Source organism: Pseudomonas sp. 6D_7.1_Bac1 (assembly GCF_025465945.1).
Classification (GTDB): Bacteria; Pseudomonadota; Gammaproteobacteria; order Pseudomonadales; family Pseudomonadaceae; genus Aquipseudomonas.
The window spans coordinates 1-56329 of record NZ_JANLNW010000044.1 but is presented as its reverse complement, the minus strand read 5'-3'; the positions used below and the strand labels follow the sequence as shown (position 1 = coordinate 56329).

Genomic DNA, 56329 nt, shown 5'->3' with positions numbered 1-56329 from the left:
TCGCCCTCACCCAGCGCTTCACCCATTGGCTGATGAACCATACCCACGAGGCATGGATCAGCAACAACAAGGCATGGATGAACCTGATAGGCCAAACCCGCTGGCACCTCAGCGGGCTCGAAGGTCTGGATTATCAGCACTCGTACCTGATCACGAGCAACCACCAGAGCTGGGTCGACATCATGGTGTTGCAATACGTGCTTAACCGCCGGATTCGCCCACTGAAGTTCTTCCTCAAGCAAGAGCTGATCTGGGTTCCGGTGATCGGTCTGGCCTGGTGGGCGTTGGGTTTCCCGTTCATGAAGCGCTACTCCAAGGCGTATCTGGAGAAGTATCCGGAGAAGAAAGGCAAGGACCTGGAAACCACCCGAAAAACTTGCGACAAATTCCGCAATAACCCGGTGGGAATTTTCAACTTCGTTGAAGGCACGCGCTTCACCGAAAGCAAGCATGCGCAACAGCAATCGCCGTTCCGCTACCTGCTCAAGCCCAAGGCCGGCGGTATCGCGTTTGTGCTGGATGCCATGGGTGAGCAGCTGGAAGCCATCGTCAATGTGACCATTCACTACCCGGCCGGGCGCCCCGGTTACTGGGACCTGCTGTGCGGCAACGTGAACGACGTGGTGGTGCACTTTCAGGAGCTGAACATCCCACCGCAGTTCATCGGCAAGAACTACGACCAGGATGGCGTGTACCGCCTGGAGTTCCAGGGCTGGATCAACCAGTTGTGGGAAGACAAGGATGCGCTGCTCGAACAGATGCATCGCGAATTCCCCGCCAAGTAATGGGTGTCTGTGCCGGCCCATCGCGAGCAGGCTCGCTCACACAGTTGATTTTTAGTGAACACAAAATTTGTATTCCATAGAGATCCCATGTGGGAGCGAGCCTGCTCGCGATGGCGTCCGACCAGACACAAAAAAACCCGCAGATGATCACTCATCTGCGGGTTTTTTATGCTTCGCTAACGCTTAGATCGCACCACGCTTACGCAGCAGATCCAGCACGTGCTTGACGCTTTCTTCCAGCGACAGCGTCTGTGTGTCGACCACAAGATCGGCGTCCAGCGGCACGTCGTACGGGAAGGAATCGCCTGGGATGTTGTCGCCGCCAGCAGCGTACAAACCTTGCGGATCGCGCTCGGCGCAAACAGTGGGTGAAGCCTGCACATAGACCGTCAACAAACGCTCGCCACCAATCAGCGCCTTGGCCTGCTCGCGGCCTTCGGCGTCCGGTGCGACAAACGCCGCCAGGGTCAGCAAGCCGGCTTCGTTGAACTGACGCGCAACGTGGGCCGCACGACGCCAGTTCTCGGTGCGCCCGGCGCGATCCTGCGGCAGACCTTTGTTCAGGTCGTGACGCAGGTTCTGGCCATCGAGCACAAACACCGCACGGCCCATGTCGAACAGCTTGCGCTCGACGGCATAGGCCAGGGTGCTTTTGCCAGCGCCCGAGAGGCCGCTGAACAGCACGGTGGCCGGCTGCTGGCCGAAGCGCTGGGCACGTTCTTCTGTGGCTACATGGGCCAACTTGCCGTGATGCGTGGCACTGCCGTGAACCAGAGGCTGGGCGACAATCATGCCGGCGCCGACGGTGCCGTTGGTCAAGCGGTCGATGATGATGAACGAGCCGGTGGTGCGGTTGCTTTCATAACCGTCGAGTGCAATCGGCGCGTCGAGGCTGATCTTGACCTTACCGATCTCGTTCAGCTGCAAGGCGCTGGCCGGGCCTTCTTCCAGGGTGTTCACGTCGACCTTGTTGACGATGCTGGCGATCGAGCCCGGCACGTAACTGGTAGCGCGTTTAATGTCGTATTTCTTGCCCGGCAGCATCGGCTCTTCAGCCATCCACACCAGCATCGCTTCGAAGCTGTCGGTGACCGGCGGCACGTTGTCGGCATGCACCAGCAGGTCGCCACGGGATATGTCGATCTCGTCTTCCATGGTCAGCGTTACAGCCTGGCCTGGACCTGCGTGCTCCAGCTCACCTTCGAAGGTGACGATGGATTTCACGCGGCTGCTCTTGCCCGACGGCAGCACCACGACTTCGTCGCCCTTTTTGACGATACCGCTGGCCAGGGTGCCGGCGAAACCACGGAAGTTCAGGTTCGGCCGGTTGACGTACTGCACCGGGAAACGCAGGTCGGTGAAGTTACGGTCGCCCGCGACTTCGACGGTTTCAAGGATTTCCATCAGCGACTGGCCGGTGTACCACGGCGAACGCTCGGACTTGTTCACCACGTTATCGCCCTTCAATGCCGACATCGGCACGAAGTGCATGGTGCTGGCCTTCATCTTCAGGCCTTCAGCGAACTTCAGGTAGTCGGCCTTGATCGACTCGAACACGCCCTGATCGAAGTCCTTGAGGTCCATCTTGTTGATGGCGACAACGATGTGCTTGATGCCCAGCAACGAGGCGATAAAGCTGTGGCGGCGGGTCTGGGTCTGCACGCCGTAACGGGCGTCGACCAGGATGATCGCCAGGTCACAGGTGGATGCACCGGTGGCCATGTTGCGGGTGTACTGCTCATGGCCAGGGGTGTCGGCAATGATGAATTTGCGCTTGGCGGTGGAGAAATAGCGGTACGCGACATCGATGGTGATGCCTTGTTCGCGCTCGGCCTGCAGGCCGTCGACCAGCAACGCCAGGTCGATGTCGTCACCGGTGGTGCCGACTTTTTTCGAGTCGCGGGTAATGGCTTCCAGATGGTCTTCGTAGATCATCTTGGAGTCGTGCAGCAGGCGCCCGATCAGGGTGCTCTTGCCGTCGTCGACGTTACCGCAGGTCAGAAAGCGCAGAAGCTCTTTACGTTCGTGCTGGCCCAGGTAGGCGAGGATGTCCTCGCTGATCAAATCAGATTGGTGCGACATGACAGCCCCTTAGAAATAACCTTGACGTTTTTTGTCTTCCATTGAGCCGGCGCCATCGTGATCGATGACTCGGCCCTGGCGCTCGGAAGTTCGCGTCAGGAGCATTTCCTGAATGATGTCCGTGAGGCTTTCGGCCTCGGACTCCACCGCGCCCGTCAACGGGTAGCAGCCAAGGGTACGGAAACGCACTTTCTTTTTGACGATGCGGGCTTTGTCTTCGTCGCTCAGGTGCTCGAGGATGCGCTCGTCGTCGATCATGATCAGCGTGCCGTTCTTCTCGATGACATCGCGTTCGGCGGCAAAGTACAGCGGAACGATCGGAATGCCTTCAAGGTAGATGTACTGCCAGATGTCCAGCTCGGTCCAGTTCGACAACGGGAAGACGCGGATCGATTCGCCTTTGTTGACCTTGCCGTTGTAGACGTTCCACAGCTCCGGGCGCTGGTTTTTCGGGTCCCAGCGGTGCTTGCTGTCGCGGAACGAATACACGCGCTCTTTGGCGCGGGACTTCTCTTCGTCACGGCGCGCCCCACCGAAGGCCGCGTCGAAGCCGTACTTGTCCAAAGCCTGTTTCAGGCCTTCGGTTTTCATGATGTCGGTGTGCTTGGCACTGCCGTGGGTGAACGGGTTGATCCCTTGCGCCACGCCTTCCGGGTTGACATAGGTAATCAGGTCAAGGCCCAGCTCTTCGACCATCTTGTCGCGGAAGCTGTACATCTCCTGGAATTTCCATTGGGTGTCGACGTGCATCACCGGAAACGGCAGCTTGCCCGGGAAGAACGCCTTGCGTGCCAGATGCAGCATCACGGCGGAGTCTTTACCGATGGAGTACAGCATCACCGGGTTGTCGAACTCGGCGGCCACCTCGCGGATGATGTGGATGCTTTCCGCCTCCAGCTGTTTCAGATGCGTCAGTTTGTCGACCATGGCTACTCACGAAAGCTTTCTTATGAACGGCCAGCGGGCCGTGTTCGAGCGGCGAATGCTAGCACAGCGACCTCTTCTAATCAGGACACCAACTAGATCGAAAGGGCATATGAATATACCGCCGCGTTTGGGTGATTGCGGTTCCTGCAGGCGCTGGCGAAGCCTGCGATCTTTGGCATTGCGCCCATGCTGGGCGCACCTAAAAAAACGCCCCGAACCAGTCGGGGCGTTTTTCGAGGATGCGGCCTCTGTGTTACGACACTTTAGCTTAGCGAACGCCGTCCTGAGCCAATGCAGCCGGGGTGAAATCACTGGTGGTCGCGGTGAAGCCGAAGTCATACGACTGTTTCTCTTCGTTCTTCATGCCCAACGCCAGGTAGCGGCCGGACTGCAGGTCGTAGAGGGCTTCCAGGGCGTACCACGGCACTTGTTTGTCGTAGTAGTTCTCGGCATGGGCTTCAGCCACACGCCAGAGTTGACCACGACCGTCGTAGTGATCGATGACCGCGGCTTGCCAGGTGTCTTCGTCAATGTAGAAGTCACGCTTGGCGTAGATGTGACGCTGACCTTCCTTCAGGGTTGCCACCACATGCCAGACGCGACGCAACTCGTAACGCGCCAGGTCCTGGTTGATGTGACCGGCCTTGATGATGTCGTCGTACTTGAGTGTCGGTGAATCGAGCTTGTAGCTGTCGGAGGCGATGTACATCTCTTTCTTGCCTTCGAGCTTCCAGTCGTAACGATCCGGTGCACCGTTGTACATGTCCAGGTTATCGGAAGTACGCAGGCCATCGGCAGCCGTACCCGGACCGTCATACGACACTTGCGGGGCCCGACGCACACGACGCTGACCGGCGTTGTAGACCCACGCCGAACGCGGTTCCTTCACCTGGTCGAGGGTTTCGTGCACCAGCAGCACACCACCGGCCAGACGTGCCGGCGCGGTCACTTTCTGCTTGAAGTAGAACAGGATGTTGCCCGGGTTTTTCGGGTCGTAATCCTTCATCTTGTCGCGGAACACAAACTGATCCTGGAAGTACACCAGGCTGTACGAGCCGTTCGGTTGTGGCGTGGCCTGGGTCACCAGACGGGTCACGCTGCCGCCACGATAGCGGGTGATGTGGTTCCAGATGACTTCGACGCCGCTTTTCGGAATCGGGAACGGCACGGCGGTTTCGAAGTTCTCCAGACCGTTGCCGCCAGACACCAGGTTGGTGTTGGTGGCGTTCTTCTTGATGGCGGCGAACACATCATCCGGCACGGTCGCGCCACGATGAGACGGGTAGACCGGCATTTTGAAGGTGTCCGGGTAACGCTTGAACATCGCGTATTGGCCCGGCGCCAGTTTGTCTTTGTACTTGTCGACGTTTTGCGCGGTGATGGTGAACAGCGGTTGCTCACTGGCATACGGGTTGGACAGGAAACCTTTGCTGTCGACGGTGCCGGCGCTTTTCTCCATGGGTTTCCAGGCCGGGATCGAGCCATCGGCATTGCCTGCCATTTCCGCACCCATCGGCGTCAGGCTCTTGCCCAACTTGTCCGCTTCGCCAGCAGGTACCGCCGCCATGACCGCGGTCGCCAGCAATGAAAGCCCAAGGACCCCGGCTTGCAACAGACTTTTGGTTATTTTCATATTGTTGTTCGTCCTGAAGATGCAGTGCTTAGAAGTTCACGCCGACGCTGAGCGCAACGAAGTCGCGATCATCCACGGTGCTGTACTTGCCGCCAAAGAAGTTGGTGTACGCGAGGCTCGCGGTGTAGGTGTTCTGGTACTCGGCATCGAGACCCAGGCTGACCGCTTTGCGACCTTCCTCGAAGTTGCCGCCAGGGCCTGGCGAATAACCGCTGACGTCATGGGACCAGGCCACGTTAGGCTTGAGGTTCACACCGGCGAATACGTCCGGGTATTCCCAAATGGCCCGGGCGCGGTAGCCCCAGGAGTTGGCCGTGGTGAAACCATCGTTGTTGCAGTTACTGCTACGGTTGTTGGTCGCCGCACCCGGCCCGGCACCGTTGATGGTGGAGGTGTTGAGGATCTGCGAGCAGGTGTCCAGACCACCCGTGGAGGGCAGTTGGCCCGGACCAAAGACCGGATCGCGGCCATAACGGACATCGGACGTGCTTTCCAGGCCACCGACGTGAGTCAGTCCGACTTCACCCACCAGGGTCAGACGCTGGGCGCCCATGACCTGATCGAAGAAGTGTGTGAAGGTAGTCTGGAACTGGGTGATTTCCTTGCGGCGATAGCCGTGCAGGTCTTCACCGGGAGCGGCACTGAGCAAGGAGGCGTTGGCCAGCGCACCACCCAGTGGACGAACACCGGCGAACAGGATGTCGGTAGAGTTCAACTGCACCGGCGCATTCGGCCGGTAGCTGATCTCACCGCTCCACGCCGTACCGGTAGGCAGGGTGGTGGAGAAGCTCAGGCCGTAGAGACGGATATCTTCCGGGTACTCGACAAAGTACTGCGAGTTACCCGCGACCACCAGCGGCCCCAGTGCCTGGAACGGACCGGGCAATGCCTTGACGCCGTTATAGACCGACTGCGGAGCACCGGTCGCACTGAAGATCGGTGCACGGCTGTGGTAGTTCATGAAGTAGGCACCGAACTCGGTGTCCAGCGGATCGAACATGTACTTGAAGGCCGCGCCCCACTGGCCGGCGTTGCTCGCATCACGGTCTGCCGCGCGACGAACCAGTACACCTTCTTCGTTGACGTCGACACCGTTCGCGGCCAAAGGCCCCAAGGCGACGGCCGGGATGGTCGAGCGCTTGTTCAGGACGCGCAGATTGTCGGTGCAACCGTTGGCAATAATGTCTGGCTGGGAGAAGAAGGTGCCGCAGTTGTCGACAACGGTCTGGTCCCAGCCGATCTGGTAGAACGCTTGAGCCGACAGGCTCTCGGTCAGGCTTTGCGAGATGTAGAACATGTTGACCGGGATCAGGCCTTCCTTGATCTCGGCACCGGGACGACGGAATGCGGACACGTCGATCGGGTTGATCGCGTTGATGCCGCCGCCGATGAAGGTACTTTCACCCCAGTTGACAACCTGCTTGCCCAAGCGCACGGAACCCGGCTCATTGGCAATGGAGTAGTTGTGGTAGACGAAGGCGTCGAGGATTTCCCCACCCGACGACTTGGCGCCTTCCAGGCGTCTGTCGTTGCTGACGTTCTTGAATTCCAGGTCCTGGTTTTGCAGCGCGAAGTCGTACCAGTATTTACCGCGTACGAAGACGCCGGTATCGCCGTATTTCAGTTCAAGGTCATGGATGCCCTTGAAGATCTTCGAAAAGGCTTGCCCGCTCTTGAAGTTCAAGTGACCGTCGTCGGAGGTCTGGGACAGGCCCTTGCCACCGTTGTTGACACCGATCAGGTTCTTGTTCGGCTGCTGGGTGGACACACTCATCCCCAGGGAGAGGGACGAGTCGAACTGACCTTCGATTTCACCGACGTTGAAACTGACGCCGAATGCCGGCCCGGCGAGCGTAGAGGCGAGACTGACCGCCAGAGGCAGTTTCGCCCGGCGCCAGAACTGGTTTACTGATGTCATCGACGCTACTCCATGTGCTTTTATTGTTATGGCAGTGAGCACTTCTAAAAACGCTCTGAATGGCGGGGAGCCCATGTCGTCCCGAAATCATTCAAAGTTGCATCGCCGCGTGGTGTGCGTTTGCCCCGTTCTTAAAAATCCTTGAATGGACTATATCCAGCAGGTAGTCCTGCTTGATCCCTCTAAAGTGTGATTTGCAGCCCCCGACCATTCTGGAACAGTCCTGTTGCCAGTCCGACAGATGTCGGCCCGGCAAGGATGGCTGAAAATTCGGAATAAACAAGCCAAGCGCTTGCTTGGTGGGCTTGCCGGGCCCTTTCGGGCCCGGCAAAGGACACTTAAAGTGTCGACAGGAAGGTGCTGTTGTTGGCTTGCCATTGTGTGATGTCGACGCGGATGCGCTTCTTGTCGAGCTTGCCGACACTGGTCTTGGGAATTTCAGTAACAAGGGCAATCTGGCTCGGGATGGCCCACTTGCTCAGGTGCCCCAGCTCGACGAAAGGCTTGAGGTGTTCCTTGAGCTCCCTGGCCCCAATCACGTGGCCCTCACGAACCACCAGCAAAGCAAACGGGCGCTCGCCCCACTGCGGATCCGGGATACCGACCACTGCTACTTCACGTACCGCCGCATGGCGACTGATCAGGTCTTCGAGGTCCAGGGAGGAAATCCACTCGCCACCGGTCTTGATCACGTCCTTGATCCGGTCACGGATGTCGATCACCCCCATGCTGTCCAGAGTTGCCACGTCACCGGTGTGCAGCCAGCCCCCGGCCCAGAGCTCGGCGCCCTTCTCCGGTTCGTTGAAATAGCCTTCGGTGAGCCACGGTGCGCGCAGCACCAATTCGCCCTGGGATTCGCCGTCCGCCGGCAGAAAATGGCCGTCAGCGTCGATGATCGCCGCTTCCACCAGGGGGCCGGGCACGCCGGCCTTGATCCGGTAGGTGGTGCGTTCGTCTTCGGTGCCGGCCATCAGCTCATCGTTAAGGTGAGCGCAGGACACCAGTGGCCCGGTTTCCGACATGCCATAGGCGGCGGTCAACTGAATGCCCTTGGCCTTGGCCGCTTCGTACAGCGTGCGGTTCAGGGCGCTACCGCCGATAACGATTTTCCAGCCGCCGAAATCCGTGCCTTGCGCGGCCTTGGCGTTGAGGACCATTTGCAGGATGGTCGGCACGCAATGGGAGAAACTGACCTTCTCCTTGCGCCACAACTCCACCAGGTATTCGGGGTCGTAACGGCCGGGGTAAACCTGCTTGAGCCCGAGCATGGTTGCCACGTATGGCAAGCCCCAGGCATGCACGTGGAACATCGGGGTGATCGGCATGTACACGTCGTTGGTACCCAGCAGGCGCACGCTGTCGATGCTGCCCATGATCGTCGACACGCCCATGGTGTGCAGCACCAGTTGCCGGTGGGTGAAATACACGCCTTTGGGATTGCCGGTGGTGCCGGTGGTGTAGAAGGTGGTCGCCACCGAGTTCTCGTCGAAATCTTCGAAGCTGTACTGCGGGCTCGCGGCGGCCAGCAGTTGCTCGTACTCGCCCACCAGGTTGGGCAGGTCGGCGGTTTTTTCCGGCAGGTCGGTGAGCAGCAGGGTTTTCTCGACCGTCGTCAGGTGCCCGGCGATCGCCTGGTACAGCCCGACGAACTCGCTGTTGACCAGCACGAAGCGGTCCTCGGCGTGATTCATGGTGTAGAGGATCTGCTCGGGTGACAGGCGCACGTTGATGGTATGGATCACCGCTCCGATCATCGGGATGGCAAACATGCACTCCAGGTAACGATGGCTGTCCCAGTCCATCACTGCCACGGTATCCCCGGCCTTGACCCCGGCGGCCGTGAGCACGTTGGCCAACCGCGCCACACGCTCGATGAGGGTCGGATAGCTGTAGCGCAACTGGTCGCGGTAGACGATCTCGCGGGTTTTCTCGTAGCGGCTGCCGGACATCAGCAACCGCTTGATCAACAGCGGGTATTGATAAGCGCCTTTGGCTGGCGGAATAACGCGAGTCTGCAACATAAGCATCCCTTTATCTGACTGCACGGTCTGGGCTGAAAGATATGCACTCTAGTCAGCCTGAGCGCCAGCTAAATCAGCCAAAGGGATGATTTGCAAAGCCGTACAAATGCCGGCCTTGCGCCAGCACTTGTTCACGGCAGTGTTATCAATGCATCTCGGTAAAGGCCAGCTTCACGCCGATGGCGATCAGTACCACACCCATCGAGCGGTCGAACCAGTGGCCCATGCGAGCAAAACCGGCGCGTACGCGTTGCTGGCTGAACAGCATCGCCACCAGGCAGAACCAGGTCGCGGTGGCCGCCGCCAGGTAAATCCCGTAACCGGCCTGGATCGCCAGCGGTGTGTGCGGGTTGATGACCACGGTGAACAGCGACAGGAAGAACAGTGTGGCTTTCGGGTTCAGGCCGTTGGTCACGAACCCTGCGGTGAACGCGCCACGGGCGGTGCGCTCACCGGCTTCCTTGTGCAGGTCTTCGGTGGCCGGTTTGGCCGGTTGCGCGCGCAGGGCCTTGAAGCCGATGTACAGCAGGTAGGCGGCCGCCAGCCACTTCAGCGCGTTGAACAGCACGATCGACTGCGACACGATCAGACCGATACCGAGCAACGAGTAGCCCACGTGCAGGAAGATCGCAGAGCCGACGCCCAGCGCCGTCCAGGTCCCGGCGCGACGACCGTGAGTCACGGCCTCACGCACCACCACGGCAAAGTCCGGGCCTGGGCTTGCCACGGCAAGCAGGTGAATCAGGGCGACGGTCAAAAACTCTGTCCAGTACATGGGGGGCTCCTTTAGGCCAGGCCGATCAATTGAAGATTTCTTGGTCAAACATCATACCCGTGGCGAGGGAGCTTGCTCCCGCTGGGTTGCGCAGCAGCCCTGAACCCTGCAACCGCGTTTCGTCAGGTGTACCGAGTTGGCGGCTTTGCGACTGCTGCGCACTCGAGCGGGAGCAAGCTCCCTCGCCACAATTCATCTGGTAGGCTCGGCAGATTACGCCTTCAGACTCACGCGCAAAAGGTACAGTTAATGACGAACAATCGCCGCGCCGTATTCCTCGACCACAGTTCCCTGGACCTCGGCGACCTTGACCTCAGTGGATTGCAGCAGTGCTTCGATGACTTGCAACTGCGCTCACTGACCACGCCTGAAAACATCATCGAACGACTGCAAGGCGCCAGCGTAGCGATCAGCAACAAAGTCCTGCTGAACGCCGAAACGCTCAAAGCCTGCCCGGAGCTGAAGCTGATCCTGATCGCCGCCACAGGCACCAACAACGTTGACCTCGCCGCCGCCCGCGCCCAAGGCATTACCGTGAGCAACTGCCAGGGTTACGGCACGCCATCGGTGGCGCAGCACACGATCATGCTGCTGCTCAACCTCGCCACCCGCCTGAGCGACTACCAGAAAGCCGTCGGTGAAGGTCGCTGGCAGCAGGCCAAGCAGTTCTGCCTGCTGGATTTCCCGATCGTCGAACTCGAAGGCAAAACCCTCGGCTTGCTTGGCCATGGTGAACTGGGCGGCGCCGTAGCGCGATTGGCCGAAGCCTTTGGCATGCGCGTATTGCTCGGCCAACTGCCGGGGCGCCCGACCCGCGCCGACCGCTTGCCGCTGGATGAACTGTTGCCGCAAATCGACGCGCTGACCCTGCACTGCCCGCTCAACGAACATACCCGCAACTTCATCGGTGCCCGTGAATTGGCGCTGCTCAAACCCGGTGCGTTTGTGGTCAATACCGCTCGCGGTGGTCTGATCGACGAACAAGCCTTGGCCAATGCCTTGCGCAGTGGTCATCTGGGCGGCGCGGCGACTGACGTCCTGAGTGTCGAGCCACCCACCACCGGCAATCCATTGTTGGCCGCCGACATCCCGCGCTTGATCGTCACCCCGCACAACGCCTGGGGCAGCCGCGAGGCGCGGCAACGGATCGTCGGCCAATTGACCGAAAACGCCCAAGGCTTTTTCAGCGGTACAGCGCTGCGGGTCGTCAGTTGATAAACTGCCGCACTTTTTTTCAAGGAGCAGAGTATGGATCCGCGCAGTGAAGTACTGCTTCGTCAGGTTGAATTGTTCCAAGGCGAGCTGTTGCTGGCCGGCTTGCCCGCCGATGACCTGCTGGGCAAGTTGCCCAACGCCCACGGCTGGTGCTGGCATGCAGGCGACCAAGCGGCGCTGGACGCACGCTTTGCCGAGCGCAGCCACTTTGGCGTGAATGCGCCGAGCCGTGAATTTGAAACAGCCGTGGTGTTCCTGCCCAAATCCAAGGACCTCACCGACTACATCCTCAACGCCCTCGCCTCGCGCCTGGCCGGTCGCGAGCTGTACCTGGTGGGTGAAAAACGCAGCGGCATCGAAGGCGCGGCCAAACAACTGAACCCCTTCGGCAAACCGCGCAAACTCGACAGCGCACGGCACTGCCAGCTCTGGCAGGTGACTGTGGCCAATGCACCCGAGGCCAAATCCCTGGAAAGCCTGGCGCAGGAATACGAGCTGCCATTGGCTGAAGGTCCGCTGAAAGTCATCAGCCTGCCGGGCGTATTCAGCCACGGTCGGCTGGATCGCGGCAGCGCCCTGCTGCTCGAACACCTGGACAAACTGCCGAGCGGTCACCTGCTGGACTTCGGTTGTGGCGCCGGCGTGTTGGGCGCGGCGGTGAAACGGCGTTATCCACACAACACCGTAACCCTGCTCGACGTTGATGCTTTCGCCGCGGCCAGCAGCCGCCTGACATTGGCCGCCAACGGTCTGGAAGCCGAAGTACTGACCGGTGATGGTATTGACGCGGCACCGATGGGTTTGAGCGCGATCCTGAGCAATCCACCGTTTCATGTCGGGGTCCACACCGATTATCACGCTACCGAGAATTTGCTGCGAAAAGCCGCCAAACACCTGAAAAACGGCGGCGAACTTCGCTTGGTGGCCAACAGCTTCCTGAAGTATCAACCACTGATCGAGGAGCATCTGGGTGTGTGTGCGATCAAGGCCGAGGGTCAGGGTTTTCGAATCTACCGGGCCAAGCGCGGCTAGAAATTAGCACTTGCCGAATGGGTTCTGCCTAGGCAGAATCCGCTCCGTCCTAGGGGAGTAGTCTCCCACGAGCACCATGCTCGTCCGGCATACGTCAACATACTTGGTCCTCAGACCATGGCGTATGCGACCCAAGCGTCCGCACAGTCGGATCGCAGGGTTTGACAAGACCTATGACACGAACACCTTACCCGGGGCGGGAAGGCTGTACGTGTCATAGCCGTGTCGACCCGCCCCTTAGGAAAACCCTGATGCTGGATTCTCTACTCGTTCCTACCGCCGTCGTTGCCTTGGCCGAAATCGGCGACAAGACGCAACTGCTCGCCCTCATTCTCGCCGCACGCTTTCGCAAACCCTGGCCGATCATCGCCGGTATCGTCGCCGCCACCCTGGCCAACCACGCCGCGGCAGGTGCTGTCGGTGCCTGGTTCGGGAGTTTTTTCTCGGATGCGACATTGCACTGGATCCTCGCCGCGAGCTTTACCGCGACGGCACTGTGGACCCTGGTGCCGGACAAGATGGATGACGACGAAGCCAGCACCGCCCGCAAATTCGGGCCGTTCCTGACCACGCTGATCGCGTTCTTCCTCGCGGAAATCGGTGACAAGACCCAGATCGCCACCGTGATGCTTGCCGCTCAGTACCCGGAGCTGTGGCTGGTGATCATCGGCACCACGCTCGGCATGCTGATTGCCAACGTGCCCGTGGTACTGGCCGGTAACTTTGCGGCAGACAAACTCCCCCTGACCCTGATCCGTCGCCTGGCGGCGTCGGCGTTCTTCATCCTCGCCATCGTGGCGGTGTACAAGGCGATGCAGAGCAGCGGGTGGGTTTAACGCAGTAGGTCAGAAGGACTGCGTCATCGTTCATCGCGAGCAGGCTCGCTCCCACACTGGATCTCCATCGTTCGCGGACTTTGTATCCACTGAAGATCAAATGTGGGAGCGAGCCTGCTCGCGATAGCGTCAGCGGCCTCACTGCATGACTATCAGGACTTCCTGGCCTGCTGGTAAAGCGGCATGACTTTCGGAATCGCTGCCTGTAGCGACGCAATTCGGCTGCTGAAGGCCCGACACCGGTCTCTATGCGACCTGCACCGATCAAAAACAGTCATGTGCAAAAAATCCACTCATGGACCGCTACGCGTGCGCCGATACAGCTCGGCAGACGTCATCCTGCGTCCGGAGCCTTTATGAAATTCAAGTCGATCCAGTTTTCCGTCGCCGCGCTCGCCGGCGCTATCGTGCTCAGTGTGGTGGCTGCGCTGGTGCTGTATGCACTGTTTTCCGGCGCGCGCACCCAGGAAATGGTCCAGGAGCGGACCCAGGCGCAATTTGAGCAAGTCATCGAGCAACGTCTGCGCGCACTGGCACAAACCCAGGTCAGCCAGATCCAGCGCGAACTCGAAGCGCCCCTGCTGATCGCCGGCGGACTGGTTCGGGTCAATGCCTTGATTGGCGCTCAAGATGCCGACGGCAAACCATCACTGACCCTCAGTCGTGAGCAGTTGATCAGCCTGATCAAGGAAAACGTCGCGAAGAATCCGAAGATTCTCGGCACCTACATCGGCTGGGAGCCGAACGCACTGGATCACAATGACGCGGCGTACGTCGGCAGCAAGACCGTCGGCATCGATGCCACCACCGGGCGCTTCCTGCCGTGGTGGTTTCGCAACGACGACGGCAGCCTGGGTATCGACAAGTTGGCGGACGTCAACGACCGCACGCAGCTGTCCACCGGCGTGCGCGCCAGTGAGTACTACCTGTGCTCCCAGGAAAGCAAAAAATCCTGCGTGATCGACCCGGCGCCTTACAAGGTCGGCGACAAGATCGTCATGCTCGCCTCCTTTATTGAACCGATCATGCTCAACGGCACCTTCCAGGGCATCGTCGGCGCTGACTTGTCGGTGAACTTCATTCAGGAAATGCTCCTGGCCGCGAACCAGAAGCTTTACAACGGTGCCGGTGAAATGGCCCTGATCGGCGGCAACCAGCGTTTGGTGGCGTACACCAAGGACCCGAGCAAATTCGGTGAAAAGGTCAGCGACATCCTTGATGCCACCCAGGTTGCCCACCTGGGCAAACTCAATCGTGGTGAAGTGACCTATAACGTCGACAAGGCCAATGGCAGGATCGAGTTGTACCTGCCATTTGGCATCGGTCAGACCGATGCGCGCTGGACGCTGCTGCTGCAATTGCCGCTGAACGCGGTCATGGCCGATTTGCACCAACTCCAGGGCGATCTGAACACCCAGCGCAAAGCTGACACCTTTGGCATGGCCATGGTCGGTCTGGTGATTGCCGGCCTGGGTCTGCTGGTGATCTGGCTGGTGGGCCACGGCATCGCCCGGCCGCTGAAGCAGATGGTCGCGATGCTTGATGACATCGCCCAGGGCGAAGGTGACCTGACGCGCCGCCTGACCAGCGACCGCGCCGACGAACTCGGCTCGATCGCCAAGGGTTTCAATACCTTCCTCGCCAAGTTGCAGGCGATGATCACCCAGGTGGTGACGTCGGTGCAGAGCGTCAGCGATTCGTCCGAACACACCGCCGACATCGCGATTCGCACCAACCTCGGCGTGCACAAGCAAATGGCCGAGATCGATCAGGTTGCCACGGCGGTGCAGGAAATGACCGCCACCGCCCAGGACGTGGCCCGCAATGCGACCCAGGCGGCACAAGCCGCCAGCCATGCCGATCAGGCCGCCGCCCAAGGCATGCAGATCGTGCGCGACACCTCGACCTCGATTGGCGTCCTCGCGGTGGAAATCGGCAAAGCGGTCGGCGTGGTGCAAACCCTGGCCAAGGACAGCGAAAACATCAATGCGATCCTGATCGCTATTCGCGGGATTGCCGAGCAGACCAACTTGCTGGCCTTGAACGCCGCCATTGAGGCCGCACGGGCCGGTGAGCAAGGTCGCGGCTTTGCGGTGGTGGCCGATGAAGTACGCAACCTGGCGCAGAAAACCCAGCAAGCGACTGAAGAAATCCAGACGATGATTCAGCAGTTGCAGCAAGGCACGCGTGATGTGGTGCGGGTGATGGAAGACAGCCAGACCAAAACCGACGAAAGCGTGCAGCACGCGGCCAAGGCGGCGCAGGCGCTGGAGACCATCACTCAGGCAGTATCGGTGATCAACGACATGAACACCCAGATCGCCAGCGCCGCCGAAGAGCAAAGTGCGGTAGCCGATGACATCAACCGCAACGTGATCAATATCGGCCAGGTGGCCAATGAAGTGGCGGGCGGCGCGGATGAGTCGAGCGCGGCCAGTGCCGATTTGACCAAACTGGCCGAGCAGCAGCGGCGGTTGATCAATCAGTTCAAGGTCTGATCCCAAGGCCCTCGCGAGCAAGCCCGCTCCCACAGTTGACCGAGTTCCAATGTGGGAGCGAGCCTGCTCGCGATAGCGTCAGCACAGGCGCCGAATCAACCCGGGGTCAGGCATTCCGGCGCATTGAGTTTCGGATCATTCACCAGGTTCGCCAGCACCCGCTCGCGCAAGGCGGCCGGTTCGCGGGCGAGCAACGCCTGCAAGGTATGCAGCGGGGTTTCGGGGTTGAGCCAGGCGTCCTGAGCTGCGGCATCGAGAATCAACGGACGACGCTGATTCGAGGCCGCCTGAGTCACCACCGCCGTGCTCAGCCACACCTGTTCCTGCACCGGGTACGCTTCCCAGATCGCCGCAAAAAACAGTGCCGAACCCTCGCCTGGCGTCAACCAGTAGGGGCGTTTGCGGGTGGTACCGCGCCATTCGTAGAACCCGTTGGCCGGTAACAGGCAGCGGCGCAGACGGAACGCCTCACGAAACATCGGCTGCTCGGCGACGGTCTCTGCCCGGGCATGGGCCGGGGTCTTCGACAGATCGGTCAGCCACGGCGGCGTCAAGCCCCAACGCGCACGGGCAAGCGTGCGCTGGCCCGCCTCGGCGCGCAGGATCAACACCGAATCATTGGGCGAAATATTCCACTGCGCCTGCTGATCGGCCGGGAAGCCGGGCAAGGCCGCGAACGCGGGGTTCCAACGAAACAGGGCAAAACGTCCACACATGGGGCAACACGACTCTGAACGGAAACGGACGCCAGCCTAACAGACCAGGACGCCGGGAAAGCTATCCGGTTCGTCGCCGGACATCGGCAGCGCGGCATTGTACGCGGCGATCAACTCGCGCGCGTATTGCGCCTGATCGTTATCCACCGCCAACCCCAGCAGCCCGAACACCGGCAATTCACCCGCGCCACCCAGCAGATCGCGCCCCACCAGATGCGCCTCGACCCCTTCACTGGCCAGCATGCCTTGCAACAACTCGCCTTCCATCAGGTTTTCCGGTTCGTAGATGCGCTGCATAGCGGTCACCCTTCACTCGTTTTCAGTGCGAACGTCGAGCATCCATTCCTGACCATCGGTTTGCAGTGTGAAGACAATAGGCCGACAACACACCGGACAATCCTCGATATAGGTCTGATCACCGCCGGACAGATCCAGAACGGCCTCTGCCTCTTCACCACAATAAGGACATTCGTAGCGCTCGGTTTGCAGCATCGCGGTCTCCCAAGTGACTTGTGCGTATAATCGCCGGTCTATTTGCAGGGCTATTTTTGTTTGAGCTGACTTTTCAGACCGTGCCCTGTGTGTAATCGATCTAATCCATTACTTACCCTAGCCGTTTCTAACAAGAGAGCATGATGGGCGAATTCGATGCCATCCGACCTTACGACGACAGCGAAGTCCCAGCAGTGCTGGCACGGTTGCTGGGCGACAAGGCGTTTCTAGATATCCTCACCCACTTCCGCTTCCCGCGTTTTGCCGGTGCCTTCGGCTGGATGCTCAAACCACTTATAGCTTATCGGCTGCGCCGTGAGTTTGCCGGCATCAGTTCGGTTGCGACCTTGCAAGACAAGGTCGAGTTTTATGTCGACCACACCATCGAGCGGGCCACCGACGGCGTGACCTATACCGGCGTCGAACAATTCAAGTCCGGCAGTGCTTATCTGTTCCTGGCCAACCACCGCGACATCGTGATGGACCCGGCCTTCGTCAACTACGCGATCTACCACGCCGGCCTGCCGACGCCGCGCATCGCGATTGGTGACAACCTGCTGCAAAAGCCTTTCGTCAGCGATCTGATGCGCCTGAACAAGAGCTTTATCGTGCACCGTTCCATCAACGGTCGTCGCGAAAAAATGGCGGCCTATCAGTTGCTGTCGGCCTACATCAATCACTCGATCCTCAACGACTGCCAGTCGATCTGGATCGCCCAGGCCGAAGGCCGTGCCAAGGACGGTGACGACCGTACCGAGTCGGCGATCCTGAAGATGTTCCACATGAGCCGCAAGGACGAGCCGTTTGGCGAAGTCATCAAATCGCTGAACCTGACGCCCGTGTCGATCAGCTACGAGTACGACCCGTGCGATCAGGCCAAGGCCCGCGAGCTGTACATCCGCGCCACCACCGGCAGCTACACCAAGGTGCCGGGCGAGGATGATGCGAGCATCGCCAAAGGCATCACTGGCTACAAGGGCCGGGTCCACGTGAACTTCGCCGCACCGATCGGCGAACTGTTCGAAGACACCAAGCAATTGGCCATCGAGATGGACCGGCAGATCCTCGGCGGTTACCGGTTGTTCCCGGTGCACTACCTGGCGTACGCGCAATGGAGCAACGCCGACCCGCAACTGCACGTGCCGAGCGCCACCGAGGTGTTCCCGGCCGAGGAACTGGCCAAGGCCCAGCAAGAGTGGCAGAGCCGTCTCGATGCCTGCCCCGAGGAACATCGGCCGTTCCTGGTGCTGCAATACGCCACACCGGTGCGCAATCAGTACCGGGTCAAAGCGGGGTTGCCGCTGTAAGGTTTGGGCTGAATACAAAAACGGCGTCTCAGGGCGCCGTTTTCATGGGTGATGCGCACCTCAAAAATGCCTGCTGATCCACGACAGCAGTAGCGCCAAGGCCAGGCAGACAAAGCCGAAACGGTAAAAAAACCGGTTCATCCGAAGCGTCGCAGCGTCGAGAAACAGCATTGTTTCATCGTTCGCCCGTACCGCACTTTGCGCCGCCAGATCCTTCAGCGCCAGCCGTTCGCGGCGACGGGTCGCGTGCAACAGCCACGCACCGGGCAACGCAATCAATAAAGCGAAAAAATTCATCAGGCTCCCGGGATGAGCACTGACAGCAGACCAACTCATGTGCAGCGACATCATGACCCTCACGTAAAAAACAGCACCTGTGGCCTGAATACAGCCGCAAGCGGCCAGATGCTTTTTACACCCTGCGCTTTGCAATCCAGTGACGGGCAATTTACTGATTAATGTGCGCTGTCACCTGAACGTCACCTTAACAAGCCAGTCTGTCGCCCCTCGAAACCGACACGGAGCCTGTAATGCTTCACGCAGAAAACCAGGATCGCCTCTACCTGATTACCCCCAGCGATGAACAACAAAACCTCGTCGGCAGCCTCGCCTTCAACGTCCAGGACCGCCACTGGCTCGTCTACTGCGCATTAGGTGGTCACCAACACGCCGACCTGCCGGAAACCGACCTGCTGACCGGCGTGAGCATGCTGGATTTTTATTCAGAAGCGGCCTGAACAACGCTTGTACAAAAAAAAACCGGTGCCATCACTGGCACCGGGTTTTTTGAATACAGCGAACCGTTACTCGCCGAGCATCTGACCAACCGTCGGATCCTTGAACAACCGGGTCAGCGCATCGCTCAACACATCGCTGACCAGCTTGGTGTTGGTTTCCTGATTCGGCGCCATACCAAAACGCTGATTCAGCGACGCCGCATAACGGCCACTGTAACGATGGTTGGCATTCTGCACATCAGAGCGGAAAGCCGCGCCAATGGTCGCCTCAGTCACATACATGCCTTCCTTGGGCGACTGATACGTCAGCTCCGCCAGCGTCACCGTCAACTGCGGCGCGTTGTAAGCATTCGGCGTCGGGGTGAACCCCAACAAACGCACAGCTGCTTCGGCCTGAGCCTGCAACTTCGGCAAAATTTGCGCACCTTGCACCGTGATTGCGCTGGTTTCAGGGTACAGGCCACCACGAGTGCCCAAGGTTGGCGACGAACGACCATCGACCACCCTCACCACCACCGGCTGACCATGCCCGATCGGCGCAAGCTGCGTCGTGAGCTTGGGTTCAGGGGCTAGTTGTTGCGGGCTGTTGGCGCAGCCAACCAGGGTCAAACTGGTCACAGTGATCAAACCGAACAACAGGCGTTGCAACATGCGCTACTCTCCAGATACAAATACGAACTGATCGGCAGTATAGCGGTGGGCACGCGCTTCAAACCAGCAACCCTGAAGACTTGTGCAAAGTCTGCGCTTGCGGGCACTCGGTAACCTCAGTGTCATGCCGTACTGCTAACTTCTGGGTGGAAATCGCAAAAATTCGCCTCACCGGTTACACCAGCCAGTGCCTGCCTGAGCCCGCGCATTCCTCACGCACCGTTACGGGCTGTGTAGCCCAACTGACCGAACGGCTAATAAAAGTCATTAAACACGACCATTTCCCTGCGTTTCTTCGCTACAATCTCCCCCCGATTATAAGGACGTCTCCTGATCGGGCCTCGCAGCATCGTCAATGCGCTTGTATTGACACCCCGAACCGCCCACAGAGAGCCGCCCACACAGATCGAGTGAAGCTGGCGCGCTTGCTGTTTCCCCTGCAAACCACCACTTTTCGCGAATCTGCAGAGCTGTCATTACGCTCGGTTACTGAGCTGTTTGCCCGTTTTGCCTGCCCTGAATCCCATGGCGGCAATCCATTCGGGCACAGTGCCAGGCTGGGACAGCCCTTTTTTGAGGTTCACGTCTTCAAAAGAGCGTGAAAAAAACGGGTTTTCACAACTTCACAAGAGTGTGGCGAGCAAATGAATAGTTTTGCGTCTGAACATGCACCATTAGCGTCTACAACAGCCCAACGACACAGGACCGAGTACTCCTCAAGAACTGGAGCCTGAAGCCTGTCCACTACGGATTTGGTTGCACAAACGGACGTATCGACCATAAGTCGAATTGCCTCCCGCGCGCTGAAGTGAGTTCATAGGAACCCTGAGCCCGGTAGGTAGCGTCTGTCGAAGTTGCGAAAAATTGCGAAGATTCGGACATGGCGATCCTGGCCATGGGTGACCCGGGGCTCTACAGAACATGCCCCGTAACTCCTGGCAGCTATGCCGACAATTTGGTGCTGCAGATTTTGGAGACGCGTTAAATGGCGCATAACGAAGCAGTCGACGTAGTACTGGTTGGGGCCGGCATCATGAGTGCCACCCTGGCTGTATTGCTCAAAGAGCTCGACCCCGCGATCAAGCTGGAAGTCGTCGAGCTGATGGATTCCGGTGCCGCGGAGAGTTCCAACCCGTGGAACAACGCCGGTACCGGCCACGCCGGGCTGTGTGAGCTGAACTACACGCCACAGGCCGCTGACGGCAGCGTCGACATCAAGAAAGCCGTGCACATCAACACCCAGTTCGAGGTGTCGAAGCAGTTCTGGTCCTACCTGACCCGAAAAGGCACCTTCGGCTCGTCGAAATCCTTCATCAGCCCGGTTCCGCACCTGAGCTTCGTGCAAGGTGACGCTGGCGTTTCGTTCCTCAAGGAACGTTTCAAGGTGCTGAGCAAGCACCACGCCTTCGCCGACATGGAATACACCGAAGACAAGGCAAAAATGGCCGACTGGATGCCATTGATGATGCCTGGTCGTCCGGCCGACGAAGTCATCGCCGCGACCCGCGTGATGAACGGCACCGACGTCAACTTCGGCGCCCTGACCAATCAACTGCTCAAGCACCTGACCAGCGCACCCGATGCCCAGGTCAAGTACTGCAAGCGCGTGACCGGTCTCAAGCGTAACGGCAACGGCTGGACCGTCAGCATCAAGGACGTCAACAGCGGCAACAGCCGTGACGTCGATGCCAAATTCGTGTTCCTGGGTGCTGGCGGCGCGGCATTGCCGTTGTTGCAGGCGTCAGGCATCGAAGAAAGCAATGGTTTCGGCGGTTTCCCGATCAGCGGCCAATGGCTGCGTTGCGACAATCCGGAAGTGGTCAAACACCACCAGGCCAAGGTCTACAGCCAGGCGGCAGTGGGTTCGCCACCGATGTCGGTGCCGCACCTGGACACCCGTGTCGTCGATGGCAAGAAGTCCCTGCTGTTCGGACCTTATGCCGGTTTCACCACCAAGTTCCTCAAGCACGGATCGTTCATGGACCTGCCGATGTCGGTTCGCGCCGGCAACATCGGCCCGATGCTGGCCGTGGCCAAAAACAACATGGACCTGACCAAGTACCTGGTCAGCGAAGTGATGCAGTCGATGGAGCAACGCCTGGAGTCGCTGCGCCGCTTCTACCCGCAAGCCAAGGCCGAAGACTGGCGTCTGGAAGTCGCTGGCCAGCGCGTGCAGATCATCAAGAAAGACCCGAAAAAAGGCGGCATCCTGCAGTTCGGTACCGAACTGGTTGCCGCCAAGGACGGTTCCCTTGCTGCACTGCTCGGCGCCTCGCCGGGTGCTTCGGTCACCGTGTCGATCATGCTTGAGCTGATCGAAAAGTGCTTCCCGAACAAAGCCACCGGTGAATGGGCTGCCAAGCTGGCGGAGATCTTCCCGGCTCGGGAAAAGGTCCTGGAAACCGACGCTGCGCTGTATCGCAAGATCAACGCGCAGAACAACGTCGCGCTGGAACTGGTTGAAGAAAGCAGCGAGACCCCAAGCTTCGCTTGATGCTCGCCCCCTTCCCCCAAAAAAGAAAACGCCCCGTCCTCATTGAGAGCGGGGCGTTTTTTTATACTGTTTGAAAAGTAGTATCAGCCGCGAGCCTTGTTGATCAGCTCGATGTAGTCAGCGGCATTGCGCTGATCCTGGATCAGGGCGATGAAGTCCTTGCCGTGCTCATCCTTGCCGTCCAGGTCCAGGCCTGCCTCGACAAAGAACACCAGAAAACGCTCGAAATCATCGATACGCAGGCCGCGGTAAGCCTTGATCAGCTTGTGCAGGGACGGCGAAGTGGCATCGATCGGTTCGAAATCGAGGAACAATTTGATCTGTGCATCGCCGATCTCGTCACCAATCACCTGTTTCTTATCTTTACGCATTGCCGACTCCAGCTCGCAGACATTTCACGGGGCGGGCAGTTTACCCCTGCCTCGACCCAAGCCTCAACGACCAGCGCTCACTCGGAAAAGCGCTTGGCGCCCTGACGCGCTCGTATACAATATTCGCTATCACGCCTGCCGGGACTCATTCACGTGCCTCTACCCAGCTTCAACGCCCCAAATCTGGGGATTGCGCCTTCAGCTTCGGAAGTCATCGCCAAGCACCTGCGCGAGGCCATCATCGGCGGTCATTTTGCCGAAGACGAACCAATCCGTCAGGACGACATCGCCCGCCTGTTCAATGTCAGCAAGATTCCCGTGCGCGAGGCGCTCAAACGCCTTGAAGCGGAAGGCCTGGTGCAATTTCAGCGCAACAAGGGCGCGGTGGTGACGAAGATTTCCGAGCCCGAACTGGCGCAGATCTTTGAAGTCCGAGTGCTGCTGGAAGTCCAGGCGATTCGCCTGGCAGTGCCGAACATGACCGAAGCCACGTTCGCTCGCGCCGAAAGTATTTGTGCCGAGTTCATCGACGAAAACAACATCGGCCGCTGGGCCGAATTGAACTGGGCCCTGCACGCCTGCCTGTACGAACCGGCGCAGCGACCGTTCCTGCTCAACCTGATTCGCTCGATTCACGACAAGGTCGAACGCTACCTGCGCATGCAGATGAGTTTTTCCGAAGGCAAGGACCGCGCAGACCACGAACACCGCGACATTCTCGCCGCCTGCCGGGCCGGCGACGCCGACAAAGCCGCCGAACTGATCGAACAGCACATCATTGGCGTGTGCCGCACGCTCTATGAACACCTGCCGAACGCCCCCGGGCGGATCTGATCGATTGTGCCGATTTCGTCATCGGTAGCGATTAAATCCCTCAAGCCATTGCGCGCCTCAAACGCCAGTCTTGCACAGACATTTCCTGTGCAAGGTGGCGCCCTTCATGAAACGTATCCACGTCCTCGACTCCCACACCGGCGGTGAACCGACACGCCTGGTCATCGCCGGTTTTCCGGACTTGGGCGCAGGCTCCATGGCCGAGCGCAAGCGCCTGCTGGCCGAGGAGCACGACCACTGGCGCGCCGCCACGGTGCTTGAGCCACGCGGCAACGATGTGCTGGTCGGCGCCCTGCTCTGCGAGCCGCAAGATCCCAGCGCCTGTGCCGGGGTTATTTTCTTCAACAACAGCGGCTACCTCGGCATGTGCGGTCACGGCACTATTGGCCTGGTGGCCTCGCTGGCGTACCTCAAACGCATCGAGCCCGGCGTGCACCGGATCGAAACCCCGGTCGGCACCGTCGAAGCGACCCTGCACGAAGATCGCTCGGTCAGCGTGCGCAACGTCCCGGCCTATCGCTACCGCAAGGCGGTGCAACTGACACTGCCGGGTTACGGCGCGGTCAGCGGTGACATCGCCTGGGGCGGCAATTGGTTTTTCCTGATAGCCGAACACGGTCAGCGCATCGCCAGCGACAACCTCGAAGCCCTGACCGCTTACACCTGGGCGGTCCGCGAGGCGCTGGAGAACCAGGGCATTCGCGGCGAAGACGGCGGCGAAATCGATCACATCGAACTGTTCGCCGACGACCCGCTGGCCGACAGTCGCAACTTTGTCCTGTGCCCCGGCAAAGCCTACGACCGCTCCCCTTGCGGCACCGGCACCAGCGCCAAGCTGGCGTGCCTGGCAGCGGACGCTAAATTGCAGCCCGGTGAAATCTGGCGCCAGGCCAGTGTGATCGGCAGCCAGTTCGAAGCCAGCTACGAGCGGCTCGACGAGCAACACATCATCCCGACCATTCGCGGTCGCGCCCACATGAGTGGCGAGAGCCAATTGCTCTTGGAGGAAGACGACCCGTTCGTGTGGGGCATTGGTTCATGAATGCCGATGTCATTGTCATCGGTGCCGGCATTGTCGGCAGTGCCTGTGCCCATGAACTGGCACAACGCGGGCTCGACGTGCTGGTGCTCGACAGCCAGCGCGGCGGCGCCACGGCGGTCGGTATGGGCCACTTGGTGGCAATGGATGACAACCCGGCGGAACTGGCGCTGAGCCAATACTCCATCGAGCTCTGGCGGCAATGGGCTCCGCGCCTGGATCCCGATTGCGCCTACCGCAATTGCGGCACGCTGTGGCTGGCCGCCAATGACGAGGAAATGGCCGGTGCCGAGCACAAACGTCAGACGCTCAAGGCCCAGGGCATTGCCTGCGAAATGCTCGACTCGCGCGCACTGTACGCGGCCGAACCTATGCTGCGCCCCGGAATGAGCGGCGCACTGAAGGTCAGCGGCGACGGCATTCTCTACGCGCCGAACGCCGCTCATTGGCTGCTCAATCAAAGCGCGGGGCGGATCACTCGGCGCACGGTTGAAGTCACGCAGGTCGACGGCAATCAGCTGCGGTTGGCTTCTGGCGAGCGGTTGCGCGCCGAAGCGGTGGTGCTGGCCAACGGCATTCACGCCACCGAGCTGTGCCCCGACCTGCCGATTCGCCCAAAGAAAGGCCATCTGCTGATCACCGATCGTTACCCCGGCAAGATCGATCACCAGTTGGTCGAGCTGGACTATGTCACCAGCGCTCATGCCAGCGAAGGCACCTCGGTTGCGTTCAATGCCCAACCACGGCCGACCGGGCAAATTTTTCTCGGCTCATCGCGCCAGTTCGACACCACTGACCTGAGCGTCGAACCCGCCGTGTTGGCGCGCATGCTGCGCCGGGCAATCGACTATTTGCCGGCGCTGGCCGGGATGAACGCCATCCGCAGCTGGACCGGCCTGCGTGCCGCCACGCCTGATGGCTTGCCGCTGCTCGGTGAACATCCGCAGCAAGCGGGTTTGTGGCTGGCCGTCGGGCATGAGGGACTGGGCGTGACCACGGCGCCCGGCAGCGCGCAGTTGCTGGCCGCACAGCTGTGCAAAACCACTCCGGCCATCGACCCGACGCCTTATCTGCCAGGGCGTTTCCTGTCCACCGCACAAGGGTTACGCGCATGATTGAAGTGAATCTCGACGGCCGCAAGGTATCGGTCGACACCGGCACGACGGTGGCCGCGTTGCTGTACCTGGCAGGCGACGGCAGCAGTCGGACCTCGGTCAGCGGTCAGCGCCGGGCGCCTTTTTGCGGGATGGGGGTTTGCCAGGAATGTCGGGTGAGTATCGACGGCCAACGCCGTCTCGCTTGCCAGACGGCGTGCCGCGCAGGTATGTGCGTAGAGACCCGGCCATGAAAGTCGATCTGCTGATTATCGGCGCGGGGCCAGCGGGCATGGCGGCAGCCTTGGCGGCCGCACCGAGCACCGCATGCATCGCCGTCATCGATGACAACCCGGCACCCGGTGGGCAAATCTGGCGCGATGGCGTTAACGCACACCTGCCGAACATTGCCCGGACTCACCGGCAGAAACTCGCGGCCGCGAGCAACGTACAGGTGTTCAACTCGACACGGGTGGTGGCGCTGGCCGGGCCGAGGAAACTGTTGCTGGAAAACCCCGAGCGGGGCTGGAGCATCGAGTACGAGCAACTGATTCTGTGCACCGGCGCCCGTGAATTGCTGCTGCCGTTTCCCGGCTGGACCTTGCCCGGTGTCACCGGCGCAGGCGGGCTGCAAGCGCTGATCAAGGGCGGTATGCCAGTGGCCGGTGAGCGGCTGGTGATTGCCGGCAGTGGTCCACTGCTGCTGGCCAGCGCCGCCACCGCGAAAAAGGCTGGCGCCCAGGTACTGCTAATCGCCGAACAAGCGCCACTGAGTGCCGTCGCCGGGTTTGCCCTGCAACTGCCACGGTGGCCAGACAAGTGGCTGCAAGCTTTCCAGTTGTTTGATCGGCATTACCGCAGCGACAGCCATGTCCTCGAAGCCTATGGCGACAGCCACCTGCAAGGCGTACGCCTGAAACGTCAGGGCAGGACCGTCGACATCCCCTGTGAGCGACTGGCCTGCGGCTTCGGACTGATCCCCAATACCCAGCTGGCCCAAGCGCTCGGTTGTGAATTGAAGAACGACGCCATCGCCGTCGACGCGTACCAGCTCAGTAGCCTGAACGGACACTATGCAGCGGGCGAATGCACAGGTTTCGGCGGCAGTGAACTGGCACTGGTTGAAGGTGCCATCGCAGGGTGGATGGCTGTCGGTGAAGTACAGCAAGCCTGCGCACTCTGGCCGCAACGGCAACGCTGGCAAGCGTTCGCCGATCAGTTGCGGCGCAGCTTTGCCTTGCGCGATGAACTGAAACAGCTGGCCACACCCAACACACTGATTTGCCGTTGCGAAGACGTGGCGTTGTCAGCGCTCAAGGCCTGCACCGGCTGGAACCAGGCCAAACTGCACACCCGTTGTGGCATGGGTGCCTGTCAGGGGCGGATCTGCGGTGCGGCGACGCGCTACCTGTTCGACTGGCCACAACCGGCGCCACGTCCGCCGTTTTCCCCGACGCGCATCGATACGCTGTTGCAGCTTGCCGAGCTTCCCAATCCCGCGTCCGTCACCGTAGAGTAAGGCTCTCCTCCCTGCGGGTCGCCACCGGATGACGTTCCCCCTGTCACTGCCCTGCCCCCGCGACCTGCCCGAGCTGCTGGGCAGTTTGCAACTGATCACTCCGTTGCTCGATGCCATGCCCGGCGTGGTGTTCTTCATCAAGGACACCGCCGCCCGCTACATGCTGATCAACCAGACCCTGGCCCAACGCTGTGGCGCCAAAGACCCCAATGCGTTACTGGGCAAGACCGCTGAACAGGTGTTTCCGTCGCGCTTCGGCCCGCATTACACCGAGCAGGACCTGCGGGTGCTGAGTGACGGCAGCCCGTTGAGCGATCAGCTTGAGCTGCACCTTTACCCTGGCCGCGAACCGGGTTGGTGCCTGACCCACAAACTGGCGCTGCGTGACGCACAGGGCAGCATCATTGGCATGGCGGGGATTTCCTACGACCTGCTCGCGCCCCAGTCCAGTCATCCGGCTTACGAAAAACTCGCGGCGGTCGACGGGCATATCCGCGAACACTATGCGCAACACATCGCGCTGAGTGAGCTGACCGCCCTGAGCGGTTTTTCCGTGGCGCAACTGGAGCGCCTGTGCAAGCGGATCTTCCAGCTGACGCCACGCCAGATGATTCACAAGGCGCGACTGGGCGCCGCCACGCAACTGCTGGCGGGCGAGTTGCCGATCACCGAGATCGCCCTGCGCTGCGGTTACACCGACCACAGCGCGTTCAGCCGTCAATTCAAGGCACTCACCGGTGTGTCCCCTTCGCAGTACCGCGATAACCATCGCTGACTGTTACCCGTTACTGAGCACCCCGCCTAACCCTGCTCCCTTTTGTGACACGTCGCCCGCCTTCAGGGTGTTCGTCCTCGCGGCGTATTTCCCTGGCTGAAGTTTGCACCGCTGACTGCTGGCGTCTGATTCGGGCCTCGTAGCCCGTCGAGGGTTTAACCCGGTGTGAACTCCGGATTTTTGGCACACCCAGTGCATATCAAATATCGTATACGAAATTCCAAATACTCATTTGATAAGAACTGCCCACTGCTCGACACCATCCGACAACGAGGCCCCTTATGAAAAATCCTGCATCCGCCGTCTTCATCACCGCCCTGCTGAGCAGCGCGTTCATTGCCCAGGCTCAGGCCGACAAACTCGACGACATCATCGAATCCGGCAGTCTGCGTTGCGCGGTCACCCTGGACTTCCCGCCCATGGGTTTTCGCGACGAGAAGAACACCCCGGCGGGCTTCGACGTTGACTACTGCAATGACCTGGCAAAAACCCTCGGGGTCAAAGCCGAGATTGTTGAAACCCCGTTTCCGGACCGGATTCCGGCGCTGGTGTCCGGCCGCGCAGACGTGATCGTCGCCTCCACCTCCGACACCCTGGAGCGGGCCAAGACCGTGGGCATGACCATTCCCTACTTCGCCTTCCAGATGGTGGTGTTGACCCGCAACGACGCCGGGATCAAAGCGTACGCCGACCTCAAGGGCCACTCGGTCGGTGGCCCGGCCGGCACCTTTGAAGCCATTGCGCTGGAAAACGATGTGAAGAAATGGGGCGATTCCAAAGGCGCTTTCCATGCCTACCAGTCGCTGGCTGATGCCGTACTTGCGCTGAGCCAGGGGCAAATCGACGCGACCACCGTGACCTCGACGGTCGCCTCGTCACTGATCAAATCCGGCAAGTACAAAAACCTCAGCGTCGCCGGCACCGCGCCTTATGACATCGACTACGTGTCTCTGGGCGCCAAGCGCAATGAGTTCGGCCTGATCAACTACCTCAACCTGTTCGTCAATCATCAGGTGCGCTCCGGGCGGTATCAGGAGTTGTTCGCACAATGGGTCGGCGGCACCGCGCCACAGCTGACGGCCAGCGGCGTGTATCGCTAAGGACCGAATACCTGTGGGAGTGGGCTTGCCCTGAATGTCAGTCAGCTGAACGCACGTCAGATACATGTCCCGTGGCGAGGGAGCTTGCTCCCGCTCGGCTGCGAAGCAGTCGTAAACCGGCGCATGCGGTGTGTCTGGCAGAACGAGATGGCAGGTTTCAGGGCCGCTTCGCGGCCCAGCGGGAGCAAGCTCCCTCGCCACAGGTTCTGCGTTTAACTGACAGATATTCAGGACAAGCCCGGCCCCACAGGACCCAAACCAGTTGAAAACCAAGGAACTCCTTTGATGTTCGACTACACCTTCCATTGGCGCGCCGCCTTCCAGGCGTTGCCGGACATGCTCGACGGCGCCCGGGTCACCCTGGAAATCGCGGTGCTGTCGATGCTCGCCGGCACCCTGATCGCGATGTTCCTCGCCCTCGGCCAGCAATCCGACAAGCGCCTGTTCCAGGCGATTGCCGCCAGCTGGGTGTCGATTGCCCGCAACACGCCGGCACTGTTTCAGGTGTATATCCTGTACTTCGGCCTCGGTGCCTTTGGCATTCATATGGGCTCATGGCTGGCGTTGCTGATCGGCATCACCTTCAACAACGCCGGCTATCTGGCCGAGACCTTTCGCGGCGGCCTCAACGCCGTGCCTGACACCCAATTGCGCGCGGCCCGCTCGCTGGGCATGAGCGCACCACAGGCCTATCGGCTGGTGGTCATGCCGCAATTGCTGCGCGTGGTGTTTTACCCGCTGACCAATCAAATGGTCTGGGCCTTGCTGATGACATCCCTGGGGGTGGTGGTCGGTCTGACCAGCGACCTCACCGGCGTAACCCAGGCACTGAACGTGAAGACCTTTCGCACCTTCGAATTCTTCGCCATCGCCGCCGTTCTCTACTTCGTCCTGGCCAAGCTGGTGGTGTTGATCGCCCGCCTGCTGGCCTGGCGTTTGTTCCGGTACTAGGAGGCCTGCATGTACACCTCAAGTTTTACCTCGGGCGACTTCCTCTACCTGCTGCAAGGCGCCGGCACCACGTTGTTGCTGACGTTCTGGGCGATGTTGATCGGTACCTTGCTGGGTGTCGCGTGCGGCCTGACTCGGGCCTTGCTGCCACGTTTGAGCCTGCCGCTGGCCTGGGTGCTGGACGTGTTTCGCAGCGTGCCACTGCTGATTCAGTTTGTGCTGCTCAACTCGTTCAAGTCGATCGTCGGCCTGAACTGGAGCGCCTTCACCGTGGCCTGCGTGATCCTCGGCGCTTACTCCACCGCTTACTGCGCAGAAATCGTCCGCGGCGGCGTGCTGTCGGTGCCGTTGAGCACACGGCGGGCCGCCCGCTCGCTGGGCCTGAGTCACCGCCAGGACTTGCTGCACATCGTCCTGCCGATGGCCACGCGGGTGGCGTTTCCGGGCTGGATCAACCTGACGCTGGCGGTCATGAAAGACACCTCGCTGGTGCTCTGGATCGGCATTGTCGAACTGCTGCGCGCCTCGCAAACCATTGTCACCCGGCTCCAGGAACCGTTGTTCGTCCTGGCCCTGGCCGGCCTTATCTACTACGTCATGAGCCTGGTGATCGCTCGTCTGGGTGCGCGGCTCGAACAGAGGTGGCAGGAAAATGATTGAGATCGAGAACGTTCGTAAATCCTTTGGCAACCTGGAGGTCGTCAAGGGCGTCGACCTGACCGTGAACAAAGGCGAAGTGGTGTCGATCATCGGCGGCTCGGGCTCGGGCAAATCGACTTTGCTGATGTGCATCAATGGCCTGGAGGCCATTCAGGGTGGGCAGATCCGCGTCGACGGCACGCCGGTGCATGCCAACGGCACCGACCTGAACAAGCTGCGGCAGAAAATCGGCATCGTGTTCCAGCAATGGAACGCCTTCCCGCACCTCACGGTGATGGAGAACGTGATGCTCGCCCCGCGCAAGGTGCTCGGTAAAAGCCGTCAGGAAGCGGAAGAAATCGCCGTGCGCCAACTGACCCACGTGGGCCTCGGCGACAAGCTCAAGGTGTTTCCGAGCAAGCTTTCCGGCGGTCAGCAACAACGCATGGCGATTGCCCGGGCCCTGGCCATGTCGCCGGACTACATGCTGTTCGACGAGGCCACCTCGGCCCTCGACCCGCAACTGGTGGGCGAAGTGCTGGACACCATGCGTCTGCTCGCCGAGGAAGGCATGACCATGGTGCTGGTGACTCACGAAATCCGCTTCGCCCGGGATGTGTCGGATCGGGTGGCGTTCTTTCGCGACGGCAAGATCCATGAAATCGGCTCACCGGACCAGGTGATCGGCCAGCCGCAACGCGCGGAAACCGCCGACTTCCTGAAATCGGTGTTGTAACCCACAGACAGGCCTCAGGAGACAATCATGCGTTCGAGCAAGATCATTCACGTGGTGAGTTGCCACGCCGAAGGTGAAGTCGGTGACGTTATCGTCGGCGGTGTCGCGCCACCACCCGGCGCGACCCTGTGGGAACAATCGCGCTGGATTGCCGAGGACCAGACCCTGCGCAACTTCGTGCTGAACGAACCACGCGGCGGAGTGTTTCGCCACGTCAATCTGCTGGTGCCGGCCAAGAATCCGCTCGCCGATATGGCGTGGATCATCATGGAACCGGCCGACACACCGCCGATGTCCGGCTCCAACTCGCTGTGTGTGGCCACGGTGCTGCTCGACAGCGGCATTTTGCCGATGACTGAACCGCTGACCCGTCTGGTGCTCGAAGCCCCCGGCGGCTTGATCGAGGTGACCGCCCACTGTCGCAATGGCAAGGCCGAGCGGGTCGAGGTGCGGAATGTGGTGTCGTTTGCCGACAAGCTCGATGCCTGGATCGAAGTCGAAGGCCTCGGTTCGCTGCCGGTCGATACCGCCTATGGCGGCGACAGTTTTGCGATCGTCGACGCCCAGCGTCTGGGTTTTTCGTTGACCGCCGATGAAGCTGCGGACCTGGTGGCTACCGGCCTGAAGATCACTCAGGCAGCCAATGAACAATTGGGTTTCGTGCACCCGCTGAACCCTGACTGGAAACACATTTCGTTCTGCCAGATTGCCGCGCCGCTCGACCGCGCTAACGGCGTGGCCAGCGCCGCCAATGCAGTAGTGATCCGCCCCGGCAAGATCGATCGTTCGCCCTGTGGCACCGGTTGCTCGGCGCGCATGGCGGTGTTGCACGCCAAAGGCCAACTGGCAGTGGGTGAGGTGTTTATCGGGCGCTCGATCATCGGTTCCGAATTTCGTTGCCGGATCGACAGCACCAGCGAAATCGCCGGACGCCCGGCCATCATCCCGTGTCTGTCCGGGCGCGCCTGGATCACCGGCACCCACCAGCATCTACTCGACCCAAGCGATCCTTGGCCGGGCGGTTATCGACTGTCCGACACCTGGCCCGTCGAACTGGCTATCTGAAGCAACGTACCTGGTAAAACCCTTTGAACCCCCACGGCACTTTCAGTGCTCAACTTAAACGTATACGAAATACCAAAAAATCATCAGCGGAGGCAACATGAGCAAGCACGTTAACTGGAGCGGCGTTTTCCCTGCGGTAACTACCCAGTTCAACCCGGACTTTTCCATCGACTACGAAGGCACCCACAAAGTCATCAACGGGCTGGTGCGCGATGGCGTGTCTGGTCTGGTGATCTGCGGCACCGTCGGCGAAAACACGTCACTGAGCACCGAAGAAAAAATCAGTCTGGTGGAAGTCGCCAAGGATGCCGCGGCCGGTCGGGTACCGGTGATCTCCGGCGTCGCCGAATTTACCAGCGCCAACGCCAGCAAGGTCGCCAAGGAGATCCAGCGCGTGGGCGCCGACGGCATCATGTTGATGCCGGCGCTGGTCTACTCTTCGAAACCCTTCGAGACCGCCGCGCATTTTCGCAGCGTCGCCGCCAGCATCGACCTGCCGGTAATGGTCTACAACAACCCGCCGATCTACAAAAACGACGTGACCCCGGACATCCTGATCTCCCTGGCCGACTGCGACAACGTGGTCTGCTTCAAGGATTCCTCGGGCGATACCCGGCGCTTCATCGATGTGCGCAATGAAGTCGGCGACCGCTTCGTACTGTTCGCCGGACTCGATGATGTGGTGCTCGAAAGTATTGCCGTCGGCGCGGTGGGCTGGGTTTCCGGGATGTCCAATGCCTTCCCGAAAGAAGGCGAGACGCTGTTCCGTCTGGCCCGCGACGGTCGCTTCAAGGAGGCGATGCCGATCTACGAATGGTTCATGCCACTGCTGCACCTCGATGCCCGCCCGGATCTGGTGCAGTGCATCAAGCTCTGTGAAGAACTGATGGGACGCGGTACGGCGCTGACCCGCCCACCTCGCCTGGGTCTGCTCGACCACGAGCGCAGCGAGGTCGAGGCGCTGGTCAACGCCGCGCTCGCCAACCGCCCGACCTTACCGGACGTCGGCCTGTAACCGTCCCTCCCCCACTGCCGCGCTCGGCATCGAGCGCGGCCATGCCGAGCATTTTTTATGTCAGCCATTATCGGCCACAACTTTATCGGCTTCGGCCGCAGCGCCGCCGGCGATCAAATCCTGCACAGCGTCGACGCCCACAGCGGTGAACCTCTGCCTTATGGCTTCAACCAGGCCAGTGCGGAGGAAGTCGATAACGCCGCACTCTTCGCCGCCAAGGCCTACCCGACTTATCGCAACCTGCCGGCCAGTGTCCGCGCCGGTTTTCTCGATAACATTGCCGAAGAAATTGACGCCCTCGGCGATGACTTCATCGCCATCGTCTGTCGCGAGACGGCCCTGCCCGCGGCGCGGATTCAGGGCGAGCGGGCGCGAACCAGCGGCCAGTTGCGCTTGTTCGCCCGGGTACTGCGTCAAGGCGACTGCCTCGGCGCTCGTATCGACCGCGCCTTGCCTGAGCGTCAACCGTTGCCACGGCCCGACCTGCGCCAATGGCGCATCGGCCTGGGTCCGGTGGCGGTGTTCGGTGCGAGCAACTTTCCGCTGGCATTTTCCACCGCCGGTGGCGATACCGCCGCCGCCCTGGCCGCCGGTTGCCCGGTGGTGTTCAAGGCCCACAGCGGGCATATGGCAACCGCCGAGTTGGTGGCGGCAGCGATCATTCGCGCGGCACAGCGTAGTGGCATGCCCGAAGGCGTGTTCAACATGATTTATGGTGCGGGCGTCGGCGAGGCACTGGTCAAACACCCGGCGATCCAGGCTGTGGGGTTCACCGGTTCGCTCAAAGGTGGCCGGGCCCTGTGCGACATGGCCGCCGCACGGCCACAACCGATCCCGGTGTTCGCCGAAATGTCGAGCATCAACCCGGTACTGCTGCTACCCGCCGCCCTGGCGGCCCGCAGTGCCACCATCGCCAGCGAATTGAGTGCCTCGATTGTCCTGGGGGGCGGCCAGTTCTGTACCAATCCGGGATTGATCATCGGCCTGCGCTCAGCGTCGTTCAGCGCCTTCATTGAACACCTCACCGCGCAGATGAACGAAAAACCGTCACAGACCCTGCTCAACAGCGGCACCCGACGTAGTTATGAAGCTGGCGTGCAACGCTTGCTGGACCATCCACGGGTGACACGTTTGAGCGGCGACCACGCGTCCGGCAATCAGGTGCAGCCGCAACTGTTCAAAGCCGATGTCAGCCTGCTGCTTGAAGGGGATGAGGTGCTGCAAGAGGAAGTGTTCGGCCCGACCAGCATCGTGCTGGAAGTGGCCGACGAGCATGAACTTTGTCTGGCGCTGCAGGCGCTGCACGGGCAATTGACCGCCACCCTGATCGCCGAGCCGGCAGACCTTGAGCTGTGCGCGCAATTGCTGCCGATCCTTGAGCAGAAAGCCGGGCGCCTGCTGCTCAACGGATATCCGACCGGCGTCGAAGTGTGCGATGCGATGGTCCACGGCGGACCGTATCCAGCGACGTCAGATGCCCGTGGCACCTCGGTCGGCAGCCTGGCGATCGAGCGTTTCCTGCGACCGGTGTGTTATCAGAACTGTCCGGACGGGTTACTGCCGGACGCCCTGAAGAACGCCAACCCACTGGGGATTTTGCGCCTGGTCGATGGCGTGAATACTCGCGAAGGGTTGGGTGACTGATAGACCTGATCTGTCTTGGTACCAATCGATCACACCCTTGTGGCGAGGCAGCTTGCTCCCTCACCACAGGTCCGCGCTTTTCGTCAATCGAACTGCGCGCGCATCCAGGCCTGATACTCGGCAACGCCTGGCTCGCCTTCGCGGGGAGCCCAATGAGCATGCTCACCTTCGCCCACCGGGCGATAAGGTCCGGCCTTGCATTCGAACATCACGCTGTCCGCTTCGAGCACCACCAGACCGTGGTAGGTCCCCGTTGGCAGGTCTACCCCCACCGAATCGCCGCCGCCCTGCAAGACGCGCTTGGCAACCACCTGGCCCGCGTCGTCGAAAATCAGCACACCCAGACGGCCCTTGAGGACCAACAAGGTTTCAGCCTTGTCGCCGCCCAGATGCCGATGGGGTGGAATGTAGGTCGACGGCTGCAAACCGATCGCCATGCGGTGGCACGACTCGTCCATCTGGTGGAAGTTGTGGTGCTGGCGCCCACGAGGATTGGCCGCAGCCTTCTCGGCCAGTTCGGTAAACAGCGTTTGATCAAGAAAGCTCGGCGTTGCCATGGTTTACATTCCTTTAACGGCGTAGATCCCGGCGGCGTTGCGCCAGTAGCCTTTGTAGTCCATGCCGTAACCGAAGATGTAGCGGTCGATGCATGGCAGACCGACGTAATCGGCCTTCAGGTCCGGACGAGCCTTGCGGTTATGGTCCTTGTCGATCAGTACGGCAGTGTGCACGGCGCGGGCGCCCGCATGCTTGCAGAAGTCGATGATCGCGCCCAGGGTGTGACCTTCGTCGAGGATGTCGTCGATGATCAGCACATCACGGTCGATGAACGAGACTTCTGGCTTGGCTTTCCAGAACAGGTCGCCGCCGCTGGTTTCGTTGCGATAACGGGTAGCGTGCAGGTAGGACGCTTCCAGAGGGAAGTTCAGATAGGTGAGCAGCTTGCCGGAGAAAATAAGGCCGCCGTTCATCACGCAGAACACCACCGGATTGCGCTCAGCGAGTTCTTCGTTGATTTGCGCACCGACGCGGGCGATGGCCGCCTCGACTTCAGCTTCGGTGTACAGGCAGTCAGCCTCTCGCATGATTTGACGGATATGCTCGAGATCAGCGGACATGGTGCTCTCCAAGGGGGTGGCGGATTCGGAAAAGCGAGCAAAGGTACGCATCCCGCCGGGTCAGATCAAGCGTTTCTGGACTAACGTACTGTATGTCTATAGGACAACACCCTCGGATAGATTAATCTAGGCCGGTTTTTTTGCCCGCCGCCGGAGCCCTTCCCTATGCCCATCCGTGAGATCCGCCATCCGCTGATCCGACACAAACTTGGCCTTATGCGCCGCGCAGACATTAGCACGAAGAATTTCCGCGAGCTCGCTCAGGAAGTCGGTGCCCTGCTGACCTACGAGGCCACCAAAGACCTGCCCCTTGAAACCTACGATATCGAAGGCTGGTGCGGCACTGTTTCGGTCGAAAAGATCGCTGGCAAGAAAATTACCGTCGTACCGATCCTGCGCGCCGGCATCGGCATGCTTGAGGGCGTGCTCAGCCTGATTCCGGGCGCCAAAGTCAGCGCCGTGGGCGTGGCCCGCAACGAAGAAACGCTGCAGGCCCACACCTACCTGGAAAAGCTGGTCCCGGAAATCAACGAACGTCTGGCGATGATCATCGACCCGATGCTCGCCACCGGCAACTCCATGGTGGCCACCATCGACCTGCTGAAAAAGGCCGGCTGCAAGGACATCCGCGCGATGGTCCTGGTGGCGGCCCCTGAAGGCATCGCCGCTGTAGAGAAGGCTCACCCGGACGTGACCATCTACACCGCTTCCATTGATCAGAAACTGAACGAACACGGTTACATCATCCCAGGCCTGGGCGATGCCGGTGACAAGATTTTCGGTACCAAGCAGAAGGACGCGTGAGCATGCAGGATGAGTTCAACGACCCGCTCTGGCGCACGGTGCTGTCTGGCGCGCAGATGCTGTTCGTGGCGTTTGGCGCGTTGGTGTTGATGCCGCTGATTACCGGCCTCGACCCGAATGTCGCGCTGTTCACGGCGGGCCTGGGGACTCTGCTGTTCCAGGTGGTCACCGGACGGCAAGTGCCGGTGTTCCTGGCGTCGAGTTTTGCCTTCATCACCCCGATCATTCTCGCCAAGGGCCAGTTCGGCCTCGCCGCGACCATGGGCGGGGTGATGGCGGCCGGTTTCGTTTATACCTTTCTCGGCGTGGCCGTGAAGATCAAGGGCACCGGTTTCATCGACCGCTTGCTGCCGCCGGTAGTGATTGGCCCGGTGATCATCTCGATCGGCCTGGCCATGGCGCCGATTGCCGCAAACATGGCGATGGGCAAGGCCGGCGACGGTAGCGAGCTGATTCATTACCAGACGGCAATGATGATCTCCATGCCAGCGCTGCTGACCACGCTGATCGTGGCCGTGTTCGGCAAAGGCATCTTCCGTCTGGTGCCGATCATCTCCGGCGTACTGGTCGGTTTTGGCATGGCGTTCTTCTTTGGCGTCGTCGACACCGCGAAGATCGCTGCCGCGCCGTGGTTTGCACTGCCGCACTTCACCGCTCCGGAGTTCAACTGGCAGGCGATTCTGTTCATTGTCCCGGTGGCACTGGCCCCGGCCATCGAACACATCGGCGGCGTGATCGCGGTCGGCAGCGTGACCGGACGTGATTACCTGAAGAAACCCGGCCTGCACCGCACGCTGTTTGGCGACGGTATCGCCACCACTGCGGCCGGACTGCTCGGCGGCCCACCCAACACCACTTACGCCGAAGTAACAGGCGCAGTGATGCTGACCAAGAACTACAACCCGAAAATCATGACCTGGGCGGCGATCTTTGCCATCAGCCTCGCGTTTATCGGTAAGTTCGGTGCACTGCTGCAAAGCATTCCGGTGCCGGTAATGGGCGGGATTCTCTGCCTGCTGTTCGGATCGATTGCCGCGGTGGGCATGAACACCATGATCCGCCACAAGATCGACCTGAGCGAAGCGCGCAATCTGGTGATTGTCTCGGTCACCCTGGTGTTCGGGATTGGCGGTATGCTGATCGGCACCGGCACCGGTCAGAATGACTTCGGCCTCAAGGGCATCGCGCTGTGCGCCGTCGTGGCGATTGCGTTGAACCTGATTCTGCCGGGCAATGACAGCTGGAAGCACAAGAAGGCGGATGAGCCGTTGCTTTAAACAGCTTGAGATCTTTGCTGCCAGTGAGGTAGCTATCGCGAGCAGGCTCGCTCCCACATTGGAATACGATCAATTGTGGGAGCGAGCCTGCTCGCGAAGCTTTTAAAGGGCCAACGGCGCTCGTTCACACAGGGTACTCAACGCCCGCGCCCAGTGCGGGTCATCGTTGAGGCACGGCACCAGCACCAACTCCTCGCCCCCCGCCTCGCGGAACTGTTCGAGCCCGCGGTCACCGATCTCTTCCAGGGTTTCGATGCAGTCGGCCACGAACGCCGGGCACATCACCAGAATCTTCTTCACGCCCTGCCTGGCCAACGCGTCGAGACGCGCTTCGGTGTAGGGTTCGATCCATTTGGCGCGGCCCAGCCGTGACTGGAAGGACACCGACCACTTACCGTCCGGCAAACCCATGCGCTTGGCAAACGCCGCAGCGGTGCGCAAACACTGACCGCGATAACAGGTCGCGACCACTTCCGGCGGCGCGCCGGCACAGCAATCACCGCCGCCATCAAAGCTATGGCCAGGATTGAGTTTCTTCAGGTGCCGCTCCGGCAATCCATGAAAGCTCAGCAGCAGGTGATCGTAATCCTGCTCAAGGTACGGCTTGGCGCTGGCGACCAAGGCATCGAGGTATTCCGGCTGATCGTAAAACGGCTGGAGAATCGAGAACTGCACATTCAGTTTTTTCTCGCGCACCACGCGCTTGGCTTCTTCAATCACCGTGGTCACGGTGCTGTCGGCGAACTGTGGATACAGCGGTGCGAGGGTGACCTTTTTGATGCCTTGAGCAGCCATGCGCGTCAGCACCGACTCAATCGACGGCTCACCGTAACGCATGGCCAACTCAACCGGTCCCTGGGTCCACTGCGCGGTCATCGCCTGCTGCAAGCGACGGCTGAGCACCACCAGCGGCGAGCCCTCGTCCCACCAGATCGAGGCATAGGCGTGAGCCGATTGCTCGGGGCGCTTGATCAGAATCAACGAGACCAGCAAACGTCGTACCGGCCATGGCAGGTCGATGACGTAAGGGTCCATCAGAAATTGATTGAGGTAACTGCGCACGTCCGCCACCTGTGTGGAAGCGGGCGAACCCAAATTGACCAGGAGCAACGCGTGATCGGTCATGCAACGTCCTATTTCAAAGGCGGCTGGACATGTCGTCCAGAGCCGCACGCAAATCAGTGAACCGGAAAGTGAAACCCGCCGCCAGCAAGCGTGTCGGCGTCGCCCGCTGGCCGCCCAACAGCAACAGTGACAACTCGCCAAGACCGATCCGCAACGCAAGAGCGGGCATCGGCATGAAAGCCGGCCGGTGCAAAACGCTGGCGAGGGTCTTGGTAAACTCGCGATTGCGCACCGGTTTTGGTGCGCACGCATTATAAGGACCGCTGGCGTTTTTCTGATGCAGAAGAAAATCAATCAGGCCGATTTGATCATTGATGTGGATCCATGGCATCCACTGCCGACCATTGCCAATCGGCCCACCCAGCCCCACTTTGAACGGCAGCAACAGCCGCGACAAAAAGCCGCCCTCCGCCGACAGCACCAACCCGGTACGCACCAGCACCACACGAATCCCCAAGGCCTCGGCGCGCAACGCGGTCTCCTCCCAGGCAATGCACAACTGGCTGGCGAAGTCTTCGCTGACTGGAGGCGAGCCTTCAGTCAATTCACGCTCGCCGCCATCGCCGTACCAACCGACCGCAGACCCTGAAATCAACACCTGCGGTTTCTGCTCGCGGCTTTCAAGCCACGCCAACAGGGTTTCGGTGAGCCTGATCCGGCTGTTCCAGAGCAGCGCCTTGCGTCGATGGGTCCAAAGGCGAGAGGCAATCGGTGCGCCCGCAAGATTGATCACCGCGTCCACCGGCCGTTGGCCAATATCTTCCAGCCGCCCAACGCCACGTACCTTACTGCCGCACAATTTGGCCACTTTTTCGGGCCTGCGACTCCATACCGTCAGGCTGTGACCCTGGTCCAACCAGTGTCGGCAGAGTTGACGTCCTATCAAACCAGTACCGCCGGTCAGCAATATGTGCATGACTTCTTCCTCGCGTGGCGTTTTACCCCAATCACTAGTCTATTTTTATAAGCAGGGATGTTTCGTATCGGGCGGGTTCTGTGTTTAACAATAGGCCAACCTGTCAGAACGAGAACGCTAAAAGTTATACCAGAAAACAATATTGTATAGGTTTAACCCGAAGCGTAGCCTGTACAGAGAGGTAAACGAGGCCCCTATGACTGTACCCATCGCAATCATCGGCACCGGCATCGCCGGACTGTCGGCAGCCCAGGCCCTGCAAGAGGCCGGGTACGTCGTTCAATTGTTCGATAAAAGCCGTGGCAGCGGCGGTCGCATGTCGAGCAAACGCAGCGACGCCGGCGCACTGGACATGGGCGCACAGTATTTCACCGCCCGCGATCGCCGTTTCGTCATTGAAGTCCAGCGCTGGCAAGCCAATGGCTGGGTCGCTGAATGGACACCGCAGCTCTACAACTATCAAGGCGGCATACTCAGCCCGTCGCCGGACGAACAGACCCGCTGGGTCGGTACCCCGCGCATGAGCGCCATCACCCGCGCGCTGATCGGTGATATCGAAGTGCACTTCGCTTGCCGGATTACCGAGGTCTATCGCGGCGAAGAGCATTGGCATTTGCAGGATGCCGAAGGCTTCACCCACGGCCCCTTCAGCCATGTCGTCATCGCCACGCCGGCACCGCAAGCCACTGCCCTGCTGGCCTCTGCGCCAAAACTCGCCGGGGTCGCCGCCGGGGTAAAAATGGACCCGACCTGGGCCATTGCTCTGGCCTTCGACAAACCGCTGGAGACGCCAATGGAAGGCTGCTTCGTTCAAGACACCCCCCTCGACTGGCTGGCGCGCAACCGCAGCAAACCGGGGCGCGACGCCACCCTAGACACCTGGATATTGCACGCCACGAGCAGTTGGAGCCGACAACATATCGACCTGCCTAAAGAGGCCGTGATCGAGCAACTGCACGGTGCCTTCGCCGAGTTGCTGCACGATTCCATGCCCGCGCCGGTCTTCAGTCTTGCCCATCGCTGGCTCTATGCGCGCCCGTCCAGCAGCCATGAATGGGGCGTATTGGCCGACGCCGACTTGGGTCTGTACGTGTGTGGCGACTGGTGTTTGTCGGGGCGTGTCGAAGGGGCCTGGATGAGCGGCCAGGAAGCGGCTCGTCGCCTGCACGCACACCTGCAATGAGGCGCATCAACCCGCGCAAACTGCTGCTGTCGAAATGGACAGCAGCCCATCCGCAACAGCGATTCCATAGACGCCAGCCGCTACAGAAAGGGTGCAGGGCTCACGATCCCGGATCTCGCCAAATAACCTATACAAGCAATTTGACGTGTACATCCTTGGATCTATGCTCAAACCGCTGTTGTACAACACGAACAGCTTGTACAGATATAGATTCGAGGTGCCCCAATGCCCAGCCACTGCGCGAGCAAACCAAAGCCTGACACTTGCGCCCATGACGACGACCCCGGCGCCGACTATCAACAGGCCCAGGACGATGATTGGCTGCCGATCCGCGAAGTCGCCCGAATCACGGGTGTCAATGCCGTCACGCTGCGCGCCTGGGAACGTCGATACGGGCTGATCGTGCCGCAGCGCACGCCCAAGGGGCATCGGCTGTTCTGCGCCGAGCATGTGCAGCGGATCCATAACATCCTCACCTGGCTCAGTCGCGGCGTAGCCGTCAGCCAGGTCAAACAGCTGCTGGGCACGCCACAAACGTTGAGCGAACCCGTCGAGAATGACTGGCACGTCCTGCGCCTGAACCTGATACAGGCAATCAGCCAACTGGCCGAGCGTCAGGTCGATGACACGCTCAATCAGGCCATGTCGCTGTATCCACCGCGCACCCTGTGCGAGCAACTGCTGATGCCGTTGCTGGCCGAGCTCGAGCAGCGCTGGCAAGGACAATTCGGCGCGCAGATGGAGCGGGTGTTCTTTTATTCCTGGTTGCGCAGCAAGTTCGGCGCGAGGACCTACCATAACAACCGTCAGTTGCGCGGTGCGCCGCTGCTGCTGATCAATCACTCTGACTTGCCCCTGGAGCCGCATCTGTGGCTCACCGCCTGGCTGATCAGCAGCGCCGATTGCCCCGTGGAAGTGTTCGATTGGCCGCTACCGGCCGGCGAATTGGCCTTCGCGGTCGAGCATCTGCAAGCGCGCGGAGTGGTGCTGTATTCCAGTAAAGCGATCAATCTCAAACAACTGCCGAAATTACTGAACAACGTCAGTTGCCCAACACTCATTGTCGGACCAACGGTATGTATCCACCACGCCGAGTTGTCCGAAAGAACCGCTGAAATCGCTGACTTGTCCCTGGCCGAAGATCCGTTATCAGCCCATCAGGCGCTGGTTCAGCGTGGGATCATTTAAATGCTTGTACGGAAACCATCATGCAATTGACCCGGCCACGGCGGTATTGGTTAACGGGAGCCAGCAGTGGCATTGGTGCCGCAATGGCCGAAGCACTGTTGAAGTCCGGTGTGCACCTGGCGGTCAGCGCCCGCACGGTCGCGCCATTAAAGATCCTGGCCCAGCGGTATCCGGGGCAAGTGCTGGTAGTGCCGGGCGATCTGACCAACAGCCAGACCGTGCGCGAGATCAGCGAGCAGATCCAACAGGACTGGGGCTCGCTGGACACGGTGATCCTCAACGCTGGCACCTGTGAATATGTCGAGGCCAAGCAGTTCGACACCTCGATCATCGAACACGTGGTGCGCACCAACCTGCTCGCCAGCAGCTATTGCATCAAAGCCGCCCTGCCGCTGCTGCGCGCAGGTCGAGCGCCCCTCTTGGTGGGGATCGCCAGTTCGGTGACTTACCTGCCTCTGCCTCGAGCCGAAGCCTATGGCGCCTCGAAAGCCGGACTGCGCTATCTGTTCGAATCCCTGCGCATCGACCTGGCACCGGAGGGCATTGAAGTCACTGTGATCACCCCAGGTTTCGTCGACACCCCACTGACCGAGAAAAACGACTTCCCGATGCCACTGAGCGGGTCCGTCGATGAAGCCGCGCGGTATATCCTCGAAAAACTCCAGCAGCGCCCGCTGGAAATCACCTTCCCGGCTCTGTTCATGGCCGTACTCTGGCCTCTGTCAAAAATATCCAGCCGAGTAAAGTGGGTGATAGGCAAACGCTTGGTCAGGAGCTCGCCGCCGATCATGGATAAGCCGTAAACATTTCATGGCCCAACACCTATCGGCCACCTCATCCGGTTGAGCGTCCGTCAGGCCTTTCACACAGTACCGGCGCACTGCCTTACACTGCGCGCCTATGAACACGATTCCCCTTAAGACCATCGCCGAACCGGCGGTCACTTGCTCGACCTGCGCAGCCTGCTGTTGCCAGCTCGAAGTCATGCTGATCACCGACACCGGCGTGCCTGAACGTTTTATCGACACCGACGATTGGGGCGGGGAAGTCATGCTGCGCCTGGATGACGGCTGGTGCGCCGCACTGGATCGCGACAGCATGATGTGCACCATTTACGAAAAACGCCCGCTGATCTGCCGGGAGTTCGAAATGGGCGCACCCGAGTGCATCGATGAGCGCAAAGGGATTGCGACGGCGTATCGCTGAACGAGAAATACAGGCCACTGAAGATCTAATGTGGGAGCGAGCCTGCTCGCGAAAGCGGAGTGTCAGTCAACATTAGTGTTGAATGTTAGGCCTCATTCGCGAGCAGGCTCGCTCCCACATAAAAGCAGCCAGTCATTACAGCGGCATCGTGTAATGCAATGCGTAGCTTTCTATACCGTCATTGAATTTGCTGAGACCGGCGTCGGAGTAGTGCGTCGCGCGAATCCCGACTTCATGGCCACCGGCAAACCGCAGGCCAAAGCCCAAGCGGTCTTCGAACTGAAAGGCCGAGCCCAATCGGTTGTCTTCCACTTCGGTGTGAGCGAACAGCGCCACGCCAATCCCGGCCTCCAGATACGGTTTGACGATTTGCCCGGCGAACTCGTAAACGAACACCGGAGAGAACGACAGACTGTGATTGTCGGGTGCCTTGTCACCATTCCAATAGGTGTAAGCACCGCTCCAGTAGCCCGTCAGGCGACCGACATCACTCTGGAACCAGCTTTTGTCCCAATCCAGTTGCATACCCAGTCGATACGTCTGGGTCGAATCGGTGGTCTGGCCCACCGCGAATTCAACGCCAGCCGCTTGCGCGGAAAAACTGTGCCCCAACAACGCAGCCGCAATCGCGGCCAAACAGAACAGTCGCTTCATGAGAAACATCCTTTTCCGAACGATTTTGTTTGGTTTTTGGGCTCAACAGGCGAGTAATAAAAATCCGTGCTTCGACAGAAACTCACCCATACGAAGCGCGCCCCCAAGACTTTCTACTCACTGAAGCTTCGCACAACCCCAGCGTTATGCCAGAGCAGCGGCAGGATATTTCTCAGGTGCTCGGGGCTGGCACTGGTCCAGAATTGCGCATCACGAGAGGGCCCGCCGGCGAGCAACTCACGTTCGGCGAGCAGGCGTTGGGTTTGCCGGGCAACGGCAGCGCCAGTGTCGATCAGGCTGATGTCGGCGGGGAGCATCTGCTTGAGCAATGGTTTGAGGAAAGGATAATGCGTGCAGCCCAGAATGATCGTGTCGCACCCTTGCGCCAGCAAGGGTTCGAGATAACCCGCCAATAACTGACGCAACTCAGGGCTGTGCAGATCGCCTGCTTCGATCAGCTCCACCAGCCCAGGACAAGGCTGGGTGATGACCCGTACATCGGTGGCAAAACGGTCGAGCAAAGCTGCGAACTTGGCGCTCTGCAAAGTACCGGTAGTCGCAAGTACACCCACCACGCCACTGCGAGTGGCCGCCGCTGCCGGCTTGACCGCAGGCTCCATGCCGACGATGGGCCAGTCCGGGTAATCGCGACGCAAATCCGCGACACCGGCCACGGTTGCGGTGTTGCACGCGACAACCAAAGCCTTGGCACCCTGCTGCTGAAAAAACTCCGCCACCGCACTGCAACGCTGACGAATGAACTCAGGGGTTTTCTCGCCGTAGGGAATATTCCCGCAATCGCCGACATACAGCAGCGACTCATTGGGCAACAGATGCTGGATCTCCGCCAGCACCGACAATCCACCGACGCCGGAATCGAACACGCCGATCGGCGCCTCACGCATGTTTTGGCCCACAGACCCTGCACCCTGGATCACGCTTGACCCTCAATTCACGAAAACGTGTGCCCAAGGCATCAATCAACAGCAAGCGGCCCACCAAAGGTTCGCCGAATCCCACGAGCAACTTCAGTGCTTCAAGGGCTTGCAGACTACCGACCAGCCCCACTAACGGGCCGAGCACGCCGGCCTCGCTACAGGTCAGTTCGGCTTCGCTGCCATGCCCGTATAAACAGTGATAGCACGGGCTCTCGGCGCGACGTGGATCGAACACCGACAACTGCCCTTCCAGACGAATCGCCGCACCGCTGACCAAGGGTTTGCTCGCCGCCACACAGGCTGCGTTCACCGCTTCGCGGGTGGAAAAGTTATCGGAGCAATCGAGCACCACGTCGACCGCCGACACTGCAGCGGCCAACGAGTCTTCGTCCAGCGCGGTGCGATGAGCAATCAGTTGAATCTCGGGATTGATCGCCGTCAGACGGCGGATAGCCGAGTCGACCTTGCTCAGGCCAACGCTGTCGGTGTCGTGAATGATCTGCCGTTGCAGGTTGGTCAGGTCTACCGTGTCGAAGTCCGCCAGATGCAATTCGCCGACCCCGGCCGCCGCCAGGTACAGCGCGACTGGTGCACCGAGTCCGCCCAGGCCGATGATCAAGACACGGCTTTGCTTGAGACGCAATTGGCCATCGATGTCGACGTGCTGCAACAAAATCTGCCGGCTATAGCGCAACAGCTCCTGATCATTCAGCACGGTAGACGCCCCAGACTGATACGTTCGTGACCACCGAGGTCCTTGCGGCTGTGGACCTCTTCGAAGCCTTGGGTCAGCAACAAATCACACACCGCAGCGGCCTGATCGTACCCGTGTTCGAGCATCAACCAGCCGCCGGCTTCCAGGTGGTTCGGCGCCTGGGCGATGATCAAACGCAAATCATCGAGCCCGTCGGTGCCCGCCACCAGCGCACTGGCCGGCTCGAAACGCACGTCACCGTCCACCAGGTGTGGGTCGGCAGCGGCGATGTACGGTGGATTGCTGATAATCAGTGTGTAGTGATGATCTTTCAGCGCACTGAACCAATGACTGCTCAGCACGGTGACGTTGTTCAAGTGCAGTCGCTGGCGATTGCGCTCGGCCAAGGCCACGGCTTCGAGGATCCGGTCCACCGCAGTGACGCTCCACGCCGGGCGCTCGCTCGCCAGGGCCAGGGCAATTGCGCCACTGCCGGTGCCCAGGTCGAGGACCAAGGCCTGCGTTGCAGGCAACAGTTCCAGCGCGGCTTCAACCAGCAATTCGGTGTCCGGACGCGGGATCAGCGTATGCGGCGCGACTTCCAGATCAAGCTTCCAGAAACCCTGCTGGCCGAGGATGTACGCCACCGGTTCGCCGGAACGGCGACGTTGCAGGTATTCGGCAAAGGTCAGCGCGGCTTCGCTGGGAACGATGCGCTCCGGCCAGGTGTGCAGGAAGCTGCGGGACTTGCCCAGGGCAGCGGCCAGCAGCAATTCGGCATCCAGACGCGCGGTCGGCGAATCGGGCAAGTCGGCTGCGCGTAACAAACTGGCAATGATGGTCATTTATTCACCTATCGCTGCCAATTGATCAGCCTGGTACTCGGCCAGCAACGGCTCGATGACGGCATCGACGCCACCCGCGAGGATTTCATCGAGGGAATACAGCGTCAGGTTGACCCGGTGGTCGGTGACCCGGCCCTGGGCAAAGTTATAGGTGCGGATGCGTTCGGAGCGGTCGCCCGAGCCCACCAGCAACTTGCGCTCGCTGGCGATGGCATTCGCCGCGGCACTGGTTTGCTGGTCGTTCAGTTTGGCCGAGAGCCAGGACATCGCACGCGCCCGGTTCTTGTGCTGGGAACGCTCTTCCTGACACTCGACCACAATGCCCGACGGCAAGTGGGTAATCCGGATCGCCGAGTCGGTCTTGTTCACGTGCTGGCCGCCCGCGCCGGAGGAGCGATAAGTATCAACCCGCAAATCTGCCGGGTTGATCTCGATCGCTTCCTGTTCGTCCGGCTCAGGCAACACCGCCACGGTGCAGGCCGAGGTATGAATACGGCCCTGGGATTCGGTCGCCGGAACCCGTTGCACACGGTGCGCACCGGACTCGAACTTCAGCTTGCCGTAGACATTGTCGCCTTCGACCCGCGCGATGACTTCCTTATAGCCGCCATGTTCGCCGATGTTCTCCGACAGAATCTCGACCCGCCAGCCACGCCGCTCGGCGTAACGCGAGTACATGCGGAACAGGTCGCCGGAGAAGATCGCCGCTTCGTCACCACCGGTGCCGGCGCGGATTTCCAGGAACACGTTGCGCCCGTCATTCGGATCCTTGGGCAGCAGCATGCGTTGCAAGCTGGCTTCATGCTCGATCAGTTGCTCTTTGGCTTCGCGCACTTCTTCGACGGCCATTTCGCGCATGTCCGGATCGCTGTCCTTGAGCAGCGCCTGGGCACCTTCAAGGTCGCCCTGAACCTTGAGCAGCTGTTTATAGGTGGCGACAATCGGCTCAACTTCCGCATATTCCTTGGAATAGGTGCGGAACTTGTTCTGATCGGAAATGACTTCGCCATCGCCAAGCAAGGCGGTCAGTTCCTCGAAACGGTCCTGGAGGATGTCCAGCTTATTGAGCAGTGACGCTTTCATTGCGGTTTTTTATCCGAAGAGCTATCCGAATTGCCCTCACCGAGGGCAAAGAGTTCCTGGGCCATGGCCAGCGCATCGAGGCGGCCTTCGGCGGTAAGCTTTTTCAACTGCACGCTCGGGGCATGCAACAGTTTATTGGTCAGGCCACGGGCCAGTTGCACCAACACATCTTCAGCGCTGCTGCCGTTGGCAAGCAGGCGCTGGGCTTTTTGCAATTCTTCATCGCGCAGGCGTTCGCTCTGTTGACGATAGGCCTTGAGCACATCCACTGCCGCCAATTCGCGCAGACGGACCATGAAGTCGTCGGCACCGATGGAAACCATCTCTTCCGCCGCCTGGGCTGCCCCCTGACGGCTCTTGAGGTTCTCGGCGACCACTTCGTGAAGGTCGTCGACGCTATAGAGGTAAACGTCGTCCAACTCGCCGACTTCCGGTTCGATATCCCGTGGTACGGCAATATCGACCATGAAGATCGGCTTGTGCTTGCGCAATTTCAAGGCACTTTCTACCGCGCCTTTGCCAAGAATCGGTAGCTGGCTTGCGGTAGAGCTGATGACGATATCACTGCGCACCAGTTCTGCCGGGATGTCCGAGAGCAGCACCGCGTGGGCGCCGAACTGCTCGGCCAGGATACTAGCTCGCTCCAGGGTCCGGTTGGCGACCACAATCCGTTTCACGCCCAACTCATGCAAATGGCGGGCGACCAGGGTAATGGTCTCGCCAGCGCCGATCAGCAACGCCTGGCTGCGCTGCAAGTCACTGAAAATCTGTTTCGCCAGGCTGACCGCGGCAAACGCCACGGACACCGGGTTTTCACCAATGGCAGTGTCGGTGCGCACCTGCTTGGCGGCGTTGAACGTGGCCTGGAACAATCGCCCAAGCAGCGGACCAATGGTGCCGGCCTCGCGGGCCACGGCGTAGGCCGATTTCATCTGGCCGAGAATCTGTGGTTCGCCCAGCACCAGCGAATCGAGCCCGGAGGCGACACGCATCATGTGACGAACTGCCGCATCATCTTCGTGCACATAAGCACTCGCACGCAGCTCATCGAAGCTTAAATGGTGATAGTCGGCCAACCAGCGCAGCACGGTATCCGCCGATAGCTGATCCTGTTCTATATAGAGTTCACTGCGATTGCAGGTGGAGAGGATCGCAGCTTCGCGGCTGTCGGTGAGTCGGCAGAGCTGCTGCAAGGCCTCAACCAGCTGCTCCGGGGTAAAAGCCACGCGCTCGCGGACGTCTACGGAAGCAGTCTTGTGGTTAATACCGAGTGCAAGGAAGGCCATTCAAGATCGCTGATGATGTCGAGAAGCCGACAATTGTCCTACTTCGCCTGACTCAGAACAACCACCGTTGACTATTGTCCTTACAGACCGCCTGTGAAAAGGCATCCGTTGAGTCTCGGTTATGTTTGGCCGAAGGCTTGTGTCATGATGATCCGACCGCAGGTTAGTCGTCCTCTTCCTATATGAATAGATCTTCCGCGTTGCTCCTCGCTTTTGTCTTCCTCAGCGGCTGCCAGGCCTTGGCACCCGTCTCATCGGACGGTAAACCGCCGGTCGAAGGCAGCACTCCGGCCCCTGAAAAGCCCAAGGTTTACAGTTCGTTCAGCGAAGACACGATCTTCAGCCTGCTGAGCGCAGAACTGGCTGGCCAGCGCAATCGTTTCGACATTGCCCTGGACAACTACGTGACCCAGGCCGTCAACACCCAGGATCCGGGCATCTCCGAGCGAGCGTTTCGCATCGCCGAGTACCTGGGCGCCGACCAGGCCGCGCTTGATAGCGCGCTGATCTGGGCTAAAAACGCCCCCAATGACCTCGAAGCGCAACGTGCCGCCGCCGTACAGTTGGCCCGTGCCGGGCGTTATGACGACTCCATGACCTATATGGAGAAGGTTCTGCTGGGCAAGGGTGATACCCACTTCGACTTCCTCGCCCTGTCTGCGGCCGATACCGACCAGGACACCCGCAACGGTCTGATGAAAAGTTTTGACCGTTTGCTGCTGCGCCACCCGAAGAACGGCCAGCTGATTTTCGGCAAGGCTTTGTTGCTGCAACAGGACGGCGACTCCCAGGGCGCGCTGACCCTGCTGGAGAAAAACCCGCCGGAAGCCGGTGAAATTGCCCCTATCCTGCTGCGTGCGCGCCTGCTGCAAAGCCTCAACCGTGGCGATGAAGCGCTGCCGCTGCTGGAAAAAAGCATTCGCAAATACCCGGACGACAAACGTCTGCGCCTGACTTACGCACGCCTGCTGGTCGAACAGGACCGCATGGACGACGCCAAAAAGCAGTTCTCAAGCCTGGTCCAGCAGTACCCAGAAGACGACGAGCTGCGCTACTCCCTGGCACTGGTTTGCCTGGAGGCCAAGGCCTGGGACGAGGCCAAGGGTTACCTAGAAGACCTCATCGCCCGGGAAAGCCATGTCGACTCGGCGCACCTGAACCTGGGTCGCATCGCCGAAGAACGCAACGACCCGCAAGGCGCCCTGATCGAGTACGCCTTGGTGGGCCCGGGTAACGACTATCTGCCGGCGCAATTGCGTCAGTCCGATATCCTGATGAATAACGGACGCACCGCCGAAGCCCAAAGCCGTTTGGCCAAAGAGCGTGACGAACAACCGGATTACGCGATCCAGTTGTATCTGATCGAAGCCGAAACCCTGTCCGCCAACAAGCAGGACGATCGCGCCTGGGCAATCCTCGATAGAGCCTTGAAGCAATATCCGGACGACCTGAACCTGCTCTACACCCGGGCCATGCTGGCAGAAAAACGCAATGACCTGGCGCAGATGGAAAAAGACCTGCGACTGATCATCAAGCGCGACCCGAACAACGCCATGGCGCTGAACGCTCTTGGCTACACCCTGTCCGACCGCACCACGCGTTACGCCGAAGCCAAGGCGCTGATCGAGCAAGCGCACCAGTTGAACCCGGAAGATCCGGCCGTTCTCGACAGCCTCGGCTGGGTGAACTTCCGCCTGGGCAACCTCGATGTAGCCGAGCGCTATTTGCGCCAGGCCCTGGAGCGTTTCCCCGATCAGGAAGTCGCGGCGCACCTGGGTGAAGTCCTGTGGGCCAACGGCAAGCAGCGTGAAGCCAAGCAAATCTGGGGCAAATTCCTCAAGGAACAGCCCGACAGTCCTATCCTGCGCAGTACCATCAAGCGCCTGACCGGTTCCGAGACTCTTTAAAATCATGTTTTTGCGCCACGCTATCGTTTTCAGCTTCATTGCCCTGCTCGCCGGTTGTGCGGGCTTTGGCGCCCGTGAATCCGTAGAGGGTCACGGCAACCCCGCGCAATGGCGCGAACACAAACAGCAACTGACAAGCCTGGATGGCTGGCAAATCAACGGCAAGGTCGGTATTCGCGCCCCGAAAGACTCAGGCAGCGGCACCCTGTTCTGGCTGCAGCGGCAGGACTACTACGACATTCGCCTGTCCGGCCCGCTGGGTCGCGGCGCGGCACGCTTGACCGGTCGCCCCGGCCAGGTGTCGCTGGAAGTGGCCAATCAGGGCCGCTATGAAGCGACAACGCCCGAAGCCCTGCTCGAAGAACAGCTGGGCTGGAAGCTACCGGTATCGCATTTGGTCTGGTGGGTTCGCGGATTGCCCGCCCCCGACAGCAAAAGCCGCCTGAACCTGGATGCCGATAGTCGCCTGGCCAATCTCGAACAGGATGGCTGGCAAGTCGAGTACCTCAGCTACACCCAGCAAAACGGTTACTGGCTGCCCGAGCGGATCAAACTGCACGGCACCGACCTTGATGTCACGCTGGTGATCAAGGACTGGCAACCACGCAAATTGGGGCAATGACATGCCTGCTACTCGCCTGACCCTGCCCTCGCCGGCAAAACTGAATTTGATGCTGCACATTCTGGGTCGCCGTGAAGACGGCTACCACGAGCTGCAAACGCTGTTTCAATTTCTCGACTATGGCGACGAAATCACATTCGCCGTGCGCGATGACGGTATCATTCGCCTGCACACCGAATTCGAAGGCGTCCCTCACGACAGCAATCTGATCGTCAAAGCCGCCAAAAAACTTCAGGAGCAATCCGGTTGTTCGCTGGGTATTGATATCTGGATCGAAAAAATCCTGCCCATGGGCGGTGGAATCGGTGGCGGCAGTTCGAATGCGGCCACCACTTTGCTGGGGCTCAATCATCTCTGGCAATTGGGTTGGGACGAGGATCGATTAGCCGCTTTGGGCCTGACGCTGGGCGCGGACGTCCCGGTTTTCGTGCGTGGGCACGCGGCTTTCGCGGAAGGCGTGGGAGAAAAGCTCACCCCTGTAGACCCCATCGAGCCGTGGTATCTCGTGCTTGTGCCGCAAGTATCTGTAAGTACAGCAGAAATTTTTTCAGATCCGCTGTTGACACGTAACTCTTCTCCCATTAAAGTGCGCCCCGTTCCCAAGGGAAACAGTCGAAATGACTGCTTACCGGTGGTAACAAGGCGTTATCCAGATGTACGTAACGCTTTGGATTTGTTAGGTAAATTTACCGAAGCAAAACTCACCGGAACTGGAAGTTGTGTGTTTGGGGGCTTCCCAAGCAAAGCTGAAGCTGATAAAGTCTCGGCCCTTCTTACAGAGACCCTTACAGGGTTTGTAGCAAAGGGAAGCAACATTTCGATGTTGCATCGCAAGCTGCAAAGTCTGCTCTAAAAGGAACCGGGTACTGGGTACTCGTTGCAACAGATACAGGGGCGTCGCCAAGCGGTAAGGCAGCAGGTTTTGATCCTGCCATGCGTTGGTTCGAATCCAGCCGCCCCTGCCATTTTCCTATACTCATCCAGGTTACCCTCAGCCTTCAGGTACTGCGCGTGTCCAAGATGATGGTCTTTACGGGGAACGCTAACCCCGATCTGGCTCGGCGTGTCGTACGTCAGCTGCATATCCCTCTCGGTGACATTTCTGTCGGTAAGTTCTCCGACGGCGAAATCACCGCTGAGATCAATGAAAACGTCCGCGGTAAAGACGTCTTCATTATTCAGCCGACTTGCGCTCCGACCAACGATAACCTGATGGAACTCGTCGTGATGGCTGATGCCTTCCGTCGTTCCTCAGCCACTCGAATCACTGCGGTGATCCCCTACTTTGGTTATGCCCGTCAGGATCGCCGTCCGCGTTCCGCACGTGTGGCTATCAGCGCGAAAGTCGTCGCTGACATGCTTACCGTAGTCGGCATCGATCGTGTTCTCACGGTTGATTTGCATGCTGACCAGATTCAGGGCTTCTTCGATATTCCGGTAGATAACATCTACGGCTCCCCGGTACTGGTGGATGACATCGAAGACCAACGCTTCGAAAACCTGATGATCGTGTCCCCGGACATTGGCGGCGTCGTGCGTGCACGTGCTGTTGCCAAATCCCTGGGCGTGGATCTCGGGATCATCGACAAGCGCCGTGAGAAAGCCAATCACTCTGAAGTGATGCATATCATCGGTGATGTCGAAGGGCGTACCTGTATTCTGGTTGACGACATGGTCGATACCGCCGGCACCCTGTGCCACGCGGCTAAAGCCTTGAAAGAGCATGGCGCTGCCAAAGTCTTTGCCTACTGCACACACCCTGTGCTGTCGGGTCGGGCCATCGAGAACATTGAAAATTCCGTGCTGGACGAGCTGGTGGTGACTAACACCATCCCGCTGTCCGCTGCAGCACAAGCCTGTGCACGTATCCGTCAACTGGATATCGCACCGGTAGTTGCCGAAGCGGTTCGCCGCATCAGCAACGAAGAATCGATCAGCGCGATGTTCCGCTAAGGGCCCTGCCCTTCGGATACATCTCGATGACGAAAAGCGCCCCGCCCCGGCATAACCTGTCGGGGCGGGGCTTTTTTGCCCATATCGCCTTTAGCGCTGGTCGCAAACGCTGGGGCGGATGTGGTTATTTTGGAGATACAACATGAACGATTTTACTCTGAATGCTGAAGTGCGTTCCGACCTGGGGAAAGGTGCGAGCCGCCGCCTGCGTCGTCTCGCAAGCCTGGTTCCAGCTGTAGTTTACGGTGGCGAAAAAGCCCCTGAATCCATCAGCATGCTGGCCAAAGAAGTTGCCAAACTGCTCGAAAACGAAGCGGCTTACAGCCACATCATCGAGCTGAACGTTGGCGGCACCAAGCAAAACGTAATCATCAAAGCTCTGCAGCGTCACCCGGCCAAAGGCCACGTGATGCACGCTGACTTCGTACGCGTTGTTGCTGGTCAGAAACTGTCCGCTCACGTTCCTGTGCACTTCGTCAACGAAGCTGCTGCAGTGAAAAAAGGCGGCGAAATTTCGCACGTTGTTGCTGAAGTTGAAGTTTCCTGCCTGCCAAAAGACCTGCCTGAATTCATCGAAGTCGACCTGGCTGATGCCGAAATCGGTTCGATCATTCACCTGTCCGACATCAAGGCCCCTAAAGGCGTTGAATTTGTTGCTCTGGCTCACGGTAACGACCTGGCTGTTGCCAACGTTCACGCTCCACGTGTTGCTCCAGAAGCTGCAGAAGGCGCTGCAGAGTAATTCACTCTGTACGCCGGAGTGAACAAGTAACATCGCGGACTGGAACGTAGCGAGAAAGCGGGCGGGAACGCGGAGTTTACATAATGGTAAATGAGCACTTTTCGTCCACTTTCGCCGCACACACCCATTGCAGCGATGTTATCCACCACTCCAAAGAAGGGCCCCTGACGTGACTGCCATAAAACTGATCGTTGGCCTGGGAAATCCAGGCGCCGAATACGAACAGACCCGGCATAACGCAGGGGCCCTTTTTGTTGAGCGCATCGCGCACGCACAAGGTGTCAACCTTGTGGCCGATCGCAAATATTTCGGCCTGACCGGGCGCTTCTCGCATCAGGGTCAGGATATTCGTCTGCTGATTCCCACCACGTACATGAACCGTAGCGGCCAGGCCGTGGCGGCGCTTGCCGGTTTCTTCCGTATCAAACCCGAAGAAATCCTGGTGGCGCATGACGAACTCGACTTGCCACCCGGCGTTGCCAAGCTCAAACAGGGCGGCGGGCATGGCGGTCACAACGGGTTGCGCGACATCATCGCGCAACTGGGCAACCAGAATACCTTTCACCGCTTGCGGCTCGGCATTGGCCACCCAGGCGTTGCCAGTATGGTTTCAAACTTTGTCCTGGGTCGTGCGCCACGCGCCGAACAGGAAAAACTCGATGCCAGCATCGACTTTGCCCTCGGCGTGCTGCCGGATATCTTCGCCGGTGAATGGAACCGCGCGATGAAAAACCTGCACAGCCAGAAGGCCTGACTCTAACTCCTCGGGGAAACACCATGGGATTCAATTGCGGCATCGTCGGCCTGCCTAACGTCGGCAAGTCCACCCTGTTCAACGCCCTGACCAAATCCGGTATCGCGGCCGAAAACTTCCCCTTCTGCACCATCGAACCGAATACCGGTATCGTGCCGATGCCGGACAAGCGCCTGGACGCCCTCGCGGCCATCGTCAATCCAAAGCGCATCCTGCCGACCACCATGGAATTCGTCGACATCGCTGGCCTCGTTGCCGGCGCCTCGAAAGGTGAAGGCCTGGGCAACAAGTTTCTGGCCAACATCCGCGAAACCGATGCCATCGCTCACGTGGTCCGCTGCTTTGAAGACGAGAACGTGATTCACGTCTCCAACAGCGTCGACCCGAAACGCGACATCGAGATCATCGACCTCGAACTGATCTTCGCCGACCTCGATAGCTGCGAGAAGCAACTGCAGAAAGTCACCCGCAACGCCAAGGGTGGTGACAAGGACGCCGTCGTTCAGAAAGGCCTGCTGGAGCAGTTGATCGCTCACTTCACCGAAGGCAAGCCTGCGCGCACCCTGATGAAGAGCATGAGCACCGACGAAAAAGCGGTGATCCGTGGCTTCCACCTGCTGACCACCAAGCCGGTCATGTACATCGCCAACGTTGCCGAAGACGGCTTCGAGAACAACCCGCTGCTCGACGTGGTCAAGGCCATTGCCGAAGAAGAAGGCGCGATGGTCGTGCCGGTCTGCAACAAGATCGAAGCGGAAATCGCCGAGCTTGAAGACGGCGAAGAAAAAGACATGTTCCTCGACGCCCTGGGTCTGGAAGAACCTGGCCTGAACCGCGTGATCCGCGCTGGCTACGAAATGCTGCACCTGCAGACCTATTTCACCGCAGGTGTTGAAGAAGTCCGTGCCTGGACTGTCCGCGTCGGTGCCACCGCACCACAAGCCGCTGGCGTGATCCACACCGACTTCGAGAAAGGCTTCATCCGCGCCGAAGTCATCGCCTACAACGACTTCATCCAGTACAAGGGCGAAGCCGGTACCAAAGAAGCCGGTAAATGGCGCCTGGAAGGCAAGGAATACATCGTCAAAGACGGCGACGTGATGCACTTCCGCTTCAACGTGTAATACACACGC

Annotated in this window: 56 protein-coding genes, 1 tRNA gene, 2 pseudogenes and 1 riboswitch (1 of these 60 cut by a window edge); of the genes and pseudogenes, 36 read left to right on the top strand and 23 right to left on the bottom strand. The window is 60.0% G+C overall.

The features are described 5' to 3' along the window. A protein-coding gene (locus NTD87_RS10485; RefSeq protein ID WP_262113763.1) for an acyltransferase crosses the window boundary here: on the top strand, positions 1–785 show its 3' portion. Its footprint begins 118 nt before the window's first position; the window shows 785 of its 903 coding nt (coding positions 119–903); its start codon lies off the left edge, out of view; it ends in the stop codon at positions 783–785. 183 nt (positions 786–968) lie between these two features. Here NTD87_RS10485 and cysN read toward each other — a convergent pair whose 3' ends face one another. The 6 genes from cysN to NTD87_RS10455 all read right to left on the bottom strand — a co-directional run bounded on the left by cysN (position 969) and on the right by NTD87_RS10455 (position 10141). Then, positions 969–2867, bottom strand: coding sequence for a sulfate adenylyltransferase subunit CysN (gene cysN, locus NTD87_RS10480; RefSeq protein WP_262113762.1), 1899 nt, complete (start codon positions 2865–2867; stop codon positions 969–971). A gap of 9 nt (positions 2868–2876) precedes the next feature. Beyond that, positions 2877–3794: a sulfate adenylyltransferase subunit CysD gene (gene cysD, locus NTD87_RS10475; RefSeq protein ID WP_262113761.1), complete on the bottom strand. Its 918-nt coding sequence runs from the start codon at positions 3792–3794 to the stop codon at positions 2877–2879. 268 nt (positions 3795–4062) lie between these two features. Then, positions 4063–5427: a DUF1329 domain-containing protein gene (locus NTD87_RS10470; protein ID WP_262113759.1), complete on the bottom strand. Its 1365-nt coding sequence runs from the start codon at positions 5425–5427 to the stop codon at positions 4063–4065. A gap of 28 nt (positions 5428–5455) precedes the next feature. Then, positions 5456–7345: a DUF1302 domain-containing protein gene (locus NTD87_RS10465; protein ID WP_262113757.1), complete on the bottom strand. Its 1890-nt coding sequence runs from the start codon at positions 7343–7345 to the stop codon at positions 5456–5458. A gap of 338 nt (positions 7346–7683) precedes the next feature. After that, positions 7684–9366, bottom strand: a complete 1683-nt coding sequence (locus NTD87_RS10460) for a fatty acid--CoA ligase (RefSeq protein ID WP_262113755.1) — start codon at positions 9364–9366, stop codon at positions 7684–7686. Between the two features lie 145 nt (positions 9367–9511). Beyond that, a complete protein-coding gene (locus NTD87_RS10455) occupies positions 9512–10141 on the bottom strand; it encodes a LysE family translocator (protein ID WP_262113753.1) in 630 nt (209 codons plus the stop codon). Between the two features lie 249 nt (positions 10142–10390). Here NTD87_RS10455 and NTD87_RS10450 point away from each other — a divergent pair, with 249 nt between their 5' ends. The 3 genes from NTD87_RS10450 (at position 10391) to NTD87_RS10440 (ending at position 13224) form a co-directional block, all read left to right on the top strand. Beyond that, complete coding sequence (locus NTD87_RS10450) at positions 10391–11356, top strand: 2-hydroxyacid dehydrogenase (RefSeq protein WP_262113752.1); 966 nt, start codon at positions 10391–10393, stop codon at positions 11354–11356. Positions 11357–11389: 33 nt separating this feature from the next. Beyond that, a complete protein-coding gene (locus NTD87_RS10445; RefSeq protein ID WP_262113750.1) occupies positions 11390–12388 on the top strand; it encodes a class I SAM-dependent methyltransferase in 999 nt (332 codons plus the stop codon). 40 nt (positions 12389–12428) lie between these two features. Then, positions 12429–12550, top strand: a riboswitch (yybP-ykoY riboswitch). Positions 12551–12639: 89 nt separating this feature from the next. After that, entirely contained in the window at positions 12640–13224 is a 585-nt protein-coding gene (locus NTD87_RS10440) for a TMEM165/GDT1 family protein (RefSeq protein ID WP_123424985.1), read from the top strand. Positions 13225–13376: 152 nt separating this feature from the next. Here the strand turns inward: NTD87_RS10440 and NTD87_RS10435 are convergent. Continuing rightward, a pseudogene (locus tag NTD87_RS10435) lies at positions 13377–13451 on the bottom strand (hypothetical protein); the annotation flags it as partial. A gap of 21 nt (positions 13452–13472) precedes the next feature. Here NTD87_RS10435 and NTD87_RS28055 point away from each other — a divergent pair. Then, positions 13473–14867: pseudogene (locus NTD87_RS28055) on the top strand (HAMP domain-containing protein); the annotation flags it as partial. A gap of 12 nt (positions 14868–14879) precedes the next feature. Continuing rightward, positions 14880–15722: a methyl-accepting chemotaxis protein gene (locus NTD87_RS28050; protein ID WP_410017482.1), complete on the top strand. Its 843-nt coding sequence runs from the start codon at positions 14880–14882 to the stop codon at positions 15720–15722. Positions 15723–15817: 95 nt separating this feature from the next. Here NTD87_RS28050 and NTD87_RS10425 read toward each other — a convergent pair whose 3' ends face one another. The 3 genes from NTD87_RS10425 to NTD87_RS10415 are packed head-to-tail and all read right to left on the bottom strand — an operon-like array spanning position 15818 to position 16930. Continuing rightward, positions 15818–16438 (bottom strand): SOS response-associated peptidase, encoded by a 621-nt coding sequence (locus NTD87_RS10425; RefSeq protein WP_262113745.1) that lies wholly within the window; start codon positions 16436–16438, stop codon positions 15818–15820. A 36-nt stretch (positions 16439–16474) separates the two neighbouring features. Beyond that, entirely contained in the window at positions 16475–16735 is a 261-nt protein-coding gene (locus NTD87_RS10420; RefSeq protein ID WP_262113743.1) for a DUF2007 domain-containing protein, read from the bottom strand. Positions 16736–16747: 12 nt separating this feature from the next. Further along, positions 16748–16930 (bottom strand): CPXCG motif-containing cysteine-rich protein, encoded by a 183-nt coding sequence (locus tag NTD87_RS10415; protein WP_262113741.1) that lies wholly within the window; start codon positions 16928–16930, stop codon positions 16748–16750. Between the two features lie 143 nt (positions 16931–17073). Between NTD87_RS10415 and NTD87_RS10410 the strand changes: the two genes are divergently transcribed. After that, on the top strand, positions 17074–18237 hold the full coding sequence (locus NTD87_RS10410; RefSeq protein WP_262113739.1) for a 1-acyl-sn-glycerol-3-phosphate acyltransferase: 1164 nt from the start codon (positions 17074–17076) through the stop codon (positions 18235–18237). Positions 18238–18297: 60 nt separating this feature from the next. Here NTD87_RS10410 and NTD87_RS10405 read toward each other — a convergent pair whose 3' ends face one another. After that, positions 18298–18585 (bottom strand): hypothetical protein, encoded by a 288-nt coding sequence (locus tag NTD87_RS10405; RefSeq protein ID WP_262113737.1) that lies wholly within the window; start codon positions 18583–18585, stop codon positions 18298–18300. A 182-nt stretch (positions 18586–18767) separates the two neighbouring features. Between NTD87_RS10405 and NTD87_RS10400 the strand changes: the two genes are divergently transcribed. After that, on the top strand, positions 18768–18974 hold the full coding sequence (locus NTD87_RS10400; protein ID WP_262113736.1) for a hypothetical protein: 207 nt from the start codon (positions 18768–18770) through the stop codon (positions 18972–18974). A gap of 66 nt (positions 18975–19040) precedes the next feature. On the opposite strand, the gene NTD87_RS10395 is transcribed toward NTD87_RS10400, so the two are convergent. Further along, positions 19041–19625, bottom strand: a complete 585-nt coding sequence (locus tag NTD87_RS10395) for a YajG family lipoprotein (RefSeq protein WP_262113735.1) — start codon at positions 19623–19625, stop codon at positions 19041–19043. A gap of 985 nt (positions 19626–20610) precedes the next feature. Between NTD87_RS10395 and mqo the strand changes: the two genes are divergently transcribed. After that, positions 20611–22119, top strand: coding sequence for a malate dehydrogenase (quinone) (gene mqo, locus NTD87_RS10390; RefSeq protein ID WP_262113734.1), 1509 nt, complete (start codon positions 20611–20613; stop codon positions 22117–22119). 83 nt (positions 22120–22202) lie between these two features. Here the strand turns inward: mqo and NTD87_RS10385 are convergent, their stop codons facing one another. Further along, entirely contained in the window at positions 22203–22490 is a 288-nt protein-coding gene (locus NTD87_RS10385; protein ID WP_262113732.1) for a PA4642 family protein, read from the bottom strand. 153 nt (positions 22491–22643) lie between these two features. Here NTD87_RS10385 and NTD87_RS10380 point away from each other — a divergent pair, with 153 nt between their 5' ends. The 13 genes from NTD87_RS10380 (at position 22644) to NTD87_RS10320 (ending at position 34901) form a co-directional block, all read left to right on the top strand. After that, positions 22644–23324 carry a GntR family transcriptional regulator gene (locus tag NTD87_RS10380; protein WP_262113729.1) on the top strand — a complete coding sequence of 227 codons (681 nt, stop codon included), beginning with the start codon at positions 22644–22646 and terminating at the stop codon, positions 23322–23324. A gap of 106 nt (positions 23325–23430) precedes the next feature. Then, on the top strand, positions 23431–24366 hold the full coding sequence (locus tag NTD87_RS10375) for a 4-hydroxyproline epimerase (RefSeq protein WP_262113727.1): 936 nt from the start codon (positions 23431–23433) through the stop codon (positions 24364–24366). Continuing rightward, the gene (locus tag NTD87_RS10370; protein ID WP_262113725.1) at positions 24363–25478 is read left to right on the top strand and encodes an NAD(P)/FAD-dependent oxidoreductase; all 1116 of its coding nucleotides are present in this window, start codon (positions 24363–24365) and stop codon (positions 25476–25478) included. The genes NTD87_RS10375 and NTD87_RS10370 overlap by 4 nt, the downstream gene beginning before the upstream one ends. Then, on the top strand, positions 25475–25711 hold the full coding sequence (locus NTD87_RS10365; protein ID WP_262113723.1) for a (2Fe-2S)-binding protein: 237 nt from the start codon (positions 25475–25477) through the stop codon (positions 25709–25711). Before NTD87_RS10370 ends, NTD87_RS10365 begins: the two co-directional genes overlap by 4 nt. Continuing rightward, a complete protein-coding gene (locus NTD87_RS10360) occupies positions 25708–26976 on the top strand; it encodes an FAD/NAD(P)-binding oxidoreductase (protein WP_262113722.1) in 1269 nt (422 codons plus the stop codon). Before NTD87_RS10365 ends, NTD87_RS10360 begins: the two co-directional genes overlap by 4 nt. Before the next feature lie 28 nt (positions 26977–27004). Beyond that, positions 27005–27751, top strand: coding sequence for an AraC family transcriptional regulator (locus NTD87_RS10355; RefSeq protein WP_262113720.1), 747 nt, complete (start codon positions 27005–27007; stop codon positions 27749–27751). A gap of 281 nt (positions 27752–28032) precedes the next feature. Further along, positions 28033–28851, top strand: a complete 819-nt coding sequence (locus NTD87_RS10350) for a transporter substrate-binding domain-containing protein (protein ID WP_262113719.1) — start codon at positions 28033–28035, stop codon at positions 28849–28851. 285 nt (positions 28852–29136) lie between these two features. Next, a complete protein-coding gene (locus NTD87_RS10345; RefSeq protein ID WP_262113717.1) occupies positions 29137–29802 on the top strand; it encodes an amino acid ABC transporter permease in 666 nt (221 codons plus the stop codon). Between the two features lie 9 nt (positions 29803–29811). After that, positions 29812–30462: an amino acid ABC transporter permease gene (locus NTD87_RS10340; RefSeq protein WP_262113716.1), complete on the top strand. Its 651-nt coding sequence runs from the start codon at positions 29812–29814 to the stop codon at positions 30460–30462. Beyond that, on the top strand, positions 30455–31177 hold the full coding sequence (locus NTD87_RS10335; protein WP_262113714.1) for an amino acid ABC transporter ATP-binding protein: 723 nt from the start codon (positions 30455–30457) through the stop codon (positions 31175–31177). Before NTD87_RS10340 ends, NTD87_RS10335 begins: the two co-directional genes overlap by 8 nt. 27 nt (positions 31178–31204) lie before the next feature. Further along, positions 31205–32242, top strand: coding sequence for a trans-3-hydroxy-L-proline dehydratase (locus tag NTD87_RS10330; protein ID WP_262113713.1), 1038 nt, complete (start codon positions 31205–31207; stop codon positions 32240–32242). Between the two features lie 97 nt (positions 32243–32339). Continuing rightward, positions 32340–33257 (top strand): dihydrodipicolinate synthase family protein, encoded by a 918-nt coding sequence (locus NTD87_RS10325; protein WP_262113712.1) that lies wholly within the window; start codon positions 32340–32342, stop codon positions 33255–33257. A gap of 57 nt (positions 33258–33314) precedes the next feature. After that, the gene (locus NTD87_RS10320) at positions 33315–34901 is read left to right on the top strand and encodes an aldehyde dehydrogenase (NADP(+)) (protein WP_262113710.1); all 1587 of its coding nucleotides are present in this window, start codon (positions 33315–33317) and stop codon (positions 34899–34901) included. A gap of 83 nt (positions 34902–34984) precedes the next feature. Here NTD87_RS10320 and NTD87_RS10315 read toward each other — a convergent pair whose 3' ends face one another. Next, positions 34985–35458, bottom strand: coding sequence for a WbuC family cupin fold metalloprotein (locus tag NTD87_RS10315; RefSeq protein ID WP_262113708.1), 474 nt, complete (start codon positions 35456–35458; stop codon positions 34985–34987). 3 nt (positions 35459–35461) lie between these two features. Next, on the bottom strand, positions 35462–36019 hold the full coding sequence (locus tag NTD87_RS10310) for a hypoxanthine-guanine phosphoribosyltransferase (protein ID WP_262113706.1): 558 nt from the start codon (positions 36017–36019) through the stop codon (positions 35462–35464). Positions 36020–36184: 165 nt separating this feature from the next. Between NTD87_RS10310 and upp the strand changes: the two genes are divergently transcribed. Together upp and NTD87_RS10300 are read left to right on the top strand one after the other, a co-directional pair. Then, positions 36185–36823: a uracil phosphoribosyltransferase gene (gene upp / locus NTD87_RS10305; protein ID WP_262113705.1), complete on the top strand. Its 639-nt coding sequence runs from the start codon at positions 36185–36187 to the stop codon at positions 36821–36823. A 2-nt stretch (positions 36824–36825) separates the two neighbouring features. Continuing rightward, positions 36826–38100 (top strand): uracil-xanthine permease family protein, encoded by a 1275-nt coding sequence (locus NTD87_RS10300; RefSeq protein WP_262113703.1) that lies wholly within the window; start codon positions 36826–36828, stop codon positions 38098–38100. Positions 38101–38202: 102 nt separating this feature from the next. Here the strand turns inward: NTD87_RS10300 and hemH are convergent, their stop codons facing one another. After that, complete coding sequence (hemH, locus tag NTD87_RS10295) at positions 38203–39225, bottom strand: ferrochelatase (RefSeq protein WP_262113701.1); 1023 nt, start codon at positions 39223–39225, stop codon at positions 38203–38205. A gap of 13 nt (positions 39226–39238) precedes the next feature. Beyond that, entirely contained in the window at positions 39239–40141 is a 903-nt protein-coding gene (locus tag NTD87_RS10290) for a TIGR01777 family oxidoreductase (protein WP_262113699.1), read from the bottom strand. Between the two features lie 196 nt (positions 40142–40337). Here NTD87_RS10290 and NTD87_RS10285 point away from each other — a divergent pair, with 196 nt between their 5' ends. The 4 genes from NTD87_RS10285 to NTD87_RS10270 all read left to right on the top strand — a co-directional run bounded on the left by NTD87_RS10285 (position 40338) and on the right by NTD87_RS10270 (position 43718). Continuing rightward, the gene (locus NTD87_RS10285) at positions 40338–41324 is read left to right on the top strand and encodes an NAD(P)/FAD-dependent oxidoreductase (protein WP_262113698.1); all 987 of its coding nucleotides are present in this window, start codon (positions 40338–40340) and stop codon (positions 41322–41324) included. Between the two features lie 225 nt (positions 41325–41549). After that, on the top strand, positions 41550–42512 hold the full coding sequence (locus NTD87_RS10280) for a MerR family transcriptional regulator (protein ID WP_262113696.1): 963 nt from the start codon (positions 41550–41552) through the stop codon (positions 42510–42512). 20 nt (positions 42513–42532) lie between these two features. Further along, the gene (locus NTD87_RS10275) at positions 42533–43315 is read left to right on the top strand and encodes an SDR family NAD(P)-dependent oxidoreductase (protein ID WP_262113694.1); all 783 of its coding nucleotides are present in this window, start codon (positions 42533–42535) and stop codon (positions 43313–43315) included. Positions 43316–43412: 97 nt separating this feature from the next. After that, complete coding sequence (locus NTD87_RS10270) at positions 43413–43718, top strand: YkgJ family cysteine cluster protein (RefSeq protein WP_262113693.1); 306 nt, start codon at positions 43413–43415, stop codon at positions 43716–43718. Positions 43719–43853: 135 nt separating this feature from the next. Here the strand turns inward: NTD87_RS10270 and NTD87_RS10265 are convergent, their stop codons facing one another. The 6 genes from NTD87_RS10265 to hemA all read right to left on the bottom strand — a co-directional run bounded on the left by NTD87_RS10265 (position 43854) and on the right by hemA (position 49218). After that, positions 43854–44372 (bottom strand): acyloxyacyl hydrolase, encoded by a 519-nt coding sequence (locus NTD87_RS10265; protein ID WP_262113691.1) that lies wholly within the window; start codon positions 44370–44372, stop codon positions 43854–43856. A 113-nt stretch (positions 44373–44485) separates the two neighbouring features. Beyond that, positions 44486–45277 carry a glutamate racemase gene (gene murI / locus NTD87_RS10260; protein WP_262113689.1) on the bottom strand — a complete coding sequence of 264 codons (792 nt, stop codon included), beginning with the start codon at positions 45275–45277 and terminating at the stop codon, positions 44486–44488. Continuing rightward, the gene (locus tag NTD87_RS10255) at positions 45270–46025 is read right to left on the bottom strand and encodes a molybdopterin-synthase adenylyltransferase MoeB (RefSeq protein ID WP_262113687.1); all 756 of its coding nucleotides are present in this window, start codon (positions 46023–46025) and stop codon (positions 45270–45272) included. The genes murI and NTD87_RS10255 overlap by 8 nt, the downstream gene beginning before the upstream one ends. Beyond that, positions 46019–46849, bottom strand: coding sequence for a peptide chain release factor N(5)-glutamine methyltransferase (gene prmC, locus NTD87_RS10250; RefSeq protein WP_262113684.1), 831 nt, complete (start codon positions 46847–46849; stop codon positions 46019–46021). Before prmC ends, NTD87_RS10255 begins: the two co-directional genes overlap by 7 nt. Further along, on the bottom strand, positions 46850–47932 hold the full coding sequence (gene prfA / locus NTD87_RS10245) for a peptide chain release factor 1 (RefSeq protein ID WP_262113682.1): 1083 nt from the start codon (positions 47930–47932) through the stop codon (positions 46850–46852). Then, complete coding sequence (gene hemA, locus NTD87_RS10240) at positions 47929–49218, bottom strand: glutamyl-tRNA reductase (protein ID WP_262113681.1); 1290 nt, start codon at positions 49216–49218, stop codon at positions 47929–47931. The genes prfA and hemA overlap by 4 nt, the downstream gene beginning before the upstream one ends. A gap of 182 nt (positions 49219–49400) precedes the next feature. On the opposite strand from hemA, the gene NTD87_RS10235 reads away from it, so the two are divergent. The 8 genes from NTD87_RS10235 to ychF all read left to right on the top strand — a co-directional run bounded on the left by NTD87_RS10235 (position 49401) and on the right by ychF (position 56320). Then, entirely contained in the window at positions 49401–51125 is a 1725-nt protein-coding gene (locus tag NTD87_RS10235) for a tetratricopeptide repeat protein (protein WP_262113679.1), read from the top strand. Between the two features lie 4 nt (positions 51126–51129). Continuing rightward, complete coding sequence (gene lolB, locus NTD87_RS10230) at positions 51130–51747, top strand: lipoprotein insertase outer membrane protein LolB (RefSeq protein ID WP_262113677.1); 618 nt, start codon at positions 51130–51132, stop codon at positions 51745–51747. Between the two features lies 1 nt (position 51748). After that, complete coding sequence (ispE, locus tag NTD87_RS10225) at positions 51749–52600, top strand: 4-(cytidine 5'-diphospho)-2-C-methyl-D-erythritol kinase (protein ID WP_262113676.1); 852 nt, start codon at positions 51749–51751, stop codon at positions 52598–52600. Between the two features lie 37 nt (positions 52601–52637). Continuing rightward, positions 52638–52712, top strand: a tRNA-Gln gene (locus NTD87_RS10220). A 46-nt stretch (positions 52713–52758) separates the two neighbouring features. Then, complete coding sequence (locus NTD87_RS10215) at positions 52759–53700, top strand: ribose-phosphate pyrophosphokinase (RefSeq protein ID WP_003171603.1); 942 nt, start codon at positions 52759–52761, stop codon at positions 53698–53700. Between the two features lie 142 nt (positions 53701–53842). Further along, a complete protein-coding gene (locus tag NTD87_RS10210) occupies positions 53843–54442 on the top strand; it encodes a 50S ribosomal protein L25/general stress protein Ctc (protein WP_262113674.1) in 600 nt (199 codons plus the stop codon). Between the two features lie 169 nt (positions 54443–54611). Beyond that, positions 54612–55196, top strand: coding sequence for an aminoacyl-tRNA hydrolase (gene pth, locus NTD87_RS10205; protein ID WP_262113673.1), 585 nt, complete (start codon positions 54612–54614; stop codon positions 55194–55196). 23 nt (positions 55197–55219) lie between these two features. Next, positions 55220–56320 carry a redox-regulated ATPase YchF gene (gene ychF, locus NTD87_RS10200; RefSeq protein WP_262113672.1) on the top strand — a complete coding sequence of 367 codons (1101 nt, stop codon included), beginning with the start codon at positions 55220–55222 and terminating at the stop codon, positions 56318–56320. The last annotated feature ends 9 nt before the right edge of the window (positions 56321–56329 follow it).

Excerpts from the sequence above, each read along its gene's own strand:
- NTD87_RS10465 (WP_262113757.1), bottom strand. The coding sequence starts at position 7,345 with ATGACATCAGTAAACCAGTTCTGGCGCCGGGCGAAACTGCCTCTGGCG.
- cysD (WP_262113761.1), bottom strand. The coding sequence starts at position 3,794 with ATGGTCGACAAACTGACGCATCTGAAACAGCTGGAGGCGGAAAGCATC.
- NTD87_RS10275 (WP_262113694.1), top strand. The coding sequence starts at position 42,533 with ATGCAATTGACCCGGCCACGGCGGTATTGGTTAACGGGAGCCAGCAGT.
- NTD87_RS10425 (WP_262113745.1), bottom strand. The coding sequence starts at position 16,438 with ATGTGTGGACGTTTTGCCCTGTTTCGTTGGAACCCCGCGTTCGCGGCC.
- NTD87_RS10285 (WP_262113698.1), top strand. The coding sequence starts at position 40,338 with ATGACTGTACCCATCGCAATCATCGGCACCGGCATCGCCGGACTGTCG.
- lolB (WP_262113677.1), top strand. The coding sequence starts at position 51,130 with ATGTTTTTGCGCCACGCTATCGTTTTCAGCTTCATTGCCCTGCTCGCC.
- NTD87_RS10290 (WP_262113699.1), bottom strand. The coding sequence starts at position 40,141 with ATGCACATATTGCTGACCGGCGGTACTGGTTTGATAGGACGTCAACTC.
- NTD87_RS28050 (WP_410017482.1), top strand. The coding sequence starts at position 14,880 with ATGATCACCCAGGTGGTGACGTCGGTGCAGAGCGTCAGCGATTCGTCC.
- NTD87_RS10330 (WP_262113713.1), top strand. The coding sequence starts at position 31,205 with ATGCGTTCGAGCAAGATCATTCACGTGGTGAGTTGCCACGCCGAAGGT.
- NTD87_RS10320 (WP_262113710.1), top strand. The coding sequence starts at position 33,315 with ATGTCAGCCATTATCGGCCACAACTTTATCGGCTTCGGCCGCAGCGCC.
- NTD87_RS10415 (WP_262113741.1), bottom strand. The coding sequence starts at position 16,930 with ATGCTGCAAACCGAGCGCTACGAATGTCCTTATTGTGGTGAAGAGGCA.
- NTD87_RS10345 (WP_262113717.1), top strand. The coding sequence starts at position 29,137 with ATGTTCGACTACACCTTCCATTGGCGCGCCGCCTTCCAGGCGTTGCCG.
- NTD87_RS10265 (WP_262113691.1), bottom strand. The coding sequence starts at position 44,372 with ATGAAGCGACTGTTCTGTTTGGCCGCGATTGCGGCTGCGTTGTTGGGG.
- NTD87_RS10325 (WP_262113712.1), top strand. The coding sequence starts at position 32,340 with ATGAGCAAGCACGTTAACTGGAGCGGCGTTTTCCCTGCGGTAACTACC.
- NTD87_RS10370 (WP_262113725.1), top strand. The coding sequence starts at position 24,363 with ATGAATGCCGATGTCATTGTCATCGGTGCCGGCATTGTCGGCAGTGCC.
- NTD87_RS10360 (WP_262113722.1), top strand. The coding sequence starts at position 25,708 with ATGAAAGTCGATCTGCTGATTATCGGCGCGGGGCCAGCGGGCATGGCG.
- NTD87_RS10335 (WP_262113714.1), top strand. The coding sequence starts at position 30,455 with ATGATTGAGATCGAGAACGTTCGTAAATCCTTTGGCAACCTGGAGGTC.
- NTD87_RS10300 (WP_262113703.1), top strand. The coding sequence starts at position 36,826 with ATGCAGGATGAGTTCAACGACCCGCTCTGGCGCACGGTGCTGTCTGGC.
- murI (WP_262113689.1), bottom strand. The coding sequence starts at position 45,277 with ATGCGTGAGGCGCCGATCGGCGTGTTCGATTCCGGCGTCGGTGGATTG.
- mqo (WP_262113734.1), top strand. The coding sequence starts at position 20,611 with ATGGCGCATAACGAAGCAGTCGACGTAGTACTGGTTGGGGCCGGCATC.
- NTD87_RS10395 (WP_262113735.1), bottom strand. The coding sequence starts at position 19,625 with ATGTTGCAACGCCTGTTGTTCGGTTTGATCACTGTGACCAGTTTGACC.
- NTD87_RS10210 (WP_262113674.1), top strand. The coding sequence starts at position 53,843 with ATGAACGATTTTACTCTGAATGCTGAAGTGCGTTCCGACCTGGGGAAA.
- NTD87_RS10410 (WP_262113739.1), top strand. The coding sequence starts at position 17,074 with ATGGGCGAATTCGATGCCATCCGACCTTACGACGACAGCGAAGTCCCA.
- NTD87_RS10405 (WP_262113737.1), bottom strand. The coding sequence starts at position 18,585 with ATGTCGCTGCACATGAGTTGGTCTGCTGTCAGTGCTCATCCCGGGAGC.
- NTD87_RS10355 (WP_262113720.1), top strand. The coding sequence starts at position 27,005 with ATGACGTTCCCCCTGTCACTGCCCTGCCCCCGCGACCTGCCCGAGCTG.
- NTD87_RS10310 (WP_262113706.1), bottom strand. The coding sequence starts at position 36,019 with ATGTCCGCTGATCTCGAGCATATCCGTCAAATCATGCGAGAGGCTGAC.
- prmC (WP_262113684.1), bottom strand. The coding sequence starts at position 46,849 with ATGACCATCATTGCCAGTTTGTTACGCGCAGCCGACTTGCCCGATTCG.
- NTD87_RS10400 (WP_262113736.1), top strand. The coding sequence starts at position 18,768 with ATGCTTCACGCAGAAAACCAGGATCGCCTCTACCTGATTACCCCCAGC.
- hemA (WP_262113681.1), bottom strand. The coding sequence starts at position 49,218 with ATGGCCTTCCTTGCACTCGGTATTAACCACAAGACTGCTTCCGTAGAC.
- NTD87_RS10340 (WP_262113716.1), top strand. The coding sequence starts at position 29,812 with ATGTACACCTCAAGTTTTACCTCGGGCGACTTCCTCTACCTGCTGCAA.
- hemH (WP_262113701.1), bottom strand. The coding sequence starts at position 39,225 with ATGACCGATCACGCGTTGCTCCTGGTCAATTTGGGTTCGCCCGCTTCC.
- NTD87_RS10280 (WP_262113696.1), top strand. The coding sequence starts at position 41,550 with ATGCCCAGCCACTGCGCGAGCAAACCAAAGCCTGACACTTGCGCCCAT.
- NTD87_RS10420 (WP_262113743.1), bottom strand. The coding sequence starts at position 16,735 with ATGCAGCGCATCTACGAACCGGAAAACCTGATGGAAGGCGAGTTGTTG.
- NTD87_RS10460 (WP_262113755.1), bottom strand. The coding sequence starts at position 9,366 with ATGTTGCAGACTCGCGTTATTCCGCCAGCCAAAGGCGCTTATCAATAC.
- NTD87_RS10365 (WP_262113723.1), top strand. The coding sequence starts at position 25,475 with ATGATTGAAGTGAATCTCGACGGCCGCAAGGTATCGGTCGACACCGGC.
- NTD87_RS10270 (WP_262113693.1), top strand. The coding sequence starts at position 43,413 with ATGAACACGATTCCCCTTAAGACCATCGCCGAACCGGCGGTCACTTGC.
- NTD87_RS10315 (WP_262113708.1), bottom strand. The coding sequence starts at position 35,458 with ATGGCAACGCCGAGCTTTCTTGATCAAACGCTGTTTACCGAACTGGCC.
- cysN (WP_262113762.1), bottom strand. The coding sequence starts at position 2,867 with ATGTCGCACCAATCTGATTTGATCAGCGAGGACATCCTCGCCTACCTG.
- NTD87_RS10445 (WP_262113750.1), top strand. The coding sequence starts at position 11,390 with ATGGATCCGCGCAGTGAAGTACTGCTTCGTCAGGTTGAATTGTTCCAA.
- NTD87_RS10470 (WP_262113759.1), bottom strand. The coding sequence starts at position 5,427 with ATGAAAATAACCAAAAGTCTGTTGCAAGCCGGGGTCCTTGGGCTTTCA.
- NTD87_RS10450 (WP_262113752.1), top strand. The coding sequence starts at position 10,391 with ATGACGAACAATCGCCGCGCCGTATTCCTCGACCACAGTTCCCTGGAC.
- NTD87_RS10385 (WP_262113732.1), bottom strand. The coding sequence starts at position 22,490 with ATGCGTAAAGATAAGAAACAGGTGATTGGTGACGAGATCGGCGATGCA.
- NTD87_RS10375 (WP_262113727.1), top strand. The coding sequence starts at position 23,431 with ATGAAACGTATCCACGTCCTCGACTCCCACACCGGCGGTGAACCGACA.
- NTD87_RS10350 (WP_262113719.1), top strand. The coding sequence starts at position 28,033 with ATGAAAAATCCTGCATCCGCCGTCTTCATCACCGCCCTGCTGAGCAGC.
- NTD87_RS10440 (WP_123424985.1), top strand. The coding sequence starts at position 12,640 with ATGCTGGATTCTCTACTCGTTCCTACCGCCGTCGTTGCCTTGGCCGAA.
- NTD87_RS10455 (WP_262113753.1), bottom strand. The coding sequence starts at position 10,141 with ATGTACTGGACAGAGTTTTTGACCGTCGCCCTGATTCACCTGCTTGCC.
- upp (WP_262113705.1), top strand. The coding sequence starts at position 36,185 with ATGCCCATCCGTGAGATCCGCCATCCGCTGATCCGACACAAACTTGGC.
- prfA (WP_262113682.1), bottom strand. The coding sequence starts at position 47,932 with ATGAAAGCGTCACTGCTCAATAAGCTGGACATCCTCCAGGACCGTTTC.
- NTD87_RS10235 (WP_262113679.1), top strand. The coding sequence starts at position 49,401 with ATGAATAGATCTTCCGCGTTGCTCCTCGCTTTTGTCTTCCTCAGCGGC.
- ychF (WP_262113672.1), top strand. The coding sequence starts at position 55,220 with ATGGGATTCAATTGCGGCATCGTCGGCCTGCCTAACGTCGGCAAGTCC.
- ispE (WP_262113676.1), top strand. The coding sequence starts at position 51,749 with ATGCCTGCTACTCGCCTGACCCTGCCCTCGCCGGCAAAACTGAATTTG.